Source organism: Fibrobacter sp. UBA2449, from assembly GCF_002342555.1.
Taxonomy (GTDB): domain Bacteria; phylum Fibrobacterota; class Fibrobacteria; order Fibrobacterales; family Fibrobacteraceae; genus Fibrobacter.
Map to the genome: position 1 here is coordinate 8,653 of NZ_DDQF01000006.1, position 57,671 is coordinate 66,323.

Annotated in this window: 50 protein-coding genes (1 of these 50 running past the window's edge); 17 read left to right on the forward strand and 33 right to left on the reverse strand. The window is 55.7% G+C overall.

The genetic code is table 11. The annotated features are described in order from the left end of the window. From B4B27_RS03435 to lysS, 5 genes are all read right to left on the reverse strand, one after another. Positions 1-588: adenylate kinase family protein (locus B4B27_RS03435; protein WP_290723674.1), on the reverse strand; the 588-nt coding region annotated here is incomplete at its 3' end. Positions 589-642: 54 nt separating this feature from the next. Further along, positions 643-3,153: an ATP-dependent Clp protease ATP-binding subunit gene (locus tag B4B27_RS03440; protein WP_290723676.1), complete on the reverse strand. Its 2,511-nt coding sequence runs from the start codon at positions 3,151-3,153 to the stop codon at positions 643-645. Between the two features lie 10 nt (positions 3,154-3,163). Continuing rightward, positions 3,164-3,844 (reverse strand): ABC transporter ATP-binding protein, encoded by a 681-nt coding sequence (locus tag B4B27_RS03445; RefSeq protein ID WP_173381453.1) that lies wholly within the window; start codon positions 3,842-3,844, stop codon positions 3,164-3,166. Then, complete coding sequence (locus tag B4B27_RS03450; RefSeq protein ID WP_290723679.1) at positions 3,837-5,081, reverse strand: FtsX-like permease family protein; 1,245 nt, start codon at positions 5,079-5,081, stop codon at positions 3,837-3,839. Before B4B27_RS03450 ends, B4B27_RS03445 begins: the two co-directional genes overlap by 8 nt. A gap of 3 nt (positions 5,082-5,084) precedes the next feature. After that, positions 5,085-6,593: a lysine--tRNA ligase gene (lysS, locus tag B4B27_RS03455; protein ID WP_290723681.1), complete on the reverse strand. Its 1,509-nt coding sequence runs from the start codon at positions 6,591-6,593 to the stop codon at positions 5,085-5,087. A gap of 214 nt (positions 6,594-6,807) precedes the next feature. Between lysS and B4B27_RS03460 the strand changes: the two genes are divergently transcribed. Next, positions 6,808-7,407: a TIGR01440 family protein gene (locus B4B27_RS03460; RefSeq protein ID WP_290723683.1), complete on the forward strand. Its 600-nt coding sequence runs from the start codon at positions 6,808-6,810 to the stop codon at positions 7,405-7,407. Here the strand turns inward: B4B27_RS03460 and B4B27_RS03465 are convergent. Further along, positions 7,404-8,216, reverse strand: coding sequence for a hypothetical protein (locus B4B27_RS03465; protein WP_290723685.1), 813 nt, complete (start codon positions 8,214-8,216; stop codon positions 7,404-7,406). The two genes, B4B27_RS03460 and B4B27_RS03465, sit on opposite strands and share 4 nt — an antisense overlap. Next, complete coding sequence (locus tag B4B27_RS03470) at positions 8,213-8,965, reverse strand: YkgJ family cysteine cluster protein (RefSeq protein WP_290723687.1); 753 nt, start codon at positions 8,963-8,965, stop codon at positions 8,213-8,215. Before B4B27_RS03470 ends, B4B27_RS03465 begins: the two co-directional genes overlap by 4 nt. Before the next feature lie 174 nt (positions 8,966-9,139). Between B4B27_RS03470 and B4B27_RS03475 the strand changes: the two genes are divergently transcribed. After that, a complete protein-coding gene (locus B4B27_RS03475; RefSeq protein WP_290723689.1) occupies positions 9,140-10,423 on the forward strand; it encodes a hypothetical protein in 1,284 nt (427 codons plus the stop codon). A gap of 3 nt (positions 10,424-10,426) precedes the next feature. Continuing rightward, positions 10,427-11,680: a hypothetical protein gene (locus B4B27_RS03480; RefSeq protein ID WP_173382773.1), complete on the forward strand. Its 1,254-nt coding sequence runs from the start codon at positions 10,427-10,429 to the stop codon at positions 11,678-11,680. 128 nt (positions 11,681-11,808) lie between these two features. Here B4B27_RS03480 and B4B27_RS03485 read toward each other — a convergent pair whose 3' ends face one another. Both B4B27_RS03485 and B4B27_RS03490 read right to left on the reverse strand, forming a co-directional pair. Then, positions 11,809-13,563, reverse strand: a complete 1,755-nt coding sequence (locus tag B4B27_RS03485; RefSeq protein ID WP_290723692.1) for a carboxypeptidase-like regulatory domain-containing protein — start codon at positions 13,561-13,563, stop codon at positions 11,809-11,811. 39 nt (positions 13,564-13,602) lie between these two features. Continuing rightward, on the reverse strand, positions 13,603-16,161 hold the full coding sequence (locus tag B4B27_RS03490; protein ID WP_290723694.1) for an Ig-like domain-containing protein: 2,559 nt from the start codon (positions 16,159-16,161) through the stop codon (positions 13,603-13,605). Positions 16,162-16,345: 184 nt separating this feature from the next. Between B4B27_RS03490 and B4B27_RS03495 the strand changes: the two genes are divergently transcribed. Next, entirely contained in the window at positions 16,346-17,194 is an 849-nt protein-coding gene (locus tag B4B27_RS03495; RefSeq protein WP_290723696.1) for a TIGR02147 family protein, read from the forward strand. A gap of 6 nt (positions 17,195-17,200) precedes the next feature. On the opposite strand, the gene B4B27_RS03500 is transcribed toward B4B27_RS03495, so the two are convergent. The 11 genes from B4B27_RS03500 to B4B27_RS03550 form a co-directional block, all read right to left on the reverse strand. Further along, the gene (locus B4B27_RS03500; protein WP_290723698.1) at positions 17,201-19,201 is read right to left on the reverse strand and encodes a family 43 glycosylhydrolase; all 2,001 of its coding nucleotides are present in this window, start codon (positions 19,199-19,201) and stop codon (positions 17,201-17,203) included. 218 nt (positions 19,202-19,419) lie between these two features. Continuing rightward, complete coding sequence (locus tag B4B27_RS03505; protein WP_290723700.1) at positions 19,420-20,316, reverse strand: mechanosensitive ion channel family protein; 897 nt, start codon at positions 20,314-20,316, stop codon at positions 19,420-19,422. A 232-nt stretch (positions 20,317-20,548) separates the two neighbouring features. Further along, on the reverse strand, positions 20,549-21,490 hold the full coding sequence (mdh, locus tag B4B27_RS03510) for a malate dehydrogenase (RefSeq protein ID WP_163415703.1): 942 nt from the start codon (positions 21,488-21,490) through the stop codon (positions 20,549-20,551). 65 nt (positions 21,491-21,555) lie between these two features. Then, positions 21,556-22,047: a 3-hydroxyacyl-ACP dehydratase FabZ gene (gene fabZ, locus B4B27_RS03515; protein ID WP_290723705.1), complete on the reverse strand. Its 492-nt coding sequence runs from the start codon at positions 22,045-22,047 to the stop codon at positions 21,556-21,558. Then, entirely contained in the window at positions 22,016-22,879 is an 864-nt protein-coding gene (locus tag B4B27_RS03520) for a UDP-3-O-acyl-N-acetylglucosamine deacetylase (RefSeq protein WP_290723707.1), read from the reverse strand. Before B4B27_RS03520 ends, fabZ begins: the two co-directional genes overlap by 32 nt. Position 22,880: 1 nt before the next feature. Then, entirely contained in the window at positions 22,881-23,873 is a 993-nt protein-coding gene (locus tag B4B27_RS03525; RefSeq protein WP_290723709.1) for a UDP-3-O-(3-hydroxymyristoyl)glucosamine N-acyltransferase, read from the reverse strand. After that, positions 23,873-24,838, reverse strand: a complete 966-nt coding sequence (locus tag B4B27_RS03530) for a diacylglycerol/lipid kinase family protein (RefSeq protein WP_290723712.1) — start codon at positions 24,836-24,838, stop codon at positions 23,873-23,875. Before B4B27_RS03530 ends, B4B27_RS03525 begins: the two co-directional genes overlap by 1 nt. After that, positions 24,838-25,356: a gamma carbonic anhydrase family protein gene (locus B4B27_RS03535; protein ID WP_290723715.1), complete on the reverse strand. Its 519-nt coding sequence runs from the start codon at positions 25,354-25,356 to the stop codon at positions 24,838-24,840. The genes B4B27_RS03530 and B4B27_RS03535 overlap by 1 nt, the downstream gene beginning before the upstream one ends. Before the next feature lie 46 nt (positions 25,357-25,402). After that, positions 25,403-25,927, reverse strand: a complete 525-nt coding sequence (locus B4B27_RS03540; RefSeq protein ID WP_290723718.1) for a hypothetical protein — start codon at positions 25,925-25,927, stop codon at positions 25,403-25,405. Between the two features lie 15 nt (positions 25,928-25,942). After that, positions 25,943-26,392, reverse strand: coding sequence for a SufE family protein (locus B4B27_RS03545; protein ID WP_290723721.1), 450 nt, complete (start codon positions 26,390-26,392; stop codon positions 25,943-25,945). 6 nt (positions 26,393-26,398) lie between these two features. Next, positions 26,399-27,595, reverse strand: a complete 1,197-nt coding sequence (locus B4B27_RS03550; RefSeq protein WP_290723724.1) for an NAD(P)/FAD-dependent oxidoreductase — start codon at positions 27,593-27,595, stop codon at positions 26,399-26,401. A 121-nt stretch (positions 27,596-27,716) separates the two neighbouring features. On the opposite strand from B4B27_RS03550, the gene B4B27_RS03555 reads away from it, so the two are divergent. Further along, positions 27,717-29,141 (forward strand): pentapeptide repeat-containing protein, encoded by a 1,425-nt coding sequence (locus B4B27_RS03555; protein ID WP_173382432.1) that lies wholly within the window; start codon positions 27,717-27,719, stop codon positions 29,139-29,141. Between the two features lie 67 nt (positions 29,142-29,208). On the opposite strand, the gene radA is transcribed toward B4B27_RS03555, so the two are convergent. From radA to B4B27_RS03580, 5 genes are all read right to left on the reverse strand, one after another. Continuing rightward, complete coding sequence (gene radA / locus B4B27_RS03560; RefSeq protein WP_290723728.1) at positions 29,209-30,600, reverse strand: DNA repair protein RadA; 1,392 nt, start codon at positions 30,598-30,600, stop codon at positions 29,209-29,211. Between the two features lie 97 nt (positions 30,601-30,697). After that, the gene (locus tag B4B27_RS03565; protein ID WP_173382430.1) at positions 30,698-31,525 is read right to left on the reverse strand and encodes a fibrobacter succinogenes major paralogous domain-containing protein; all 828 of its coding nucleotides are present in this window, start codon (positions 31,523-31,525) and stop codon (positions 30,698-30,700) included. A gap of 16 nt (positions 31,526-31,541) precedes the next feature. Further along, positions 31,542-32,447 carry an FISUMP domain-containing protein gene (locus tag B4B27_RS03570; RefSeq protein ID WP_290723731.1) on the reverse strand — a complete coding sequence of 302 codons (906 nt, stop codon included), beginning with the start codon at positions 32,445-32,447 and terminating at the stop codon, positions 31,542-31,544. Between the two features lie 33 nt (positions 32,448-32,480). Then, on the reverse strand, positions 32,481-33,044 hold the full coding sequence (locus B4B27_RS03575) for a deoxycytidylate deaminase (protein ID WP_290723733.1): 564 nt from the start codon (positions 33,042-33,044) through the stop codon (positions 32,481-32,483). Between the two features lie 97 nt (positions 33,045-33,141). Next, positions 33,142-33,879, reverse strand: coding sequence for an SDR family NAD(P)-dependent oxidoreductase (locus tag B4B27_RS03580; RefSeq protein ID WP_290723735.1), 738 nt, complete (start codon positions 33,877-33,879; stop codon positions 33,142-33,144). 334 nt (positions 33,880-34,213) lie between these two features. Between B4B27_RS03580 and B4B27_RS03585 the strand changes: the two genes are divergently transcribed. From B4B27_RS03585 to B4B27_RS03610, 6 genes are all read left to right on the forward strand, one after another. Further along, positions 34,214-35,035, forward strand: coding sequence for a hypothetical protein (locus B4B27_RS03585; protein ID WP_290723738.1), 822 nt, complete (start codon positions 34,214-34,216; stop codon positions 35,033-35,035). A 90-nt stretch (positions 35,036-35,125) separates the two neighbouring features. Next, entirely contained in the window at positions 35,126-35,578 is a 453-nt protein-coding gene (locus tag B4B27_RS03590; RefSeq protein ID WP_290723741.1) for a zinc ribbon domain-containing protein, read from the forward strand. A 32-nt stretch (positions 35,579-35,610) separates the two neighbouring features. Further along, positions 35,611-38,526 carry a DNA topoisomerase gene (locus tag B4B27_RS03595; protein ID WP_290723744.1) on the forward strand — a complete coding sequence of 972 codons (2,916 nt, stop codon included), beginning with the start codon at positions 35,611-35,613 and terminating at the stop codon, positions 38,524-38,526. A gap of 69 nt (positions 38,527-38,595) precedes the next feature. After that, entirely contained in the window at positions 38,596-39,606 is a 1,011-nt protein-coding gene (locus B4B27_RS03600; RefSeq protein ID WP_173366228.1) for a YihY/virulence factor BrkB family protein, read from the forward strand. Then, complete coding sequence (locus B4B27_RS03605; protein WP_290723746.1) at positions 39,581-40,207, forward strand: hypothetical protein; 627 nt, start codon at positions 39,581-39,583, stop codon at positions 40,205-40,207. Before B4B27_RS03600 ends, B4B27_RS03605 begins: the two co-directional genes overlap by 26 nt. A 61-nt stretch (positions 40,208-40,268) precedes the next feature. Continuing rightward, entirely contained in the window at positions 40,269-42,581 is a 2,313-nt protein-coding gene (locus B4B27_RS03610; protein WP_290723748.1) for an ABC transporter, read from the forward strand. Between the two features lie 9 nt (positions 42,582-42,590). Here B4B27_RS03610 and B4B27_RS03615 read toward each other — a convergent pair whose 3' ends face one another. After that, entirely contained in the window at positions 42,591-45,047 is a 2,457-nt protein-coding gene (locus B4B27_RS03615; RefSeq protein WP_290723750.1) for a SpoIIE family protein phosphatase, read from the reverse strand. A gap of 51 nt (positions 45,048-45,098) precedes the next feature. Then, positions 45,099-45,620 (reverse strand): nitroreductase family protein, encoded by a 522-nt coding sequence (locus tag B4B27_RS03620; RefSeq protein WP_173382421.1) that lies wholly within the window; start codon positions 45,618-45,620, stop codon positions 45,099-45,101. A 47-nt stretch (positions 45,621-45,667) separates the two neighbouring features. On the opposite strand from B4B27_RS03620, the gene metG reads away from it, so the two are divergent. Beyond that, positions 45,668-47,737 carry a methionine--tRNA ligase gene (gene metG / locus B4B27_RS03625; protein ID WP_290723754.1) on the forward strand — a complete coding sequence of 690 codons (2,070 nt, stop codon included), beginning with the start codon at positions 45,668-45,670 and terminating at the stop codon, positions 47,735-47,737. Between the two features lie 136 nt (positions 47,738-47,873). Further along, complete coding sequence (locus B4B27_RS03630) at positions 47,874-48,644, forward strand: hypothetical protein (protein WP_173366233.1); 771 nt, start codon at positions 47,874-47,876, stop codon at positions 48,642-48,644. Between the two features lie 7 nt (positions 48,645-48,651). Here the strand turns inward: B4B27_RS03630 and B4B27_RS03635 are convergent, their stop codons facing one another. Then, a complete protein-coding gene (locus B4B27_RS03635; protein ID WP_290723757.1) occupies positions 48,652-49,386 on the reverse strand; it encodes a glutaminyl-peptide cyclotransferase in 735 nt (244 codons plus the stop codon). 52 nt (positions 49,387-49,438) lie between these two features. Between B4B27_RS03635 and B4B27_RS03640 the strand changes: the two genes are divergently transcribed. From B4B27_RS03640 to B4B27_RS03650, 3 genes are read left to right on the forward strand one after another with little or no spacing between them, the layout of a single operon-like run. Beyond that, positions 49,439-50,008 carry a DUF4416 family protein gene (locus B4B27_RS03640; protein ID WP_290723759.1) on the forward strand — a complete coding sequence of 190 codons (570 nt, stop codon included), beginning with the start codon at positions 49,439-49,441 and terminating at the stop codon, positions 50,006-50,008. 12 nt (positions 50,009-50,020) lie between these two features. After that, positions 50,021-50,392 carry a DMT family protein gene (locus tag B4B27_RS03645; RefSeq protein WP_290723761.1) on the forward strand — a complete coding sequence of 124 codons (372 nt, stop codon included), beginning with the start codon at positions 50,021-50,023 and terminating at the stop codon, positions 50,390-50,392. A 13-nt stretch (positions 50,393-50,405) separates the two neighbouring features. Beyond that, positions 50,406-51,161, forward strand: coding sequence for a M23 family metallopeptidase (locus B4B27_RS03650; protein WP_290723763.1), 756 nt, complete (start codon positions 50,406-50,408; stop codon positions 51,159-51,161). Between the two features lie 11 nt (positions 51,162-51,172). Here B4B27_RS03650 and thiE read toward each other — a convergent pair whose 3' ends face one another. Next, on the reverse strand, positions 51,173-51,805 hold the full coding sequence (thiE, locus tag B4B27_RS03655) for a thiamine phosphate synthase (protein ID WP_290723765.1): 633 nt from the start codon (positions 51,803-51,805) through the stop codon (positions 51,173-51,175). Between the two features lie 143 nt (positions 51,806-51,948). Here thiE and B4B27_RS03660 point away from each other — a divergent pair, with 143 nt between their 5' ends. Beyond that, positions 51,949-52,776 (forward strand): type II secretion system protein, encoded by an 828-nt coding sequence (locus B4B27_RS03660; RefSeq protein ID WP_290723767.1) that lies wholly within the window; start codon positions 51,949-51,951, stop codon positions 52,774-52,776. 3 nt (positions 52,777-52,779) lie between these two features. On the opposite strand, the gene thiH is transcribed toward B4B27_RS03660, so the two are convergent. The 4 genes in view from thiH to scpB are tightly spaced (at most 46 nt apart) and all read right to left on the reverse strand, a layout consistent with a single transcriptional unit that may run on beyond the window. Continuing rightward, entirely contained in the window at positions 52,780-54,048 is a 1,269-nt protein-coding gene (gene thiH, locus B4B27_RS03665) for a 2-iminoacetate synthase ThiH (protein WP_290723769.1), read from the reverse strand. A gap of 20 nt (positions 54,049-54,068) precedes the next feature. After that, positions 54,069-54,578, reverse strand: coding sequence for a hypothetical protein (locus B4B27_RS03670; RefSeq protein WP_290723771.1), 510 nt, complete (start codon positions 54,576-54,578; stop codon positions 54,069-54,071). Positions 54,579-54,624: 46 nt separating this feature from the next. Further along, entirely contained in the window at positions 54,625-57,237 is a 2,613-nt protein-coding gene (mutS, locus tag B4B27_RS03675) for a DNA mismatch repair protein MutS (RefSeq protein ID WP_290723773.1), read from the reverse strand. Beyond that, positions 57,237-57,671: the 3' portion of an SMC-Scp complex subunit ScpB gene (gene scpB / locus B4B27_RS03680; protein ID WP_073113677.1), read on the reverse strand. 273 nt of this gene lie beyond the right edge of the window; 435 of the gene's 708 nt are visible here — the last part of the coding sequence; its start codon lies beyond the right edge, outside the window; its stop codon occupies positions 57,237-57,239. Before scpB ends, mutS begins: the two co-directional genes overlap by 1 nt.

A 57,671-nucleotide genomic window follows, 5' to 3' on the forward strand; every position in this document is an offset into this window, starting at 1 on the left:
CTTGCAGAACTTCACGTAGGCAGCGAGGGTGTCGCAGAACACTTCGTCCGGGGTGTTGTCGCCGTTGATGCGGCTGATGATGGACTTGCTGTACTTGCCGAGCACCTTGGCGGTGGATTCCTTGTACACCTTGAGGCGGTTCTTGATAACGGCTTCGTCGGCGTCGTCCTTACGGCCTTCGATCTTGGCGCGGTTCAGGAGGCGGGCAACGATGGTCTTCTCGTCCTTGATGTCGAGCACAAAAATGTGCTTCACGTCGACCACGGATTCGATGAGCTTGACCTGGGCAACCGTGCGGGGAATACCGTCGAGGAGGAGGGTATCCTTGTCCGGGTTCACCTTGTTCGTGTTGATGAGGCCTTCGATGAAGCGGCCGAAAATTTCGACAGTGGCTTCGTCCGGAACCAAGAGGCCCTTGCTGGAGTAAGAAGCGAGGAGCTTGCCGGATTCGCTGGAAGGAGCAATGCCACGGAAGATGTCGCCCGTGGAAATGTGCTTGAGGGAAGTGGTAGCAGCGAGCTTCGCGCCGACGGTACCCTTGCCGGAACCCGGTGCGCCGAAGATAAGAACTGCAGGAATTTTAGCCATTGTTAACCTCTTGGGTTTGATTGTTGAAATTTTTCGCGGACAAAGATAGCATTTTTACGACTGTATCTTCTCGCACTTGAAACTGAGCTTGCCGTTTTCGACGCCGATGCTTATCGTGGAGAAGTCCGTGAGGGTACCAAGCAGGAGCCCTTCGGCAATCGCGTCTTCCACGAGGTTCTGGATGGAACGGCGGATGGGTCGCGCCCCCAGGGTGGAATCGTAATTGTTGTTCACGATAAATTCCTTCGCCTCCTGGCTGATTTCCAGCAGGATACCGCGGTCGGAAATGTTCTTCTGGAGGAACCCCATCTGGATGTCCACGACGGATACGAGGTCCTTCTTACTCAAGGCACGGAACACGATCTGCTCGTCGATGCGGTTCAGGAATTCCGGAGAGAACACGCGCTTGACCTCTTCGCGGATGGCGTTTTCCATGCGCTCGTAGTCGTCGGTCTCCCCTTCCTTGGTGAACCCCATGCCGCCGCTGTGGCGCACTTCGCGCGCACCCGCGTTACTCGTCATGATGATGATGGTGTTCTTGAAGTTAATCTTGCGGCCGTAACTGTCGGTAAGGATGCCGTCGTCAAGAATCTGGAGCAAGATGTTGTAGATGTCCGGATGCGCCTTCTCGATTTCGTCGAGGAGCACCACGGAATAAGGCTTCTTGCGCACCTTCTCGGTAAGCTGTCCGCCGCCTTCCTCGAAGCCCACGTATCCCGGAGGAGCACCGATAAGGCGCGAGACGCTGTGCTTTTCCATGTATTCGCTCATGTCGATGCGGATCATGGATTCCTCGCTCCCGAACAGCGAGAGGCTCAGCACCTTCGCAAGTTCCGTCTTGCCCACGCCGGTAGGCCCGAGGAAGAGGAAACTGCCCATCGGGCGCTTGCTGCTGCGGATGCCCGCTCGCGTACGGCGGATGGACTTGACAATCGCATCGACTGCGGCGTCCTGCCCGATAATGCGCTGCTTGATTTCTTCGCCGAGGTGCAGGAGTTTCTGCGTCTCTTCACCGCCGAGGCGGCTCACGGGAATGCCCGTCATCTTGCTGATGCAGTCGCGGATGTCACTCTCGTCCACGACAGGTGTCTCCTGCCCTTCTTCCTGCAACTGCTTCTTGCGTTCCGCGATGGAATTCTGGAGTTCCTCCTCGCGGGCACGGCACTTGGCCGCATTCTCGTAATCCTGGTTCGCGACCGCCTCTTCCTTCTTCGAAAGGACTTCGGCAAGTTCCGATTCCATGTCGAGCAAGTCCTGCGGGACCTTGATGGAATTGAGCTTCACGCGCGCGCCTGTCTCGTCGAGCACGTCGATTGCCTTATCCGGCAAAAAACGCTCGCTGATATAGCGTTCGGCAAGCGTCACCGCGGCACGGATGGCCTCGGGCGTGTAGTGCACCTTGTGGTGCTGCTCGTACTTCGGGCGCAACCCCTCAAGAATCTGGATGGAGTCTTCCGAGTTGGGCGGGTTCACGAGAATCGTCTGGAAGCGGCGTTCCAGGGCCGCATCCTTCTCGATGTACTTGCGGTATTCGTCAATCGTCGTCGCACCGATGCACTGCAGTTCACCACGCGCAAGGGCCGGCTTGAAAATGTTGCTCGCATCGAGGCTGCCTTCCGCACCGCCCGCACCCACGATGGTGTGGAGTTCGTCGATGAAAAGAATCACGGAGTTGCTCACGCGCTGGAGTTCCATGATGAGGCCCTTCATGCGTTCCTCGAACTGGCCGCGGTACTTGGTTCCCGCAACCATCGCCGCCACGTCGAGCGTCACGACGCGCTTGTTCACGAGCAGGTCGGGAATCTTCTTCTGCACAATCTTCTGCGCGAGGCCCTCAATGATGGCAGTCTTGCCCACGCCGGGTTCGCCAATGAGCGCCGGGTTGTTCTTCTTGCGGCGGCAGAGAATCTGGATGAGCCGCTCGATTTCGGATTCGCGCCCGATAATCGGGTCGAGCTTGCCCGCACGCGCCATCGCGGTGAGGTCGCGCCCAAAATGGTCGAGAATTGGGGTCTTGGACTTGGAACCGCCGCGCATCTCGCGCCCGCCCTGCTGCTGGCGCGGTCCCTCTTCGGGGATATCCTGCGGGGCGTTGCCGTCGCCATTATGCTTGAGCTGGTCAAGCGTCTGCTGGAAATTCTCGTACGTTATGTTGTACGAAGACAAAATGCCCACCGCAGAGGAATCTACCTGCTGGAGAATCGCGAGCATCAGGTGTTCGGGGCCGATGTACTGGTCGCCTTCTTCCTTCGCGATTTTTGCGGCATTGAAAAGCACCGCCTTCGCGCGGACCGTAAACTGCAACAGGCCGTCGCGCGGGTTACCGCCGATGGTCATGAGCCCGCCGTTCGAGGAGAGCGAACGCTGGATATCTTCGCTCAGGTCCACGAGGTTTATCCGGAGCGCCTTGAGAGTCTCTACCGCAAAGCCCGAATCCTCGCGCACGAGGCCCAGGAGCAGGTGCTCGGTCGAAACACAGTCGCTCCCGAGGTTGCGCGCCGCCATGCGGGCGGCCTGGAGCACGGCCTTCGCCTTCGCAGAGAAAATTCCGTTATTGTCAGCCATACCAAATCTCCTATCCGATATCCTGAATCAATCCGTTATGCATTACCACGCGGCGCTTCGCAAAACTCGCCAACTTCTCGTCGTGCGTCACAATCAAGAAGGCCTGGTTGAACTTCTCGTTGAGCTCGCCAAAGAGTTCGTTCAGCTTCGCGGAGTTCGCCTCGTCCAGGTTGCCGCTCGGTTCGTCGGCCAGCACCAGGTCCGGGTGATTCATCAGCGCACGCGCAATCGCAATACGCTGGCGCTCGCCGCCACTGAGTTCGCGCGGCAAATGCCTGAGGCGGTCCTTGAGGCCCACCGTTTCCAACAGCATCTCGCCACGTTCGCGACATTCCTTTTCGGACTTGCCCGCAATGCGGCCCGGGACGCACACGTTCTCGATGGCGGTAAACTCGCTGAGCAAGTGGTGGAACTGGAACACGAACCCCACCTTGAAACGGTGGTACGCGTCGCGCTCTTCGCTGTTGAACTTGCTGAGCGGCTTGCCCTTGAAAAGAATTTCGCCCGAGGTCGGCGTGTCGAGCATGCCCACGAGGTTCAGGAACGTAGACTTGCCCGAGCCGGAGGAACCCGTGAGCGCCACGAGTTCGCCCTCTTCCATCGAGAAGTTCACGCCCTTCAAAATCTCGAGCTGTTCGCCCGTCTCGGAGAATACGCGCCTGAGGTCGACTGTCTGCAATAAACTACTCATGCCTAATCGCTCCTACAGGGTCAAGCCTGCTCGCCTTCCATGCCGGGAGCAAAGTCGCGAGCACGCATAGCGCAATGCCAATCACGAAAATAAGGACCACGTCAATCAGGTGCACAGAAATCGGGAAGTACGGAATCACGTAGACATCACCCGGGAGCGTGATGAAGTGGTAGGCCTCCTGCAACTTGCAGAGCACAAGCCCGATGGTTCCGCCCACGATGGTGCCGCCCACGCCAATGAAGCTGCCCATGAGCATGAACACGCGCATGATGCCCGCCTTGCTGAAGCCCATGCTGCGGAGGATGCCGATTTCCTTCGTCTTGTCGATGACGACCATGATGAGGGAACTGATGATGTTGAACGCCGCCACGAGGATGATGAGGCAGATGACCGCCGCCACGATGAACTTCTCGTAGTTCATCCACTTGAGGAGCGTGATGTTCTTCGCCTTCCAGTCCATCGAGTAGTACGGGTAGGTAAGCCACTGACTCATGTCGTAGGCCGCCTCGCCCGCCTTCCAGTGATCCTTGATGCGGAACTGGATACCCATCACGGCGTCACCCATGCCGAGCAGTTTCTGCATTTCCTTGAGCCCAATGTAGGCCAGGTTGCCGTCGTACTCGTAAGTGCCCGTCTCGAAGATGCCGCTCACCACGCACATCATCATCTTGGGGCCCGAGCCGAGCGCCTCGTCCGGGCTCTGGAACAGCTGGAGCACGAGCTTGTCGCCCACCACCACGCGCAGGCGGTTCGCAAGCCCCGAACCGAGGATGATTCCCGGGCGCATCTTGCCCGTGAGGTCTTCCAGGCTATCGACGGAATACTCGCCCCACTTGATGTACTTGTAGATGTCGGTCACGCCCTTCGCGCTCACGGCGTCAATGCCATAGATAACGATACCGTCGTTCACCTTCTTGGAGCTGATGCCCACCTTGTAGATGATGAACGGCGACGAGGCCACGATGTTCGAATCGCGGTTCTTTGCCTCGCGGGTAAGGCTGTCGTAGCTCGCGATGGGTTCGCCGTTGTACGACATGATTTCGAGGTGGGCGTCCTTCCCTATCATCTGGGCGGTGACCTCTTCCTCGAAGCCGTTGACCGCAGCAAGCGCCACCACCAGCGCGAATACGCCGATACTCACACCGAGCATACTGAAGATGCCGATAAGCGAGACGAAGAGGCTCTTGCGCTGAGCCCCCAAGTAACGCCAGGCGATTAGCCATTCCAGCTTATTCATCAGTTAGCAAGTCTCCGGTTTCATGAGCGGGAAGAGTTGAACGTCGCGGATGGTCTGCTGGTTCGTAAGCAGCATGACCATGCGGTCGATGCCGAAACCAACGCCGCCCGTAGGAGGCAGGCCACTTTCGATAGCGTGCATGAAGTTTTCGTCCATCGGGTGCGTTTCGCCTTCGCCACCGCGGCCGCGGCGCACCTGGTCTTCCAGGAGCTCACGCTGACGGATGGGGTCGTTAAGTTCGGTATAGGCGTTGCCCAGTTCCCATCCGTTAGCGTACGGCTCGAACTGTTCGATGAGTCCTTCGATGGTACGGTGCTTCTTGCAGAGCGGGGTGCTCTCAGTCGGCATGTCTTTGATGAACGTCGGCTGGATGAGCTTGTCTTCCACGGTGAGCTCGAACAGTTCGAGGATACCGCGGCCGCGGCTGAATTCACCGTCCAGGTGTCCGCCGAGTTCTTCCATCTTGGCCTTGATTTCGTCGTCGCTCATCTCGTTCACCTTCAGGCCGCCGAACTTCTCGATGGCCTCAATCATGCTGTAGCGGGGCCACGGTGCCTTGAAGTCGATAACCTTCCCCTGGTAGTCAATCTTGGTGGTGCCGTTCGCCGCAATGCAGGCGCGTTCGTAGATGTTCTCGAAGTGCACCATCATGTCGTTGTAGTCGGCGTATGCTTCGTAGAACTCGAGGCCGGTGAATTCCGGGCTGTGCGTGCGGTCCATGCCTTCGTTACGGAAGTTCTTGGAGAACTCGAAGACCTTTTCCATGCCGCCCACGATGCAGCGCTTCAGGTAGAGTTCCGGGGCCACGCGCAGGTAGAGCGTCATGTCGCAAGCGTTGTGGTGTGTGGTGAACGGGCGGGCGTTCGCGCCACCGTAAATCGGCTGGAGCGTCGGGGTCTCGACTTCGATGAATCCCTTTTCAATGAGGTATTCGCGGATAGCCTGCAGAATCTTGAAGCGCTTGATGAACACGTCCTTCACGTCGTCGTTCAGCGCCATGTCGATGTAACGCTGGCGGTAGCGGGTATCCACGTCGGCAAACTCGTTGAACACGACCTTGTTGCCGTTCTCGTCGACCTTCTCTTTGGCGACAGGGAGCGGGCGCACGGCCTTACTGAGCATCGTCACCTTCTTCACGTGCACGGAGTACTCGCCCGTCTGCGTCTCGAACATGAAGCCGTTCACGCCGATAAAGTCACCGAGGTCGGTCATCTTGACGACTTCGTAGTTCTCCTCGCCCACCTCGTCGCGGGCGCAAACCACCTGGAGGCGGCCATAGCGGTCCTTCAGGTGCATGAAGCACATCTTTCCCTTGCGGTTGAAGCGGACCACACGGCCAGCGAAGGCGACTTCCTCGCCCGATGCCATCAGGGCTTCCTTGTTTTCCTTGAGCATCTTGGAATCGTGCGTGCGGTTGAACTTGTGCGGATAGGCCTCGATGCCCATTTCCTTGAACTTCGCAAGCTTCGCCAAACGAGCTTGCACCTGGTCATTCATGTCTTGCATTGCCATAATCGGTATCCTGTGATACAATCACGTGAAATTTTGAACGTGGTAAAGATAGAAATTTGACGGTAGCCATCACTTCATCCTTGCGGGATTCGCCCCTCCCATGTAGCCCGTTTCGCAAATAAAATCGACAAAACCCTTGTGCCACCCGTTTCGCCACATGCTATCTTTAGAAAAAAGAGGCATTAGCCTCCCCTTTCAAAAAGGAAAATTTTTTATGGCAGGCTCTACTTACGAAGTTGAAGACAAGACTCTTATAGAACAAATTAAATCCGACGCACATAGCGCCGCCTTACAACTCATCGAAAAAGCGCACCTGACAAGCGGCCAAATCGTCGTTGTCGGCTGCAGCACGAGTTCAACACTCGGAAACAACATTGGGAGCCATTCCGTACCAGAAGTCGGCAAGGCTATTTTCGAAGGCCTACAATCCGCATTCAAGCCAAGCGGCATCTTTATCGCGGCTCAATGTTGCGAACATCTGAACCGCGCGATTATCATAGAGCACGCCGCAGTCCCGAATGCAGAAATCGTGAACGTAGTTCCACAACCCAAGGCGGGAGGCTCATTCGCCACCGCCTGCTACGCCGCATTCGAGCATCCGGTTGCAATCGAGCACATCAAGGCAGATGCCGGACTCGACATCGGCGGAACACTCATCGGAATGCACCTCAAGGAGGTCGCCGTCCCCCTACAGCTTACGCAAAACCACATCGGCAAAGCAATCCTGCTTGCCGCCCGCACACGTCCGAAATTCATCGGCGGGGACCGCGCGCACTACGACGAAAGCCTCAAGGACGGCTATCCGAAATTCTAGAGTTCCTTGTGACGGTGCATGGCACGGATATTCTTCGGCAACACTTCCTTGTGCCACTTGATCCACTCGTCATAATAGATATATTGCCGTTCGCGCTGGCGAAAGACTCGGCCATGAACCGTGCGGCGTCCGTTTTTGACTTCCACAGGAATCACCACATGCAGGCACTCATGATAAACGACGCCCGCGACAGCGTATAGCGGACAATTTGCGGCATCGTAGCCACGGCTGATGCTTATCAGGTGGAAATTTTCGCCCGTTATCGGATCCTTGCGTACGGAATGGAAGCTCAAGCCCCCCACACGATTACTCCAGGTAATACGGCAAGTCAGCTGTTCATCGAAATACGTATGGTTGATGGCGGCGAGCACGTCGTCGAGATTGAAGTAGCGGCCGCGCGGCTTGATTGGCGGAAGACGGCATGTGTTTTCGAGCGGGGAATCGCCCCGGTCCACCAGCACCTGATCGACAACTTCCCAAAAACGGGCAACAAGGTCCTTGATAATGGCCTTGTTCTTCTGCGTCTTGCGGCGGACTGCATGTTCCGCCCACTCGGCAGCAAGTTCGCGAGCAGCGGCAAATTCCGGCGCACGCATATATTCCGGGAGCAAGACTTCCGGATGCCCGAAAAGGAAACCTGCCTTGCAGCGGATGCTCCTTTTCATGCGGCTGTTATACTTGAAATGGACAAGGCCGTTCGCAGAACACTTTCCCGAAGGGCGCGGAGCAAGGGATTCCCCCTGGACATCGGCCTTCGGGGCCATGTTCAGTTGCGCGAAAAAATCCAACTGTCCTTCCGTTTCGTTCAACCTAAAATTCCTTCGTATGCATTTAGCGAAAGCAACCCGCCGAAAAAGCTTTCGGGAAGGTCGAGCGCCGCATAGTGTTCAGAAATTCCGAGCAGGGCCTCCTCGATGTTGTCCGGCAGGTACACAATATAGCTTTCGTTCAGCTCGGTCTGGAGGGTTTCCGGCTTGCAATAGCAAGGTTCCGTCTGGCTAAAGTACATCCGGCACGAGACGGGGCGGAAGGCGTATTCTCCGCAGTCCCCCTTTGCATCGGAAAAGGGACAGGGCGTCCACATCGAAAAATAATCGTGAAGCGCCATGTCCTCGGCTGCATCCTCGGAATCGACCTCGCCCAGCCTTTTTACAAACAAATTATTAAAATTCTCCGAGCGGCCCAGACACGCCTCCATGATGGTGATGAGGTCGCCGCGCTTGCGGATTTCCTGATACAGGTAAATGAGTTCGAACGGTTCCACCGACATGGGATAATGGTGGCAACAGTTTCCGCAGGCGGGCCTGCACTGGATAGGCTTTTCCTGCTGCGGCAACACGGCCTTGAGATACTGGTCGTAGGCAGCGTGGTAGGCCCTCGTGAATTCAACTATCCGGGGGAGCTCCTCGCGCAGGTTGTCGGGACCGACAGCCTGCGGGCGCCCGAGCCTTGCGGCGAGGGCGTCCAGGCGATCCCTTTCCGCCCCGAGGAGCGAACCCATTTTCGCCTCGGCAATGCGGTATGCCCTCGTGGGGAAATAGTCTCTACAAAGTTCCATCGAGCACAAATATATCATTAACACATGAAATTTGTCCTTTTTTTCGAAAAAAAAGAAAGATTTGACATATAAATGAGTCGATTCTTCCTCATGCCCGAGCCAAAATCTTCCAAAGAAATTTATTTTTTGCTTATCGAATTCATTCAAAAAATTTGTTTTTTGGAAGTTGGATTTATGAAACGATTTAAAAGATTCTGGTTGTGTGCGACTGCGGCCCTAGCCATAGGGATTGCCGGTTGCAACCTGTTCAACCCCACGGAAAATGCCGACATCGACGACGACGATGTCGATGCCCTCACCTACGAGGCCTACATCCATTTCCGCAATGCAGAATACACCATCGCAAGGGAATACTTCGAAAAGGTGCTCAAGGCGGATTCCACCGTCTCCGAGGCGTGGTACGGCCTTGCCAAGTGCGTGCTGAACCAGCAGGGGCTGAACGTCTTCGAAATGCTCAAGTACGCAAACGCAAAGGATGGCCAGAGCGCATTCCTGGAAATGGACGATTCGACCGCAAACCACTACAAAACCGCAATTACCGCAGTCCTGGAAGTCCTCGACCCGTTCATTGAAAGGGATTCCACCGGAAGAACCGACGGAAAGGTGACCTTCAAGACCATCTCGGCAAGCTACACGGTACTCCACCTGACCAAGGCCGCCATCATGGTCCGCAACAACATCAACGACATAACAGGCCTGTTCAGTTTCTCGGACGGAGCCATGGACATCGACTGGAGCTCCCTGAAGGGTATGGGCGAATCCTCCGTTGAAATGTTCGAATCCATGGGCGACATCGGACATGCCATCAAGGCGGACCCGAGTATCGCGACCGAAGTCCTCAAGAGCTATGTTCCTGAAGCGGCTCTGCTCAGCGACTCCGGCCTCACGGTTGCGACCGAAGCCATGGCGACCTACATGATTACCGCGAGCGAAGCGGTCACAAGCAACGAGGACGCCATCATCGCCTACACAAGCATCGGTGACATGATGGACGGAGACGGAGACGGCTGCATCGACGAAGAAATCGCCGACAACTTCGACAACGACGGCGACGGCCTCGTCGACGAAGACATGCGCCAAAACCAGGCGATGGTTCCCGAAACGAACTTCCTGCAGCACCGCTTCGGCCAGATAGCATCTGTCAAGACCGCTGAAGGCTACGAAACGGTCGACATCGACATGAACGGAAAGGCCGCCGATGAAGGGGAATTTACCTTCGCCATCGAAGGTTCCAACGACCGCGACGCCCAGAACAACCACCTGTTCAAGGCATTCGCTGCGAACTTCGGTTTCGCCGAATCGGGCAATACGCTCGCAGAGAACATGAATCTTGCAAAGAAGGATAGGGACGTAAACAACATCAAATACGACCTCGCCTGGCGCAAGGCCAACATCGGCGGATGCTGGGCCAACTACGACGAAGAAATGTTCCTCAAATGGTTTGAAGGGAGGGACTAAGCGATGAAAAGAATTTTAGCGACACTCTTATGCCTCGGACTGGGGGCGGCGGTCTTTGCCGCCAAAGCCCCGACTCACCACTCGATGCGCGGCGAATCCATGGGTAACGCGCATGTGGCCGTAGTCGATGACAAGGAAGCCATCTACTACAACTACGCAGGCCTTTCCCAGATTAACCGACTAGGCAACTACGACAAGCGCCCGGAACAAGGCTACTACCCGCGCAACTTCATCGGCGATGCTCGACTGAACTTGGGCGGCGCGGGTCCGTTCGAAACCTACTTCTCCACCTACAACGTGGCGAAGGACCTGCAAGCCCTCTACCAGAACGTGGCCGATGCGGCCGAGGCTCTCGGCCTAAACCAGAACCAGCTTCTGATGGATACGCTTGCCTCGCACCCGGAACTCATCCATAAGATTAATTCCTACGACCACAAGTACCTCACCATGAAAATCAAGATGGATGCGGAACTCGCCATCCACGGATTCGGCGGTGCGGTCTGGGTGGACGGAAGCGTCGCCCCCTACCTCGACGGAGGCCTCATCCTTCCCTTCCTCGGCGTCGACACATTCTACGTCGACGGCGTGGTGCAGGGCGGTGTCGCCTACGGATTCACCGATAACCTCTCCGTGGGTATCGGTGCAAAGGCGGCGAAGCGCCACAAGGTGGAAGTCATCACCATCGACATCTTGAACTACGCCTCCATACAGGATACTCTCGAAGACCGCTACGACGACGCGACCCACAGCATCTTCGACTTCGAGTCCATCTCGTTCGGTCTTGACTTCGGCGTGCTCTACCAGCTGACCCGTGAATTCCGCGTGGGCGCATCACTCCGCGACGTGTACTTCAAGGAACTCGCCGGCGACAAGATTACCCCGAACCTGAGCGTGGGCTTCAACTACTCCCCGAGATTCTTCAACAAGAACACCGGCTACGCACGCAAGTTCAACTTTGCCTGCGACTATGCAGACGCATTCAATTCGGAAAAGAACTACAAGCCCCTCTCCCACCTGAATTTCGGTCTCGAAGTGGAACAGACACTGCTTGCCTGGCCCGGCTACAACAACGAACTGCGAGCCCTGAGCCTCCGCCTCGCCGGCGGATTCAAGGGCGGTTACCCCTCCGCAGGCGTAAGCCTCGAAGTGCTCCGCGTCGTAACGCTCGAATTCGCGACCTGGGCCGAAGAACTCGGCTACTACACCGGTCAGGACGAAGAACGTATCTACATGGGACAGATTAGCCTCGGCTTCTAGCCTTTTCTAATTGTTCCAGCCTTAACTGACTAGCTTAAGATAATCCCCCGGTTTATGCCGGGGGTTTTTCGTATCAAATAACTTTGCCGGAAGCACCTGCATGCTGAGCGGGCAATAACAACCAGGGGTTACTTTCTGGGAACTAACTGCGGCCAGTAGTTTTCAGGCTTTTGATTCAAGTAAGTGAGGCGCGTCCAGGTATCGTCGCGGAAGCAGCCGCCCACCATGAGTTCATCGAGCTTGCCCGTAAAGCCGCCCACCTCGAAGTAGGCACGGACGCCGACAGAATCGCTCCTGTCAGAAGGTTCCAGCGAGAACGTAACCTTCGAATCGTCCCAATCGGATTGTTCCGGCGAGGCCGAAACCTTAGCGTCGTTCAGGTAGAACACCGTCTGTTCAAACGCACGCCTGCTGAACGCCACGTAAGTCCATTCGCCCGCCTTGATTCCGTCCGTGCCCGAAGCCCAGGAAACCTTGTAGCTCATAGTATCGAGTGCATCGGACGAATCGGCAACGTGGTAGACTTCCACGACAAAGCCCTTTTCGGGAACATAGAGCAGCGCGTATTCCTTCGCCTTCTCGAAGATGGTCTGCTCCTTGTCGAGCGCATCGAGTTCCACCCACGTCGAGAAGCAGAAGTATCCGTCTTCATCAAAAGACATGTTCACTTCGCGCGTCGTATCCACCCTGGCGGAGCTCTTGACATAGAACGAGCCTGCGGAATCCATTTCTATTCCTATTCCGACAACGCCTTCGGTTATCGCATCGGCATCGACCGAGCCAAAAGCCGTGCCGTCAAAGTCCCCCATCTCGGCATAATCCGTCTGGGGAGAAACCGCATAGCCGAAATGCCACACCAGTGAGTAGCTTCGGTTCGTGGGGAACACATCGAATGCATAGGCCGGATTAAGCAGACCATCGTAGGAAAGTTCCAAGGAATCGGTCACGTTCAGCGAATCCACCCTCACCCAGAGCACAACTTGTTTGGTTTCCACACCGTAACCGGGGGTCGCCAACTCATGGTAGGATATCGGGAGTTTCTTGCTGCGGGAACCGTCCTTCGAAATGCGAACGGCCTCCCAGCGGCCCGTAATGTACTGCAGCGAATCGAAATTGCAGTTTTCTTCCGTAAGGCGAAGCGCAATCGGGATATCGGTCACAGAAGACGTCAGCGTATCGACCCCCTCGGGGAGCGAAAGCGGAGCCTTCCAGGTAAAGGAGACGGAATCGTGCGGAATCACGACATCCGGTTCAATCGCGCTCGGAATCAAGATTGTTTGGGTATCGCCCGGAGCGACCTCGACTTCAAAAACAGACGACCAATATAAATCGTCAAAGTAAATCTGCAAATCAAGTTCACCTGCAGGCAAGCTATCCACAACCAATTCATGAAAATCACGAATCGACGTTTCCCTGCGGATGGTCGTTCCCGGAACAACAACAACGACCTTATGTTCATTATAAGAATCCACCAATTCAAGCTTTACCACGCCCGGCGCACGCAGCGTATCGTTCACGGCAACGGAGTCATCTTCGGCAACCTTCACTCCCCGCACCAGCAGACGCTTGCCCGACTGTACGTGGTAAGCCTCGAGAGCGTAAGTCCCATCGGGCACAGAATCCAGGTGGTAACGGCCGTCCTTGTCGGTCTCTGTGGAATATGCGGCAGGAAGTTCCGTACCGGTCATGGCGTCATAGCCCTCGGGCACGCACTGCACTCGCGCACGAGCCGCAGGCTTACCATCATCGAGCACTAGGATACCCGCAAGTTCCGGTGAACCCGTTTCGGCGCTATTGCCTGCCGACTGACTATTGGAGGAACAACCCCAAAAGGCCGCCAAAGAGGCGACCGCAACAGTCAATATGGTTCCACGGAACTTCATCGATACCAATATAATTAAGTTTTTTTCAAAAAGAAATATTTATTGCAAATACCTGCATTTTATGGAGCCTGCCGTGGTGTATTCCACCACGATGACCCGCGCCGCGGGCATCTTCGCAGGCTTTCTATAGCCTGCGAACAGCGGGCGCCCCTGCATGTCGAATATGCGGTAGTAGGCGGTTTCGGCCTCGGTCGCCATGTTTACGCGTTGAGCAATCGAAGTCGTTCCGCTGCTGGATTCGACAACTTCGCCCGAAGAAGACTCCGTTTCGGCACTTGAAGAAGATTCGGGAGCGTTCGGGTCCGTCACCACAATGCGGCCACTCTTGACAAAGGTCGAATCGTTGTTGGTCGCCCACACCTTGAAGGCGAACTCGCCCGCTTCTGCAGGAGTCCCGCTGATAGAAATCTTGCGGTTTGCCTTATCGATGCTGGTCGTAACGCCCGTCGGGAAGCCCTCGGGCACGACCGTCTCGGCGCCGCTCCAAGTGTAGCAGAAATCTACAATCGGTTCGCCCAGATTGATGCTCTGGCTGCTGGAACCAGCCCCGCACTTCACGACCTCGGGGTAAGCAGCCCCTTCAACCGTGAAGGTCACGAACGAAGACATCTGCGAAAGGCCCGAATTGTCCGTCACCACGGCGACCGCGGAATACACGCCCGGTTCAAGCCCGCTCGCGTTTACCTGATAAGGTGCGGCAGTCGCAGACCCCACCAGCGTGTTGCCCACGTAGAAGGCGACACTTTTCACGGAACCGTCGTTGTCCTTCGCGTCGGCCTTCAAGGCAACCGTCGCACCGGCATCAAACTTCGCGCCCGCCGCAGGGGCGGTCATAGAAACGCTAGCCGCCTTGTTGCTCTGTCCGAAAGCCTGGTTGTATTCGGGCATCTTGCCGTAACGACCGCCCACACCCGCGAGGCTCGGGATTTCTTTCGGGAGATTTGCCACGGTACGCTTTTCAAAACTGTAGCTCGGGTTGAACGTCGCCGCATTCGGAACGCCCTGCGTCACCGTACCGTTGTAGCGGTGCTGTTGCTTGGTCCCGCTCCCGAACGTGACTCCGCTAAAGTAAACGTAGCCGTTGTCGCCCCATTCGGCCAAATAACCCTGGCCGTTATCAATGTAGCTGTTCTCGTAGCGCACGTAGGCCTTCGCGTTTGCGCTGTGGCCGTTCGCACCCGCGATAAAGAAGCGGTTGTAGTCCACGTACTGGTTGTACAGATGCACCTGCGAACCATTGCTTTCGCCCGTCACCTTCGGCACGCGACCATAGGTATTGTGCCAGTAGTTGTTCGCGTATGTCAGATGAGCATCTTCGACAAGTGCCATGTAAGGATCGGTACCCCAGCAGTTGAAATCATTCGCGCCGTCAAAATCCAGGTAGCTGATAGTGGCGTCGTCCACGAATTCCATGTCCATGCCGTCACTGATCCACTTGTAGCTGATGTGGTCGGCCCAAAACTTTTTAACGTGGTTCGATGCGGAGCCCACCGTCTCGAGGCCGTCGCCGCCTTCAATCAAGTGCGGGTTCACATCGTAAATGGCGAGGTTGCGATAGATATGGTTTCCGGACCCTTCGTAGCTACGCACCACGATGGAGGCTCCACGCAGGTTCGCACCGCGACCCATGCCAACAAGGCTCTTGTTAGGCTTGGTGGTAATCCAGTTGCTCCACGCCTGCAGATTGTCCGATTCCTTCACGATTTCGAGTCCGGATTCGCCGAGGCTCGCGCAACTGTTCTTTTCGAAGGCGATACGGTAGAACTTGTTCGTCTTGCCCGTCACGCGGTTCTTCTCGCTGCATGTCGTGCGGCACCAGGTACGCCCGGCCGCATTCGCCTCGGTCACCGCATTGCGCATCCGTCTGAAGTCGTAAGTACCTTCGGGCACAAGGATTGTCACCGCATCGTTACTCTGCATATGCTTACGAATAGCGGCGGTATCGCTCGCGATGACGATGTTACCCGCATCGCCGCCGGTCGTATTCGCCCCGAAACCTTCGGCCTTCACGTTGAATGTGAAAAGCAGGACGGCCGTCGGGTCCGTCTCCGCACTCGTCCAGATCCACTTGGCCTGCGTATTCGCTGCAAATCCCGTAAGGGCAGCCCCGCTCGGGAGCTTGTTGCTCGCATAGTTCAGAGTCGTCGCCCCACCCCACTGGCTAAGGTCGCGGCCCTTGTTTTTCCAGGAGTTATTGCCGACAGTCGGCTTTGCTTTCCAGCCGCTGCCGGAATAGTAAGATTTATCCAGATCGTCAATCTGCACCATGACGCCCGGGGCGCCCTGGCCGTTCACGCCCACGACCGAAATCGCGTTCTCGCCGGGAAGGAAGGTCATCGGCACAAAGCGCACGCGGCCCGCCTGGTTGTCTTCGGCAAGGAGCGCGCCATTGTGGTAGAGCCTGTAGCCGCCATCGGCCACAATCCAGATACCCGGACCCTCGCCCGCATTGTAAGTCGCGGCCACCAGCTGCGAACCCACCTTGTCGCCACCACCATAGGCGGCGTCGCCCGGAAGCGACACCACCTCGGAGGGGCTTATCGCCGCGGCGGCAATCCACACTCCGCACGCCACGACACCAAACACTTTTTTCATCATAATACACCCTTTCCCGGACAACGCAGACATTTGCGCAACTTTCTCGGGGACCATATAAAATCTACCTCGAAAAAGTGATTTTGCCCACTTATTTATTATTCGGCCCCTCTTTTCCGTTGTTTCCAGACAACGCAAAACTTTTTTTCGTTACCCGCTAAATAATCTTTTTTCTTACATTTAGGGCATGGGCGAAAAGAAACCGTCAAAGAAAATCTTCGAATACCTGGACTACCGGGAATTCCTGAAAGATTACTACAACGCAAAGAAGGAGGCAAACCCCGCCTTCTCGCTCCGCGTGTTTTCGGACAAGATCGGTTTCAAGGCCAAGGACTTCATCAGCCGCGTGATGAACGGCGACAAGAACCTTTCAAGCCAGAGCATCCCCAAGGTCGCAAGCGGGCTTCGGCTCGGCAAGCACGAGACGGAATTCTTCGTTGCACTCGTCAAGTTCAACCAGGCTGAAACTACAGAAGAGAGGAACAGCGCATTCGAAGAGATGCAGGCCATACTCAAGGTGGTCCGCTTCGCCGAAAAGCAGCACCTGCTCGGACATGCGCAATACATGGTCTATAGCCACTGGCGCCACCTTACCATAAGGAGCCTCATCGGCATGTTCGGTTTTGACGGCGACTACGAGACACTCGCCAAGCAAGTTCACCCGCACATCACCGCCGAAGAAGCGAAGAAGTCCGTAAAGTTGCTCGAAGACTGCCAGCTCATCAAGAAGGGCAAGGACGGCAAATACGAATTGACAGAAAGCGCGATTACCACCGGAGACCGCACGTCAAAACTCGCACTCCGCGGTTTCCACCAGAATTGCCTGAAGCTCGCCGCCGATTCCATCGACCGCGACCCGCCGGGCACACGCCATATTTCAGGGCTCACCCTCGGTATAAGCCAAGAAGGCTACGAACGCATCGTGGAACGCATCAACGCCTTCCGTAAAGAAATTGCGCTCATCGCCGAAGAAGACGCCGACGCGGACAAGGTTTTCCAGTTGCAGTTCGCGCTGTTCCCTGTCGGTGGCAAATAAGAATCGTCAGAACATCACCCGGTAACGGATTTGCTTGTCGAAACTGCGACCCTTGAGGTCGCGGTAGGCCTTGCGGGCGGGTGCCGGAGAATCGTGGCGTACAGCACGCGGGGCAATCGCGTCCGTTCCGCTGCTGGAACTTTCCGGCGAAACCTCGCTGGAACTGGAAACCGGGTCGCCACACGGTGCTTGGTTGCAGACAACCTGCATCGGCTCAAAGATGAGATTCCCGAGAATCGCCTCGCCGGAAATTCCCGATGCCGTCAGGTACAGGTCCTTGATGCCGCGCAGGCCCATGTCGCCCGAGCATTTCGCCGCAGACCAGCCGCCACCCATGAGAGACCTATTTGACAGGTCACATGTGAAGACCGCAGTCCCGTCCTTCTTGCCGTCGCGAATCACGATCTTACCCGACGAAGCATTTTTCACCTGAAGGAAAACATTGCCGATATCCTTGAGCGAATCCAGCACCACGTTCTCGAAAATCGCGTAACCGCCGTCCTTGATGGCGAACTCGTCGTCCTTCGTGAGACGCACGCGGATGCCGTTGTCAAAGCCGTTCGCCGGAATCGTATCGCGGATAATGCGCAAGAAGTCGATGCGGTCGAGTTCCGCAAAATTTCCGTTCGGCGAAGGCTCGATTTCGATGAAGTTGCCGCCGCGCTTGAGTTTCGCAGGCACCATCACCACAGAATTTTCGGGGAAAGTGCCCCAGGAACCCGTCGGCGGGAGCGTCACCGTCTGCGACTTGCCATTCACTGTCACCTTGTGCGTCGCGGCCGCATCGCCACCGTTCGCGTAGCGGTAACGCAGCAGGTAGTCGCCCGCCTGCATGATGTTCATCGGCAGGCGAATCTTGGAACCCTCGGTATTCACGTAAGCGAGGTATTCCCCGTTCGAGGCCGTATTGCTGCGGGTAATCGCGAGGTCGCCCGAAGCAGCGCGGGTCAGCACGCCGTGCTCGACTTCGGCACTCAAGTAACGCCCGAGGAAGGGCTGTCCCATCTCAGCCCAGTTATCCTCGGTGAAGACGACATCACGTATATGGATGTGATTGTACTTGTCTCCGTTCAAGTCGTAGTAGTGGTGCACAAAGCGTACGCGGTTCAGGTCCTGGAAGGCCTCGCCGCCGCCCGGGCCCACGTAGCGCCCGTAGCGTTCCAACAGAATCGTGCCGCCGCCGTTCGCCATGGTGTAACCGGCGCGGTCCTTGTACGGTCCGGTTACTTTGTCTGCACGGCCGTAAGCCGTCTTGTAGGTGGTTTGCTCGATGTCCGGGCCCTGCATGCAGCACTTGTCCCATGCCGTAAACAAGAAGTACTGCCCGCCATGCTCAATCAGGCTCGGGCCTTCTTCGGCGCCGCCGCTCGCGCTGCTGGTACGGCGCGCAATGTTGTAGACCGTCTTGTCGTCGCTCGCCTGGTAGCCTGTCGTTGCATCTAACTTAATCAGCTGAATGCCCAACCCGAACGAACCGAACGCCATCCAGTAATTGCCCTCGGTGTCACGCACAACGTCGGCATCGATGGCATTGTACTTGTCGCTAGTCGTCGTGTGGAAAACGTGGCCGTGGTCGGTCCAGCCGTAGCCCGATGAGCCCGGCATAATGGACTTTGTGGACTGGTAGCCGATTGCCGAAGAACGCTTGCCAAAGACGGACACGCAGTAATACACGCGGTACTCGCCGTTCATGTAGAAAACGTCGGGAGCCCAGATGCCTTCGGTGCCCGGAGCATAGGTGTAGGCCCACTGAGGAATGGCGCTCACGGTCGACTTGTGGTCCTTCCAGGTGTATGCGTCTTCAGACGTCCACAGCTGCAGATTGTTGTTGGTGCTCATGAGGGCGTAGCCGTCCTCGAACCGTACCATGCTCGGGTCGTGACCAGGTTGCAAATTATCCTTCGCATACCAGTCGGCAGCGGAGGAAACCGACACTCCAAACGCAAGCCCAAGGCCAACACGCCCGAACATAGCACGCACGCCGAAGCGTGATCCCATTCCAAACATAAACAGCTCCCTTTTATTGCATCCACCCATCCCAAATATAAATACCGGCACGTCAAAAGTCAATAATTTTTCGATTAAACGTCTACATTTTTACACAAATAGCAAAAATTCGTTCGGTTTTTTTCAAAAAACACAAAATAAAAAGTCAACAAAATAGGTAATAAAAAAGCCCTGACCGAGGCCGGGATTTTACAAATTTTCGAGCCAGTCAGCGATAATCACTTGCCGATATCAATTTTCTTTCCATTGAACACAACTTCGTCCTGCACGAGGTCATCGAAATCGGGCTCACGTTCCTTCGAAATTCCCGCCTCCTCGCCCTCCTTCATCAGGTGCACCACGCGCTGCGGGAACGGAATCTCGATATTGTGTTCGTCGAGGACATCCTTGACAATCCTGGAGTACTTGCGCTGGAGCTCGTAGTATTCGAACGTCCGAACCCATACCCATACAGTGATATTTATCGAACTGTCGGCGTATTCGCTCACAAAAAACTTCGGAGGCGGCACTTTCAGGAAGCTTGTCTCGCGCTCTACCATCCTGCGCATGGCGCAAAAGACAACGTCCAGCGAGGTATCGTACGAAACGCCCACCTTGATTTCGAGCCTGCGAACGGGATTGCGGGCATAGTTTACGATAGGCGCACCCCAAAGCGACCTGTTAGGCGCAGAAACAGCGATTCCCTCAAACGTCTCGAGCGTCGTATTGAAAAGCCCGATGGCACAAATCTTGCCCTTGATGGAACCACATTCAATATAGTCGCCCGCCACGAACGGGCGCAGGAACAATAGCAACAAGCCCGAAGCGATATTCGCAAGCGTATCCTTGAGCGCAAGGCCCACAGCAAGGCTTGCCGCACCGAGCATCGCCAAAAGACCATTCGTATTCACGCCAAGAATATTAAGCCCGAGCAAAAGGCCAAGCGCATACGTCGTGTACTTGACAAGGTCCGAAATCAGAGGAATCGCCGCACGGTCCAGGCCATGCCTTTCAGCACGCTTCAAAAACAGGCGGAAGGACTTGTTAAAGAGCCAAATGACGACAATAAGAAGAACCACGAGCAGCAGCTGCTCGATTATCGAATCCTTCGGTATGAGTTCCCTTATTTTTTCCACGTCCACAAATCTAACAATAATTTAAGGAGAAAAATCGCGCAGGAGCCAAACCGATCGTCCCTTTATGACTCCGCTCACAAACTGCAGCACGTCCTGTGCGCTATATTACATAAACGACAAGGGAGGGTTCCCCTCCCTAAGCCCCTCCCCCCTCCATAAAAAAATCCCTGGCCGAAGCCGAGGGATTTTTCATAGGAAGATCCCCGCCTACGCGGGGATGACATCTCTATAATTACGTATGTGCGTCGACCCATTCGGCGTTCTTCTTGCAAGCCTCGACGGACTTTTCGAAGGCGGCCTTTTCTTCGTCGCTCATCTTGACTTCGATGATCTTCTCGACACCGTTTGCACCGACCACGACCGGCACGCCGCAGTAGAGGCCCTTCACGCCGTATTCGCCGTTCAGCTTGGCAGCGCAAGAGAACACGCTCTTCTTGTCGAGGAGGTAGGCTTCGGCCATGTGGATGGCAGAAGTAGCCGGGCTGTAGAAAGCGGAGCCGCGGCCGAGGAGGTTCACGATTTCGCCACCGGCACCGGCGGTACGCTTGGCGAGTTCGGCAAACTTTTCCTTGCTCATGAGCTGAGAAACCGGGATACCGCCAACAGACACGCATTCCATGATGGAGACCATGGTGTCGCCGTGGCCACCCATCACGAGGGCCTTCACGTCTTCGACAGACACGCCGAGTTCGTCGGCGACGAAGCAAGCGAGACGGGCAGAGTCAAGCACGCCAGCCATACCGATGACCTTGTTGGCCGGGAGGCCGGACTGCTTCTGCATGTTGTAGACCATGGCGTCGAGCGGGTTCGTAATGACGATGACGAAAGCGTCCGGAGCGTTTTCCTTGATGGCTTCGGCAACGGTCTTGATCACGCCGCAGTTCTTGTCCAGGAGGTCGTCGCGGCTCATGCCCGGCATACGCGGGAAACCGGCGGTCACGATTACGACGTCTGCGCCCTTGATGGCGGAGTAGTCGGTAGAACCCTGAAGATCCACGGAGGAGTTGATGACAGAGCGGCCTTCCATAATGTCGAGAGCCTTGCCCTTGGGCATGCCCTGAGTCTGCGGAATATCGATAAGGACCACGTCGCCAAGATTCTTCTGGGCGAGCACGAGAGCCATTGTACCACCGATTTGACCAGCACCAACGAGTGCAATCTTCTTTCTAGCCATGATTAACCTTCCTTTTAAGGTATAGAATTATTACGGCGTAAATATAGCAATATTTCGGGCCAATGCTAGACCATCGCGGCAACGAAATCGGCTTCGCACATCAGTTTTTCGTCGAGGAAGGCCTTGCCCGAATACTTGAAGATGCCGTGACGCACGGAAAGGAGCTTCACTTCGAGGCGAATGTCCATACCAGGGAGCACGGGGTTCCTGAAACGGCAGTTCTCGATGCCCATGAAAGCGGGACGCTTGCCCACCACTTCGGCTTCGCGGGCAATCATCGTGAGGAGTGTCGCTGCCTGGGCCATGGATTCCACCTGCAGCACGCCGGGCATCACCGGATTGCCGGGGAAATGTCCCTGGAAGAACTTTTCCTCGCCCGTCACGTGGAAAAGACCCGTCAGGGACGGAAGGACCTCCTTGCCGTCGCCCAAGTCGAGGCTCAGGATTTCGTCGACAAAGGCGAACGGGAACTTCTGCGGGAGCAGTTCGTGAACCACGGCGGCATCGTAAAGGATTCCGGGTTTATCAGACTTCTTGAGGGTTTCCAGTAGAGACATAAGGCAGGAGTTTCTCCATGATTTTATGGTGAATGGTATGGCCGCCGTTCAATATTTGAACGCGAACCTTTGGTAAAGCAGGGACCGCGAAGGCAAGATCGCCCAGCAGGTCCAAAATCTTGTGACAGGCGGGTTCTTCCGCCATGCGGTAACGGGGGTGTTCTCCCGCGCCACCCAGGAGCATGCCGCAGGATTCGTCTACCCCGGCGAGGAGACCTTCGGCGCGGGCCTTCGCGTAATCTTCTTCGAAAATGAACGTGCGGGCCGAAAATGCGCGGTAGAGGTCTTCCGCAGAATACACCGAGAGGGTCGCCGCCGAGCGGAAAGCAACGTCACCCGCAGTCGCATCGCGGGTAATCTCGTATTCCACCTCGAAGCAGTCCGCAGGCGATACGCTCACGCGACCACGCGGGAACTCCAGGTCAAACGACACGGGAACATCGTAAAAGCAGAGGGGTTCGGGAATACCGGCAACTTTCCTCAAGGCATGGAAGAACGGGAGAGCGCTACCGTCCATCATCGGGAGTTCGGTGGCATGCACATCGAACCGCTGGTTCGGCCACATGAGGAATACGGGCGCCAGATGCTCCGTCGAGGCGAGGGAAAGCGGGCCGTGCAGGCCAGGTCTCGAGTAAATCGCCGTGCGCGCCACGCGATACCCGAGTTCGCCATAACAATGCAGGGAATCCGTCGAATAGAAAAGTTCATCGCCAACATACCAGCATACGCGTGGCGCACGGTTCGGATCCTTCTCGAGGATATCCACGCGGACTCTAGCCTGCGGGTACGAAAGCGAAGGCGACGCAAATTCTAGACTCTTGAAGGCCGGCATGCTACTTCTTCCCCATCTGGCGGAGGCGCACCATCGAGCGGCGCCACTGCGTAATTTCTTCGGCAGGGAAACCGGCAACAGTCCGGCCAGCCGGGACACTCTTTGTCACTCCCGCCTTCGCGGCGACGCGCGCCCCCTTGCCTATGGTCAAGTGGCCCGCGGCCTTCGCGCCTCCCGCGAATTCCACGCCGTCCTCAACCACCACGGAACCGGCAACCGCCGTCTGCGAGGCCATGTAGACGCCACTGCCCAATCGGCAGTTGTGAGCGATTTGAACAAACGAATCGAACTGGCACCCGTCCCCAATCGCGGTGGGGTTCAAGAATCCCGCGGCCACCACTGCATTCGCCCCAAAGCCGCAGTTGTCTCCGATGCGCACGCCAGCAAGGTGTGGGACCGGCCGGCGCCTGCCCTCAAATTCATAGAACCCGAACCCGCGCGAACCTATAACGGCGCCCGCCTGGAACACGCAGTTCCGACCTATCTTTACGTTCGGATAAACGGTCACATTTGCTTCCAGGACACAGCCGTCACCCACTTCAGCACCCCGCATCACCACGCATCCCGGGCCCACGACCGCATTTTCGCCCACGCGACCTTCGACGACGGCGCTCGCATGCACACGCGCGGTATTTGCGACAGCCGGCGCATGCGCAGGTTCGTCCGCGGCAAACTTTTCCAAGAACAGTACCATCGCATGATACGGGTTTTCGACAGGGGCGACGCAGAGCACCTGCTTAAACAATTCGCACGCGTCATCGAAAGCATCGCGCGGCACGAACAACAAACCGGCCCGCACCCGCGGCAAGAGCGACGACGCGAAGCCATTCGCATTCGTCTCGTTCTTCGCAGAAGCGCCCATCCAAAAGCTGGCATCGGCCGGTCCGGCCGAGTCTATAGACGCAAAACCCGTTATTTCGAATTCCGGCGAGACGCGCGTTTCCGCATCGGCCCGTAGCCATTCTAGGACAACCGATAGCTTGACCGGACGCATCAATCCTCCAGCCTCAGCATCTGCACCTGCGCGGCAAACTCGATCGAAATCTTTTCGCCCAGCCTGCCACTCATGTCTTCGCCGTCAAGCTGCAAGAACTCGTCCGGACGCACCGTCATTTCAAGAGAATGGACCTTGATTGACTTGAGAAAATGGCATTTGAAAATGTAGCCGAGCAGTGGGATGTTCCCTATCGCAATCGCAAGCAAGAAGGTGGGCATATTAGGCACGTCGACCACCTCCAGGAATCCATCCGCCATATTGGCCCTAAAAAAGGGATTCGCGCCACTCGCAAAGCTCGGGATATTCCCGACAATCAAGGTGCGGTGGCCCTTCAAGTCAAGGCTATGCGACTTGCCGTACTTATCGACATAGCGGAGAGAGCCCTGCGTAAGGCGGTAGTTCCTGTCGGCAAAGAAACGGCGGACGTAATGCAGCTTGTTTGCCACCACGGAAGACGAAGAAATCGCTCCGCTAGCACGGTCCTGGTTGAAATCATGCGCGATGCGGGCGTCGATACCACCCGAAAAGTAGTTGGCGAGCGCATATTTCCCGTTGACTTTCCAGATATCGAACGGAACCGCAGGAGCACGCAGCAGCCGACGCACCAGGAACAAAAGCCCCTGGTCCACAAAAGGCTTGTAGAGCTTTAGCACGCGTGCAAGGTCGTTGCCCGTCCCCAGCGGAATAAGCCCAATCTTCACCCTGGTCGCGAAATCGGAGGCAAGCATCGTCGACAAGACCGCGGACACCGTTCCGTCGCCACCGACCGCGATAAGCGTTTCCGTATGGGAAAGCGCATCAAGAATCTGCGCTTCCATGCCTTCGTAGTGGGTGAACTCGGCCTTCCATTCTTCTGCAGCAAAGCCCATGGATGCCATAATTTCGGGCAAGAAGTTAAAGATAACCTTGCCCTGCCCGCCTCCACTGATGGGATTGATGAGAAATACGAACTTGAAACCCATCAGCCGTTCCCGCGCAAGAGCTTGTCCTTTATTTCGACATAGCGGAACATCCCGCCGCGGACATTCTCGATTTCTTCAACAGTCAGTTCGCGGACCACATGGGCGGGAGAACCAAGGATCAGGGAATTCTCCGGGAATTCCTTGCCCTGGGTAACGACGGCTCCGGCCCCCACAATGCAATTTTTCTTGATATGGGCGCCATCCATTACGATAGCCCCCATGCCAATAAGCACATTGTCATCAATCGTGCAGGCATGCAGCACCGCGTTGTGCCCCACGGTCACCTCGTTTCCAATGACTGTCGGGACATCCGTCGAAACATGGACCGTCACGTTATCCTGGATATTCGTCCGCATACCTACGCGAATCGGAGCTAGGTCGCCACGGAGCACAGCCCCGTAAAACACGGAAGAATCATCCCCCAATTCCACGTCGCCAACGAGAAATGCCCCATCGGCCACAAACACGCGTTCCCCCAGTCGGGGAGACATTCCGTCAATCTCGACAAACCTAGACATAACCCCAATCTACATTATTATTCCGCAATGGAGACCACGCCGGGACTTATTCGGCCACGGGAATCGCAGAAATCTTGTTCCATTCCGCCGCATCAGCGGGGCGAAGGAGCTTGGCGCCGGCATATTTGCGAAGCATTGTGACGGCCTTGACCGTATCGCCCTCGTCGAGGGCACCCTTCGCATCTTCGAGGATATCCTTCTGGGCGCTACGCATATCGGCAATGGCACCCTGGCGGTTCTGGCGCAGCACTTCCATGGAATCGCTCACGAACCCGAGTTCCCAGGTGCTGTCGTAGCATGCTTCCACTTCCGCATACTTCTGCGGATCTTCCTGGGCGGCCTGATAAAGCGCATCACAGCGGGCAAACGTTTCCGCGCTGGAACGCTTTGCATACTGGTAATACTGGTAGCCGCCGACAATCAGGGCGATGACCACCAAAAGGAACACGCCGTCTTGCCAGCCCATGATGGGGCCGGTTGGCATCTTGGGGCGACCGTTTACAGTCTCCCCCGCTTCCAGCTTTTCTTCTGCTTCGTCAAAGGGGCTCTTGCCATTCAAGAAACTAACCATATTCTAACCTACCTTTTACTTTTTAGACATGGCGTCAAAGACGCGCGCATACAGATAAATTTGTTTTAGCAGACTCGCAAAGCCGTTGGAGCGGGTCGGCGAAAGTCCGACGTTCAAGCCAATCTGCTGAAAAAACACGGGGTCGAGCGAAAGGATTTCGCTTGGCGGCAAATCGTTGTAGACCCTGAGGGCTAGCGCTCCGAGGCCCCGGCTGATCAGCGGGTTCGTCGTGCCGCCCTCGACATCCATCTCGAAATGGAGAACGGCGCCATCGAACTTGGGCACAAGGTACATCGTGGAGGCGCACCCCTGGATGATGAATTTTTCCGCCTTGAGCGAAGCGTCCATCCCCTTGTGGGCGCGAGCGAGATCGAGCAGGAATTTCCACTTGTCGTCCGGATCGGCAAACGAAGCGAACTTGGCCCTGATATCCTCGACTCTTTCTGCAATATTTCCCGACATCATCGATTCCTACCGAATAAACGAGCGCATTTTCCAGATAACAGTGGGGCACGCCCAAAGCACCGCGAAGAAGATGCGGAGGAGAGTCTGCTTTTCGCGCGGCAGCTTCGAGAGTTTCTTGGCGGCACGGTCGAACTGCGCATCCGAAATGCTGTTGAATCCGGGTTTTGCCCGAGCAATCTGCAGGTGCTGCCGACCGAGGGCCGCCATCCAGCGTTCCTGAACTTCGGCTTCGATCTTTTCGCGGTTTTCGCCGGCGTCATCGAGCCAATTTTTTACGGACTCGGCAACAATCTTTCCACAGAGCAAGGCTTCCACGATACCCGAGCGGCTAATGGGGTTCATGCAACTTGCGGCATCGCCCGCCTTGAAAAGTCCGCACCTGGCCATGGGTTTCGTCGACTGCCCACACGAAATCGTGCCTCCATAGACGGCCTTCACCTTCGCATTCGGATAATCCTTAGCGATAAAGTCCAGAAGCTTTTTGCGCAGGGGTTCCTTGTGGCGCACGTTCTTGCCGAGAACAAAGCCGATATTCACTTCCACGCCGTCGCGCGGGAAAATCCAGCCGTAGCCATCAGGAAACTCGCTTCCGAAAAAGAGTTCAATATGCTCGCGGCTGTGCTCGATGCCTTCCGCCACCGCGAAAATCGCGGGTTCGAGGTCGGTATCGCCCGACTCGATGCCCTCGAGGCATTCGATTCCACGGGTAAGCCTGCAGCTCGGACCGGACGCATCGACAACCGCAGCCGCAGAGACCGTTTCAAGCGCGCCGCCCGCGACCGAGACCGTCACATTCCAACCATCCGCCGTCTTTTCCAATTTCTTGATCAGAGCGTCGTAACGGCATTCCACGCCCGCAGCGCAACAGCCATCCGAGATGGAGTGATGGAACCGGGCTCGGTCCAGGATGAGACCGCAATCCTTGCTGTAGAATTCCGCGCGATAACGCTTGGGCGATGTGAAATAGATTCCAGAAAGCGAACCGCGGACAAAGGAAGGGTCCACGGGCCAAAGGGCGTTAAGCCTGTCCGTAGAAACCGCTTCTGCACAGAAAATGGGTTCCTTCCAAGGCTCCTTCTTATCCAAAAGGAGAATCCGTCTGGCACCGCCGGTCAATCTTCCCAGGGTGCAAGCCGCCATGAGACCGGCAGGACCGGCCCCGCAAACCACCACATCGTACCGATTTGATGCAAAATTTGCCATTTCGGGGTATAAATTAGCTTTTATTTATAAAGTTTTTTTCTTTTCTATTGCTATTTGTCATTTTTTTTAATTATTTTAGGGCTATCCGTTATTTGGTTTTTATCCTTAAAGGGAATTGTATATGAATATGAAGATGATAACGAAGTTCGGGCTCTGCCTCGTTGGCGCACTGGCGATCAGCGGTTTTGCCCAGGATTATTCCGGTCAGGATCTAAACACGTCTTTCCGCGACAAGCGTATCGACGGGTTTGATTTTTCGAACGCCAAAGCAAAAAAGAACGTGACCGACTTCCAGCGCAGCGCCGGTGAAAAGATAAACTTCCAGGGCGCTCAGCTCCCGGAAGTCTCCTTCCGTAACGCAGTGATTAGCGAAGCGAACTTCAAGAACGCGAACCTTAAGAAGGTGACCATCAGCGGCGCCGATATCCGCAATTCCAACTTCAAGGGCGCAGACATGGAAGAGGCCGACCTCTACCGTGCAACGCTCCTCGGTAGCCAGTTCCCGAACGTAAACTTCAAGAATGCCCGCCTCGACGCCATGAAGGTGGCCGACGAAACGGACTTCAGCAAGGTGGACTTCACGCAGGCCTCCGTCATGGACGTGGACCTTACCCGTGCCGACCTCAGCAAGGCAAACCTCACGAACGCCAACTTCTCCCGCTCCCTGATGGGCGAAGTGAACCTCAAGAAGGCGACCATCGTGAAGACCGACTTTACGGCCTGCAACCTCATCGCCGCGAACTTCAAGGGCGTTGACCTCATCAACGTGAACTTCGCCAAGGCGGGTCTTTCCCAGGCTAACTTCAGCGGTGCCGAGTTCCAGAACGTGAACCTCCAGGAAGCGGACCTCTCGCTGACCGAATTCAACGACGTCGACCTCTCCAAGACACAGCTCCAGAAGGCCAAGTTCGCCCAGTCCACCGTGAAGAACATGAAGTTCACCGGACAGGACCTGACCGGCGTGGTCTTCGACAAGGGCTCTGTTTCCAAGAGCAACTTTGACAAGGCGAAGCTCAGCAAGTCCTCCTTCTTCGATACCGAAGTGAACAAGTGCGAATTCCGCGGAACCGAACTTACGAAAGCCGTGTTCGATGGCGCCTACATCAAGAAGAACATCTTCGACGGCGCAGACATGGACAAGGCCAACCTCTCGAACTCCACGATCGAGCAGACCGACTTCATCGGCACCCAGCTCAACGGTGCTAGCTTCGCCGGTGCCAAGCTCGTGAAGGTGCGTTTCACCAACGCCAAGATGAGGAACGTCAAGATCGACGCCGACACCAAGATGGAGAACGTCGACTTCTCCGGTGCCGACCTGAGCGACGCCAAGATCGAGAAGTTCACCGCCAAGAAGGTCATCTACGACAGCCGCACCAAGTTCCCCGCCGGCTTCGACCCGCGCCAGTACGGCTTTACCAAGCCGGGTGAAAAGGCCGCCGAAGTGGTCGTGCAGGGTTCCGGCAAGAAGTCTTCTGTTTCTGACGACGCCATGCCGAAAAAGAAAAAGAAGAAAAAGAGAAAACACAGCGACGATGACGACGAGTAGTCAAAACCTCTAACGGATTTAAGAAGCCCCGCACCAATGCGGGGCTTCCTTTTTGGGGTCAGGGAGGTTACTTCTTGTCCATGAGCCAGGAAATAGCTTCTGAAAGGCTCCGGATGCGCACCACCTTCATATTGCCGAGGTTCTCGGGCAGGCGGCCATTGGCAGGGACGACAGCCTCCACCATCCCCAACCGGATGGCCTCCTTGATCCGCTGGTCCAGAAGGCTCACGCTGCGGACCTCGCCTGAAAGTCCGAGCTCGCCGACCGCGATGGTCTGGCGGCCGAGCGGGATACCCAGGTGGTTGCTCGCGATGGCAAGAGCGAGCGCGAGATCGGACGAGGCGTCAGTCACCTTCATGCCGCCCGCAATCGTCGCGAACACGTCGGATGCGCCTATCGACACTCCGCCAAACTTCTCGAGCAGGGCGAGGATAATCGTGAGACGCTTCGGGTCGATACCCGCGGCCACGCGCTGAGGCACGGCAAAACCCGTCTGGTTCACGAGCGCCTGCGTCTCGAACAGGAGAGCGCGCGTCCCTTCCATCGTGCAGCAGACGACGCTTCCCGGCGTAGGCGGGATATTCTCCTGCAAAAAGACCTTGCTCGGGTTCGCCACCGACTCCAGCCCGTGGCTCGTCATCTCGAAAACGCCCACCTCGTCGGTCGCGCCGAAACGGTTCTTGATGGTCCGCAGCAGGCGGTACTGGTGGTTGCGGTCGCCCTCGAAGTAGACGACCGTATCGACCATGTGCTCGAGGATGCGCGGCCCCGCTATTTGCCCGTCCTTCGTCACATGCCCGATGAGGATGGTGATGCAGCCCGTATTCTTCGCGAACACCATGAGGTCGAGAGTGCATTCGCGAAGCTGGGCCGCCGACCCCGGAGTGCCCGAGAGGTCGCCCTTGTAAACCGTCTGTATGGAGTCGATGACCATGACCTGCGGTTTGACCTCTTTCGCGTGTTCCACGATCTTCTCGAGGCTCGTCTCGCACAGGAGCAGCATGTCGGAACCAGAAATGTTCAGGCGTTCGCTCCTGAGTTTCACCTGGCAAGCGCTCTCTTCCCCGCTCACATACAGCGTCTTCACGCCGGCGGCTGTCATCGTGGCGAGAGTCGTGAGCACCAGGGTGGACTTGCCTATCCCGGGATCGCCACCGATGAGCACCAGGGAACCTGGCGCAAGCCCGCCTCCGAGCACGCGGTCGAATTCCGTATTGGCGGTGCTCAGCCGCCGCGTGTCTTCCGTAGCCACATCCTTGAGTGCCACGACCTGATGGACCGGACCTCCAAGCCCGCGCCCGCCACGCGCAGCCCCCGTATTGACAGGCTCTACCGCATGTTCCTTGAGGGTATTCCACGCCCCGCAGAACGGGCACTTCCCGACCCACTTGGGCGTCGTGTTACCGCAGTCCGTGCAGAGGTATTCAATTTCTTTCTTCGACTTGTTTACTGCTACCATGTGCACTAATATAATAAATGCGAACGACAGAAAGTGTCATTCGCATAAACAATGCACAAAAAAGCAGTCTTTTTTTAGGGACACCGAGTCCAACTTATCAGTAATCCTTGAGGCAACGGACAGAGAAAGCCTGATGCTTGCCCGTAGAGTATAAAACAATGCTTTCTCTCTCGCTCTTGTATTCCAAAGACAAGAAAAACGCGTTATAACTGGCCTTATTTTCTTTTTTGCCTATACCATAGGCTTCAGTCGAACTCCAGAACAACGCGCGGGTGTGCAAGAAATTATAGGTTCCATTAACAGCGAGACCTGCCGGCAAAGCCGTAAAAGAAAAATCATCCGTCCCGTTCGAATATTCCCAGTCATACGTAGACCTCAAAGCAACACCCACATTCACCTTGGATTTCAGTTCATTCCATTCATACTCACTGGGCAGATGCCACCCCTCCGGACAAATTCCCTGTATAGGGTAAACCGAGAAGCAGAGCGTGCCAACACCATTGCCAATAGATTCCGAAGTGTACACCCCTGCACTATCCATTGCTGCACTCCATATGTATAGCCTTCCGTATTTTTCACAATTTTCGGCGGAGTTATCATAGCAAAAACTGCTGGAATCCAGCGAATCTGTCGGTTGCAAATAACGAAGGTTGAGGTTTTCCGCCATCCATTCGCGATTGCCTATTTTCACCGTCTTGTAGACCTGGTCATCACGTTCATCCGTCATGCGCCCAAACGAAAGTTCAACATTGGATGCATTCTCTTTGGAAGACGAAGAAGATTTCGCCTTTTGCGAATTTGATGATTCCCAATCTTCGCCGTATGCAATGAAATTGCTCTCGTCATCGCCACACGCGGTAACGCATGCCATTCCCCAAGCAAAAGCTGTCAAACCTAGAATCTTACAAAACATAGAGCCTTTCATGTTACCCCCTAAGCCCCTAATAATCCTTTACGCAGCGTACACTGATATAAAGTTCATCATGGTACATCTCACTAGCAGCCCTATTGGTGCGCCCATTAATAAGCGCATAGAACACGTATTCAGATTGCCAATTAGAGGTAGTCGTATACCAGAAGAAATCAGATTCCCCTATATGTTCGAAACCTTCGTTAGATTGTGCGAACCCAGCGCAATAGGCACCAGAACCAATGGACGAAAAGCCGTAGGTATCATGTCCCGGCGAGATATAGGCATCGGTGCCCCTCCACCCCTTTGCCGACCTTAATTCAATCGCTAGGTCGTCCAATGACGCAAGTTCCTCTCCAGTCGGTATATGCCATCCGTCCGGGCAGATTCCCTGGTGTACCGCACCCCTTTCATGGAAGCAGGAATCCCCCCAGGCGCACCGGACTGAATTCATTGCCGCCCTGCGGTTGTAGAGGCGTCCATACACATCGCAATTAGCCTCCTCGTCGTTGAAACAGAGCGTTCCCTCCTCTAAGAGTGGGTATTCGACAGAATCGGCGAAGTTAAGGTTTTCTGCCATCCATGTCAGCCCGTCGATTTCAACAGTCCTATAGGTCTGGCCATCGCGCTTGTCTGTCATAGTGCCGTAGTCGATATCCGAATTGAACTGAATTCCCTTTTCTGTCAAGGGTGGCGATAAAGGATAAAGAGTCCGCGTAGTCGAAAGGCGAAACTCCGAAGAACTACTCTCCAAATTTCCGTCAACAGAACTCGATGACGAACTCTGCTTAATCGAACTGCTTGATTTGGCCGAAGAGCTCGAAGATTCCCCGCTCAGTCCGGCATCGTCGTTTTTCCTGACCGGGCTAAAATCGTCATCGGAGCCACAACCCACCATGAACAACAAGACAAGAGCCATAAGATATAGCATTTTCATCACCGTTCCTTCCTATTTTCCTTGCAAAAAATACTACTTCGCCGCGGGCTTGGAGACCACGGGGCGGATACGCTTGCCGCAGAGGGTCACCACGATATGAGCCTGCGCGAACATGTAGTAGGCAGTATCGCGGCTGTTGTTGAGGGTGGACTTCGGGTCATAATCGTCCTTGGTCACGAACACTTCGGACACGCCGGAAAGGCTAACGTCAAGCGCGCAGCGTTCGCACGGGAACCCAATCACGTACAGCTTGGAGCCGGGAGGCACCTTCCCGCGGGCATAGTGGAGCGCGTTGATTTCGGCATGCACCATAAAGGGGTACTTGTTCGCCTCGAACTCGTGGTGGCTCAGGAGTTCGCCCGTGTCGGCATCGAGCAGGTCGTAGGCCAGCAGTTGCTTTTCGCGGGTGTACGGCACAGTCTCGTCATCAAAACCTGCGGGGGCGCCGTTATAGCCGGTGCTTATCACGCGGCCTTCGGCACTCACGAGCACCGCCCCCATCTGGGTATTCTGGTCTTTACTGAGGCGCGCCTGGGCGCACATCATCTGGGTATATACTTCGTCACGAAGCTTGCTGCGGGATTGAGAATTGTTCATGCCTAGAAATATAAATAGACAGGGAAAACAGGTCAACCGAACACGAAAAAAAGCCCGTCGACATAGCGACAGGCTCTCTCCGAAGCGGAATTTCTTGTCAAGCCTCTACCGACTTGCCCTTCTCGACGGCGTCGGCGAGGGTCATGCCGGTGAATTCCTGGGCACTGAACCAGCGGCCGCTCTTCTTGTCGTCGAGCATCACGGAGACCATCGAGCCCGGGATAACGCTTTCGGGAGCGTTGGGGGCGTTCGGGCCGCCAAGGTCCGTGCGGAGCCAGCCCGGGTCCATCACGTTCATCATCACGTCGGTGCCGTTGAGCTTGCAGGCGAAATCCTTCACGAACTTGGTAAGGGCGGCCTTTGCGCAGGCGTAGCCCATCAGCTCGGGTTCATTGGCGATACCGCTCGTGGTGAGCTGCATGCGGCCGAAACCGCGCTGGATCATGCCCGGCAAGAAGTGGTAGGCAATCTTGATCGGGGCAAAGAAGTTCACGGCCATCGCGTGGTGGAAATCGTCCATCGTGTTGGTGAGATAGTCGGTGAAGTAGTGGCTCATGAGGCCCGCGTTGTTGAACACGAGGTCCACCTGCACGCCCCAGCTGTCGATTTCGGCAAGGGCGGCATCGATTTCTGCTTCGCTCTCGAGGTTGCAGCCCACGGCACGCACCTCGACACCGAACTTCTTGATTTCTTCTATCACAGGTTCGGCATGCGCCTTGTCGCGCCCCTGCAAGATAATGTTTGCACCAAGTTTCGCCATCTCGATGGCGGTGAGACGGCCTACCCCACGGCAGCCGCCGGTAATCAAGGTCCACTTGCCCTTCACGTCGATCATTTTCAATCCCTTTGCGCATTTGCGCGGTTTTCTAAAAAATAGACTTTTAAGGCCTGACTCGGGGAGTTTTTGTGCGGAAAAGCGTTTACAGATGTAAAAAGACGCAGGAACAACGCCGGAATGTATAGAAAAAGCCCCTGCCGGGGTGACAGGGGCTAATTTCGTAGGCGCTTGACCCGAGGTCCTCACGCTTACAAATATAATTTTAGCATTTTTTTTGGCAAAGCGGTTGTAAAATCTTACTTTACACGAAAATTTGTTCTCACGGTGTTCCCCGCCGCATAAAAAAGACCGAAGCAACGACTATCCGTTTTATTATCTTTGAAAATGCTGTATGAAAAAATTTTTTCTTTTTGCAATCATTGGCATTCTTGCGGGAGCGTGCTCAGCACCGAAGGAAGAGTCGAGCGCAGGGACCGACGGCATGTATGAAGATGTCCCTGTTCCTTTTGAAGCAGACGATCCTTCACTACTGAATTTGGCCGTCGCCGTCACCGACAGCTATTTCGTGATAGGAGCACGGCGCGGGTTCCAGCCGAACACCTATTACACCGTTTTGACGGAACTCATCAATCCCTCATCAGAAGATTATCAAAAGAAAAAACCGGAAGTCCTATACGTCGCCATCCAGAAGGAAGCGGAAGACGACCCCGGTAAAAAGATATGGGCGCTACATTCCGATTCCAGCAAAGCCTACATCACCGATTCCACCGGAGCGTTCATCGCAATGACCGGCGACGGATTTTCGGGAGAGCGACCTCCGAATTCACTGGAAACTATCCGCAACCGAGACTTTCCACACGCAGAAATCAAGCCGTTGTCCCCGTTCAATTTAATCGCCAAGGACCTGGCTATGGTGCGTCAAGCTAGACGGTTCAACGATTTTCCCGATAGCGACTGGATTGTCCTGATACTGGAAAGCGGCAACAACAAGCGAGTTCTACGCGAACTTCTCCCCCTTATGCGGGCAATCAATATTGTCGGTTTCAAGCATATCCAGGTCGGGAGGAATCTCGGCAACCTCGATACCGCAAGAAGCGTCATTGGAACTTTCCGCCTTTACGATTTCGAGCCGAAACAGCTCCAACAGATATACGACGAGCTTTACCGCCCCCTGAACCTGAAGATGCCGAGACAAGTCCCATCAAAAGACTAGTTTATCTTTTACACTACGCAACAGCCTGTTTCTTGCATTTGCGCCAGGCCGTAGGTATATTTGACTCCGTAATCGAACAAAGGAGATTTCATGACGACCCAAGAGATTTTGAAAAACATCCGCGAAAAGCACAACCTCACGCAAGACCAGATGGCTGAACGCATTCACGTGACCAGGCAAGCCGTAAGCCGCTGGGAAACCGGCGAGACTCAGCCGAACACCGAAATGCTCAAGGTGCTTTCTCGCGAATTCAACGTTTCCATCAATACGCTGCTCGGCGCGCCGCGTCAGCTCTTTTGCCAGTGTTGCGGCATGCCCCTCGGCGACGACGCGATGATCAGCCGCGAAGTCGACGGCAACTTCAACGAGGATTACTGCAAGTGGTGCTATGCCGACGGCAAGTTCGCCTACGCCGACAAGAATACACTGCTGGACTTTTTGCTTTCGCACATGCCTAACCCCGAAAACATGCCGGAAACAGAAAGACGCAAGTTCTTCGACTCGCACCTTTCGCAACTAAAACACTGGAAACAGCAGGCCTAGACGCACATCAATTTTATATCTTTTCGGCAACCATGATTCTTCTCGTCGCCGAAAAGCCCTCTGTTGCAAACCAGCACTACCGCCCGATGCTCGAGCGGATCGAGGGAGAGAAGTTCACGCAGGGCGACGGATGCCTTATCGGCAAGAACCACTGCATCACCTGGTGCGTGGGCCACCTGATTACGCTCGCGCCGCTCGACGCCTACCCCGGTTACGAGGGAGGCTGGCGGCTTTCGAACCTGCCGCTGTTGCCCGAAAAGTTCCGCCTCATGGAAATCGAGAGCACCAAGAAGCAGCTCGCGGTGGTACGCCAGATGATGGAACAGGCCGACGTGCTCGTGAACGGCGCGGATGCCGGCCGCGAAGGAAACCTGATTTTCGATTTGGTGCTCGACTTTACGCCCGCTTTCAAGCAGAAGACCATCAAGCGCCTGTGGGTGAACAGCTACGTGGCGAAGGACTTGGACAAGGCGTGGAAGAACCTGGAAGACGCCACGCAGCGCGTGAACCTGAGCTACGCCGCCCGCCTTAGGCAACGTGCCGACTGGATGGTAGGGCTCAACGCGACGCGCGCCTACACGCTCACCGCCGGGCGCGGGAAAATGATTTCGGTGGGCCGCGTGCAGACGCCGACCTTGAACCTGGTCGTGGAACGCGACACCATCGTCGAGCAATTCAAGGAACTGTACTATTACAGCGTCGTCGGCACATGGAAAGGGTACCAGGCGCAATATGTATTAGACGATAGACGAAAGGCGAAAGACGAAAGAGATGCTTCTGAAAAGGAATCTGACAAGAAGTCCGAAGGTTTAAAAGTCGCGGTTTTTGAGAAGGAAGCGGAGGCGAATGCGGTCGTGGAGCGCTGCAAGCCGCCTGCACCGGCGACCATCGCAAAAATCGACACCCAGCAAAAGAAGCAGTTCCCGCAGAAACCCTTCGACTTGACGGAACTGCAGAAAGAAGGCAACAAACGCTTCAAGTTCAGCGCCCAGCAGGTATTGGACTGCGCGCAGAACCTCTACGAAAAAAAGCTGCTCACCTACCCGCGTACCGACTCGCAATACCTGCCCGACACCATGAAGCAGGAGGCCTACGCGCTCGCCCAGAGGCTCGCCAGCCCCGAACAGAAGGGCGTAATGCGCAGCGAAAGCGAGAATTTCGTCTTCATCAACTCGAGCAAGGTCACCGACCACTTCGCCATCATCCCGACCGGCGAAACCCCGAACGGGCTGCCTGAAATGGAGCAGAAGATTTACGATTTGGCGAAGGAACGCTTTGTGCAGGCATGGCTCAAGCCGTACGTGTGGAGCGAGATGGACGTCATCCTGAGCGAAGCGTCAGCGGAGTCGAAGGATCCAGACCCGAAATCAAAAAATCTAGACCTGTTTAGACTGAAGCTGAAGCGGAACGAGGATTTGGGATTCCGCGCGCTGGTAAAAGAGACGAAAGACGAGAGACGAAAGACGAAAGGAAAGAAGGGCGATGCCGGCGCGGAGGCCGGAAAAGCTGACGGAGGCGCCGAGGGCAAGGGCGACAGCGACGAAATCACGAACCTGGTCGAAGCCTTCCCGGAATGGAACGTGGGCGACACCTCCCCCTTCGACAGCGTAGAACTGCAGAAGAAAAAGAAGAGCAAGCCCAAGTACTACACCGAGGCGACCCTCCTTGCTGCAATGAAGACTGCGGGAAAGCAAATCGAGAACGAGGAACTCGCCGAGGCCATGAAGGACCGCGGGCTCGGAACGCCGGCCACGCAGGCGGGCATCATCGAGACGCTCAAGAAGCGCGGGTTCATCGAGGCGCAGAAAAATTACCTGGTGAGTACCGCCCGAGGCCGCGAAGTCATCGCGCTCATGGACGAGAAGGTGAAATCGCCCGAGATGACGGGTGAATGGGAGTACAAGCTCTCCCAGGTCGAGAAAGGGCAGCTCACGCCCGTGGAATTCCGCGACGGCATCGTGGAGTACGTGAAGCAGCTCTTTGCAGACTTGCATGCCCGCTATGCCTGCCAGTTCGAGCGCGAGGCCGCGACCGAAAAGCTGAACTGCCCCAAGTGCGGCGGAGCGCTCGACACCGCCCCGTGGGGCTACGTGTGCCCCAATGCGGAATGCGGCTTCAGGTTCGGGCACACCGTGGCAGGCAAGATGCTCGCCCATTCCGAAGTCAAGGCGCTCCTCGCCGGCGAAACCGTCGGCCCGCTTTCCGGTTTCAAGAGCAAGAAAGGCTCCGAATTCTCGGCCAAGCTCACGCTCGACAAGGACTTCAATATCAATTTCGCCTTCGAAAGCGACGGCAAGTTCCACGGGCAAAAGACGGATTACAAGTGCCCGCTGTGCGGAAACCCGCTCGAAGAGAACAAGAACGCGATTTTCTGCACGGGAGCTGCACCGTCCAAAGATCCCCGGTCGGAGCCGGGGATGACAAATGGAAAAGAGCCGGGGATGACAAACGACTGCAACTTCACGCTTTTCAAAACCATCGCAGGCCATACGCTTACCGCAAAGGAAATCGCGGCACTATTCGGGAGCGGGCACACGCCGCTCATTCAGGGATTCAAGAGCAAGAAGGGAACCGAATTCGCGGCCGCTCTCAAGTGGGGCGAAGGCGCCGACAAGGGCCGCGCCGTGTTCGAGTTCCAGCACAGGGACCTCCCCTGCCCCGTCTGCGGCGACAGCCTGCGCTTCCGCGGCAGCACTTCCCAGCAAAGCGGCCCGCAAGGCACAACCGAAAGCGGCGCCTACGTGTGCCCGCAATGTGGCTACGGCATCCCGCAGGTGTTCTACCAGCGCAAATTCAGCGACGAAGAAGTCGAAGGCCTGCTCAAAAACAAGTTCACGCCCGTCCTCGAGCCGTTCAAGAAGAACGAGACCACCTTCCGCGCGGCACTCGAACTCCGCGATGGCGGCAAGCTCGCATTCAACAAATTAACCGTCGAAGTCATCAAATAAGCCCCTCTTGCCGGCCTTAAAAAGCATTTACACCCGTTTCAGCCATATTTATTCTATATTTGGATTCGTATGCCCAATTGGTGGAAGAATTTCTCCTGGGAATGGCTTTTCGACTCCATTGCCGAAAGGTCACCTTCGTTTGTGAAGGTCATTGTCGTTACGGGAAAATCATTCCTGTACTATCACGGAATGACCCGAGCGGCAAGTCTTACCTACACCACTCTCGTGGCGGTTGTCCCGCTTCTCATTTTGCTCACCTCAATAACGCTCGCAGTGGGGTTTGGCGGGTTCATGTCCGACTACCTGCCCATCATCATCGACGTTCTTAACCTGGACTGGCCTACCGAACAAATCATCGACATCGTGCAAAACGCCGAGCACATTCCTATCGGCAAACTCGGATTCATCGGTGCCCTTGGCCTTTTCGTCACCTTCATTCTCGCTTTCGGCAGTTTGGAAACAAACTTCAATGTCGTATGGGAAGTCAAGACCTCGAGAACGCTGTTTAGGCAGATCCAGGTCTACACGCCCTTCCTGCTCATATTCGCCGGTTTCATCGGAATGTTCGCAGGATTCGTGAACCATGTGCAAGACGTCCTCACCATGATAGTCGTCGACGGCTTCCACTTCTCGCCGGAACTGCTCAAGGTCCTCATTACCGCATTCTGGTATATCGCGTTTCATTTTGCGGCAATGCTCCTCATTTTCCTGATGCTCTACGCGCTCCCGGCCAGAAGCCTCAGACAAAGGGAAACCGGAGTCAAGCCGCCCTATCGCAAAAGCAAGCTCTTCGCCGTTTCGCTCATGGCAACCATCATTGCATGGATCGCCATCAACATTTACGTGAAGATTCTCATGCTCATCCAGACAGCGATGGTAACACGCATGTCCATTTTCTATGGCTCTCTCGCCTTTATCCCGTTGGTGCTGTTCCTCTTTTTCGGAGTCTGGTCCATTATCCTATGCGGCAACAGCCTCGTGTGGACCATCTGCTACTGGCCGGAATCTTCACAAAAGAAGTGGAACTGGACCGCAACCCTGGAGGATGTCCACAATGCAAAGTCAGACCAAGAAAAATAGGCTTTCCACGAAGGCCATCGCCATTTGCCTTCTGCTTTTCTTCTGCGTCGGCTCGAGCTACGCCGAACTGGCAGGCATGGGCGACACGCCCGTCACCGAGGAAAAATCCGAAGGCGGACTCAAGGCCCTTATCGGAGTAAGCGGCGGCAACGTGCTTGTGGCCGACGACGGAGCCATCTTCGCAAATCTCCGCATCGGTCTCGACATTGCGCCCATCTTCTCGACGGGCATGTGGGTCGACAGGCTCCTAAGCGATGTCCGCAACCACAATGTCAAAGAAAAGCAGATGATCAAGTACATGTCGTTCGGCGGCTTCATTGAGCTTTTCCCGCTCCGATTCGACAAAATTGCGTTTTCTGTCCCCATCAACGTGGGCGGCGGAGCCCTCTACGTGATGGAACCCGACGATGAAGCTTTCGAATCCGAAGACTACTTCTTCACGGCGGATATTTCGGCCCATTTCAACTACCGCATCACCAAGATGCTCGAAATTTCCATCGGCGGCGGATACCGCATGTTCGCAGGAATCGAAACGAACAACCTCGACAACATGGACCTCTGCACCCCGTTCGGCGAACTGCGATTCACGATAAGGGAATAAGCTCTATTCCATGCCCGAATTTATTTCGATACGTGGCTGCAGACTGCACAATCTAAAAAATGTGGACGCCCAATTTCCATTGGGCAAGATTACCGTTGTCTGCGGTCCTTCGGGTTGCGGAAAATCGACACTCGTTCTCGACACCCTGCATGGAGAATCCAAGCGTCGCTATCTCGAGACTCTATCGCCTTTTGCCGCTGAACTTCTGGGCGGGAGACGCATTATCCCACTCGACAGTGCCGATGGCCTGCCAGCAAGTCTTGCCGTAGGACCAAGCCACGGGGAAGCCCCAGCCAAGGCATACGCGTTGAGCATCTCGGAATGCGACAACACCTTGCGGGCGCTTTTTGCCGCCAACGCAAGGCCCGCCTGCCCCGAATGCGGGAAACCCATGGAAAGCCAGAGTCGCGAGAACATCATCCGAGAAATCGCAGGATTACCGCAGGGGACCAAGCTGCAATTTTTGGCGAAAGTCGAATCCGCCTCCAACCTCGACAAGCTCTCGGCAGTATTCCTGGCCCAGGGCTTTACGCGAGCCATGGCCGATGGAGTCAGCTACTCGCTAGCCGACCTGACCGACAGCGAACGCAGGATTGTTCCCGAAGAATTTTTCATTGTCGTGGACCGCGTGATTGTTCGCGAGAACACCCGCACCCGCATCGCCGAAGCTGTAGACGGCGCACTGAAACTCACCCACGGCGGAATCACGCTTGACATCGATGGGACCCGCAAGGTTTACAGCACCGTGCCACGCTGCCCGGACCACGGAGAGCAGCTTTCAAGGCCACTTGCCGCAGAAGACCTCTCGCCCTACACCCGCGAGAGCGTTTGCCCTGAATGTGCAGGGACCGGCATCATCGAATCAGAAAACGGCGACGAGGGTTCCGAATGTCCTCGCTGCAAGGGACTCCGGCTGAACGGGAGCATCCTAAGCGCAACCGTCGAGGGCCAGGGAGATGGCGCTCCCAGCAAGAGTCCAACCACCTGGAAAAACGTTCTGGACACGCCGTTCGCAAAGCTCGAAAGCCTGCTGCACACCCTTTTCGACAAGCGCCTTACAGCAAAACAGCTTCCCGCATTCAACACTCTCGTCGACCGCATCCGAGCCATCAACGAACTGGGAATCGGCTACCTGACGGGAGGACGGAGCGCCTCGACCCTTTCCGGAGGTGAAATCCAGCGCCTAAGGCTATCGAGCCTTTCCACCGGACTCCTGAACAACCTGCTCATCGTCCTTGACGAGCCCGCAAGCGGACTGCATGAGTGCGATGTCGACGCCCTCTGGAAAGTCCTCAAGAAGGTCCAATCCCGCGGAAACACCCTCGTGCTTATCGAGCACAATCCAGGCATCATCAGGCGTGCAGACTGGATCATCGAAATGGGACCCGGAGCGGGAGAAAAGGGCGGAGAAATCCTATTCCAGGGAAAAGCGAAAGAGGTGCTGGAGAACCCCAATTCGCCCACCGGCAACTGGTTAAGAGAACTCGGAATTCGGAAGCAGGCAAGCACAAGGATCAAGCCCTCAAAGACGAACGCCATCGCAATCGAGAATTTCGCCCTTTTCGACATGAAGCCAGTTTCGGCGTGGTTCCCGGTGCAAAAATTCAGCGTCATCACAGGCCAGAGCGGCAGCGGAAAGTCGACCCTTCTCTTCCGTAACCTCGCCTACCGCGGAACCCGAGGAGAATTCAGTCCTCTCGGCATCCAGGCGCTATCCATCCTATCGACAGGCGATTTCCACGGCAACCGCCGGAGCACCGTAGCCTCCGCAATCAACCTGAACACGATTCTTCGCGAACTGTTCGCGAAGCTTCCCGAAAGCAAAGTCCGGGGCTACACCGCATCCAAATTCGCAACCCATGCCCCCGGCGGCCGCTGCGAAAACTGCAAGGGCGAGGGAGTCATCCTCGACCCCGCAGGCTACGAAGAGTCCGAATGTCCTGTCTGCCTCGGCAAACGCTTTAAAGACGAAATCCTGGAAGTCCGGTTCAAGTCACTCTCCATCGCCGACATCTACGATTTGGAAGTCGGCAGTGCATACAAGCTATTCTCCAACCTCAAGCCGTTTGCAGACAAACTCAAGCCTCTCGTGGATACCGGGCTCGAATACCTGAAGCTTGGGCAAACGACAGCGCACCTGTCCGGTGGCGAGCGAGCAAGGTTGCGACTGTCAATCGCGCTTGCACGCGCGAAGGCCCCCAACACGCTATTCCTCTTCGACGAACCCGCGCGAGGGCTCCATCAAAAGGATATCCAGCATCTGCTAAAACTCATCCACGGGCTTACCGATGCCGGCCACACCGTCATCGCAATCGAACACGCCCAGGATTTTGTGAACGCAGCAGACTACGTACTCGAGCTCAGCCGAAAATAGCCGTTATTCTTAGCTGAGCCTCTTTGTAATTGCAAGTTCGTTCTGGTCGCCGTTTCTGCGGTAACTGACGCTATCCATCGTCTTCTTGACAATAAATATTCCAAGGCCACCGATTTCGCGTTCTTCGGCAGAAGACGTCACGTCCGGATCTGCCTGCTTGAGCGGGTCGAAAGCAGCCCCGTTATCGATAAAGGTCAACCGCGCATCGAGAGTAGCCTTGCGGATTTCGACAATCAGCGTCACGCTTGTGGCTCCGGAGAACTTGACGATATTGCTGTAGATTTCATCGATTGCAATATTGATTTGCATCTGGGACTTCATCGACGCCTCCATCGGCGCCAGAATCCCCTCGACAAAGGCAGTAAGAATGTCCTGGTTTTCAGGAATGACGTCCACGATTTTTTCATAACGTTGCCAAGCATCCTGCATCTGCATTTTCTTGGCACCATCCATCGGAGTGAGGATATTTTCAACAAATGATTTGAGAGCGCCCTGATTGTCCTTCGCGACATCTACGGTCTTTTCGTAACGTTCCCACACCGGTTCGTCATTGCCAATAAACTTCATGGTCAACATGGTAATATCGTCGAACTGCGGGGCGTCCTGCACAAAATCGTCAATACTCTTCTTGACAAAGGCGCATGTTTCAGCAGGTTTCAAATCACCGCCCCTTTCAAGCGTCTCAAGCAACCTCTTGTCGCCAAAAAGTTCATCCCGGGAATTAGTCGCTTCTGTTACGCCGTCGGTAAAAAGGAACAGCGAATCGCCAGTCTTGAGATCAAAAGACTGCGACTGGTAAAGCGTATCCTCCATTGCCGCCAGAACAAGTCCCGACTTGCTATTTACAAATTCGACAGTGCCATCGCTATGACGGACCGCAGGCGGGTTATGGCCAGCCGAGGCGAATTCCACATGGCCGGTGCGCAAGTCGATGATTCCGGCCCACACGGTCACGAACATGTTCAGCCTGTTGCGTTTCGCAAGCGCGAAGTTCGTGCTGTTAAACGCATTCACGACGGATTTCATGTTCTTGGTCATCGTCCGCAGGATAATTCGGGAAATCATCATGAACAGCGCGGCCGGGACACCCTTGCCCGAGACATCGCCCACCATGACGCACAAGTGATCGTTATCTATCTTGAAGAAATCATAAAAGTCGCCGCCCACTTCCTTCGCCGGAAGCAGGAACTGCGAAAGTTCGTGGCGGTCGTCATCGGAATTTTCTTCGCATTCTTCTCTCGGAAGCGTCGACAGCTGGATATTGCGGGCCAGGTCGAGTTCGCGCTCGATGCGCTTCATGTCCTTCTGCCTTTCGACATGATCCTTGAGCGAAGAAAGCATGTTCGAGAAAGCCCAGGCGAACTCCGCCACCTCGTCGTGCCCCTTCATCTGCGGAATCGCCACGTCGAAATCGCCATTGCCAAGTTTCTTTGCGGCAGCGGAAAGTTCCTTGAGCGGCTTCGCGACCCTGAACGAAATCAACAACATGATAACCAGCAAGACCGCATAGCCGCAGGCCGCAAGCACCACAAAAAGTCTAACCGAAGATTGTCTTTGTTCAAGGAATTTCTGCGCAGGCCAGACAACCATGAAAGTCCAGTTGTTGGATTTCATCGTCGTATAGTAAATGGCAGCCTCTTCGTCACCGACAACAGAACCAAGAATCAAGCCCTTGTCCTTTTTGCCTCGCCTGTCGAACGGCACCAAGTTCTTATTGTTAAATTCCTTGACCGCTATTTCCTTTTCCCCTCTCCCTTCTGCAATGTATTTAGGGAATGCAACCGGGACATTCTTTTCGGAGAGGACCATGGCAAAGCCAGAATTGGGAACCTGGGCCGCCGCCACCGTTTCCTTGAGGAATTCGATGGACATATCCACGGCCAGGACTCCAGCAAGCACTTCATTTCCCTTCTTATCCTTATGGAATATGGGAACCGTATAGACCGCAATGGGTTCATCCACAAATTCACCGATAAAGGGTTCCTGCCAGCGGCTAGAGTGGGCATCCCTTGTGCTTGCATACCATTCCTTATCCTGGTAGTTGGCGCCCGTAATCAACTTTGTTTCGTTGTCCACAAACCGCGCAAGCCGCATGAATTCGCCCTTGGGAGTCTCCGGCCCCATTCCCTGTTCGAACGCAACCACAACCGCCACAATATGGGGGACGAGATTGCGGGCAGTCGCAAGCGTATGCGTCAGGAACTCGTCGAGTTCGGCTTTTGTCATGCGACTATTGCTCAAAGTCGACGCGGCATCTTCGCCGACATGCTTTCCGGCATCGAATAGCTTGTCGATGTAGGTCACGTTCGCAAGGCTAATCTGCTCGCCATTCTCAATGGTCATCTCTTCTAGTTGCGAACTCATTTTCGAAGTCATGATTCCGAAAATCAGGCCGACAATGACCGTGACGGCAACAAGAATCATCAGTGATTGCTTGAAAGCAAGTCCGCGGAAGTTGAATCCCATATACTACCTCTTTTTTAAAAGCCTTTTCAGGCAGGTTCCCCGAATTAAAGTTTACACCTCGCTCATAAATTCTTCCATACTCTTGCGCACGGGGTGCCTGGGCGAAGGACCACCGTTCTCAGGGTCGGCGTAACCGATATCCAGGAGGCAGGCTAGCTTTAAGTTGTCCGGAAACTCGAACGCGCTTTCGATGTACGATGCGTTGAATCCGCGGGCCCAGAGCGTCGCAAGGCCGAGGTCGGTGGCCTGCATCATCATGGAGGTGGTGACGATGCTTGCATCCATCACGCCGCTGTTGAAGTTGTCGTTGTACTTTTCGGCGGTATAGCACTTGGGTTCGTCGTAGCAAACCATCAGAACCACGGGAGCATTGTAGGCCATACGGGTAATGCCACGGATCTTTTCCAGGGCCTCGGGGGACTTGATGACCTTCACCGTCACGGGCTGAGCGTTGATAGCCGTCGGGCTCAGGCGACCCGCCTCGAGCACTTGGGCGAGTTTTTCGGGTTCTACGGCCTGGGCAGTGAATGCTCGGCAGCTATAACGGTTCTTGGCCAAATCCATGAAAGACATAAATACCTCGTTTTTCCCTTTAATATAATTTTTCTATCTTTGGGCACATGAAAAATTTTTACGTTACCACCCCGATTTATTACGTGAATGACGCCCCGCATATTGGGCACTCCTACACCACCGTCCTCGCGGACATCCTCACCCGCTTCCACAAGATTCTCGGCTACCAGACCTTCTTCCTGACCGGCACCGACGAACACGGCCAGAAGGTGCAGCGCGCCGCCGACAAGCGCGGCGTGACCCCGCAGGAACACGTGGACGAATACTACCACCGCTTCGAGGACCTGTGGAAGAAGATGGGAATCAGTAACGACTTCTTTATCCGTACCACGATGCCCGAACACAAGGCTTTTGTGCAGGAATGCCTGCAGAAGCTCTGGGACAAGGGTGAAATCTACTCGAAGGAATACGAAGGCTGGTACTCCGTGGGCGAAGAACGCTTTTTTGGCGAAGACGAACTCGACGAGAACAAGTGCGACCCCATCAGCCACCGCCCGGTGGAATGGCTCAAGGAAAAGAACTATTTCTTCAAGATGGGTTCTTATCAGCAGAAGCTGATTGACTTCCTCGAAAGCCACAAGGACTGGATTGTGCCGGACTACCGCTGGAACGAAATCCGCGGGTTCCTGCGCCAGCCGCTGAACGACCTTTGCATCAGCCGCCCGAAGGCACGCCTCAGCTGGGGCATTCCGCTGCCCTTCGACACCGACTACGTGACCTACGTGTGGTTCGACGCCCTCCTGAACTACGTGAGCGCCTCCACCGCCTTCCACAAGACTTATGCCGACGGCACGCCGATTTGGCCCGCCACTTACCACCTCATCGGTAAGGACATCTTGACCACCCACAGCGTGTACTGGCCGACCATGCTCATGGCTCTCGACATTCCGCTCCCGAAGCACATCTTGGCCCACGGCTGGTGGCTCGTGAACGGCGGCGAAAAGATGAGCAAGTCCGCAGGCAACGTGGTGAACCCCATGGACTACATGGAAAAGTACGGCATCGACGCGTTCCGCTACTTCCTCGCCCGCGAAATGGTGGTGGGCCAGGACGCGAACTTCACGCACGACGCCTTCGTGCGCCGCATCAACAGCGACCTCGCCAACGACCTGGGTAACGTGCTGAACCGCGTACACCGCCTGGTGCTCAACAATTTTGAAGGCAAGCTCCCCGCAGCGACCTCCATCGGCGACGCCGAGAAGGAAGTCATCGACCTCGCGAACAAGGTGATTGCCGAAATCAAGGAAGGCCTGCCGCAAGCCCGCCTCTCGCAGTCTATCGAGACAATCATGCAGCTGGTGCGTAGCATCAACCGCTACCTCGAAGTCAAGGCTCCGTGGAAACTCGCGAAGGACCCCGCCCTCAAGGACGAACTCGCGACCGTACTCTACGTTTCCGCCGAAGCCGTGCGCCTTTCGCTCTGCCTCTTGTGGCCGGTGATTCCCTCCAAGGCAGAAGAAGGCCTCGCCATGATCGGTTCCAAGTTCCAGAGCGCCGACGACCTCGCCTGGGGTATCCTCAAGGGTGGTGAAGCGTTCGGCGAAGGCAAGCCGCTCTTCCCGCGTATCGAAGAAGAAGTCAAGAAGCAGGAAGCTCAGAGCAAGCCCAAGCAGAACAAGCCGCTGATGGCTGCCGACGTGCCCGCCGCTATGGACATGCGCGTGGCCCAAATCAAGGAAGTGGCCGACCATCCGGACGCCACAAGCCTCTACGTGCTCAAGGTGGACGCTGGCGAAGGCGAACTCCGCACCATCTGCAGCGGCCTCAAGAACAGCTACAAGGCCGAGGAACTGAAGGACAGGAAGATTCTGTTGTTCGCAAACCTGAAGCCCAGCGCTCTCCGCGGTATCATGAGCCAGGGAATGCTCTTTGCAGGCGACCTCGACAACGAGGCCCACACTTGCAGACTCGTCTCCGTACCCGAAGACGCCAAGCCAGGTGACCGCGCCCTCTTCAAGGGTGTCGCTCCCAGCGAACCGCGTGAACTGAAGGTCAAGGACTTCGAGAAGATTGCGCTCTCCGTGAAGGGTGGCGCGGTGTTCTGCGACGCCCTCGCGCTCGAAGTGAACGGCAAGCCCGTGACCTGCGACGTGGCCGACGGCAACGGAGTACATTAAAAATTCTCCATATTTCTCACAAGGGTATTCCGACCTGGAATACCCTTGCGTGTATTTCATCACTACATTATTCCCATTTGTCAATTTTTCAGCACTGCATTATCCGTTTTGTTCAGGCTCGCAGTATATTTAAGGCATGAGATTCTTCTATCTGACAGTCCTCGCATTCCTTATCGCGCTCAGCGGATGCACCATGCACCCGCCTTCAGCGTCTGGATTCATGGAATCGCTTGAACTATCACGCGAAGGCGAAAACAACAGGGTCTACACCGCGCGCCTCGAAAAAATCAACTTCAGCATGCAAGGCAACGAATGGGAAATCCCGCTCGGCCTCGAAACGACCAAGGGCTACGCCAACGGTTTCGTGACAGGCTGGGGTCTCCTCCCCTCTCCCTACTTCATGTTTGGCCAAGGCAACAAGTATTTCGCCTGGCGCACTTGGGTCTCGGCCATCTGGCTCGGAATTACCGTCGCACTGGTCTGCGAAACAGGAGCTTGCGACGACGATGGCGACAGCGACTCCTACAGCTACTACGACGACGAATATGACGACTACGACTATGTAGCAATCAATTCCCTTCTTGACGCATGGATGGAACTTTTTAGCGGCGGATTCTCGGTCATCGAGCAAATTCCCATCGGCGACTTTATCCGTATCGGCTTCGAGCAATACATCTGCCGTAACTTCTGGCTCAACCTCGGCTGGATCGACGACCAGCTCGACTTCGGCAACGTAGAAGTCGGCGTCGGCAGCTACGTGAGTTTCAGGCTAGGGGCACACAGGATATCCCTGGATGCACGCTACGGCATCCTCGACTTCAACCCCAAGAAGCCACGCCTCTCGATCGGCCTCAGCTACAGCAATTCCATTCTCTTTGGTTCTGCCCCGGCGACAGCGCCAAGGTAAATCTCGCCTACGGCTGGATTTTATAAATCTGCGGCCAGTATTTGCCCGTCACCCAAAGGAACTTACCGTCGAAGGCAATCCCGTTCAACACGTCTATGTTGCGGTGGTTCCGGTAGATTTCCTTCCACTTCTGCGTAAGGTCAAGGTATTTTTTGACCCTCCCGCTCGGCAAGTCGATTACTGCAATCAAGCCCGTCTGCCAGACATTTGCGTACAAAGTATTCCCGACAATTTCAAGTTCGTTTAGATTTTTCACGGGACGCCCTTCGTCGGTTACGCGGATGACGCCCACCACGTTGAAACTCCCGAGCGCAATTTGCAGAAGCTCTTCGGAACCGTTGCTCATGAGGAGCGCGTTTCGCCAATACGTGAGTCCCCAGCCTTCCGTCGGGATGCGGAACTCGCCCTTCGCACGGAACGGCTTGCGGTTATAGATGAACGCCTTCTTCGCTTTCCAGGTGAGGTAGAAGATGTCTTCGCCTACAGCGATCGAGCCTTCCCCGAAATAGCGGTCCGCAATCCGCGCCGAATCGAGAATTTTACCGTCGAGAGTCCGGCGGTAAAGTCCGGATTGCCCATATTGCCCTGTTGTTTCGACAATTTCCTTTCCGTCAAAGAAAATTCCCTGCGTAAAGTGCGTCGGTTCGTGCGACACGGAATCAAGTATTGCAGGCACCTCGCGCAGCGTCTCGGCAAGGGCGACTGACATAAGGGCAAACACGGTCAACAAACAAAAGCGCATATCTAAAAAATACTAAAAGCCGCGCTTTTCGCCTTTTACTAAATTGTAATTTATGGGCGAACTCAGGACTCCAGCCAAGGTCAAGATTGTCGTAGGTATCCTCGCAAGGGACACCTCCGCCGTCGAATCCGTCCGGGAAACCCTGGTTAAGCGCTTCGGCACCGAGGACCTGAACCTCGAACCGTTCCCCTTCACGTTTACCAACTACTATGTCGACGAAATCGGATCCTCGCCCGTCCGTGCCTTCTTCAGCTATGAGCCCCTCGTGGAACGCGAGACCATCGTCGACATCAAGCTTTGGTCAAACGAGGTGGAACTCGAAATCGCAAGGCAAAACGGAACGCCAGGGCTAAGACCCGTAAACCTCGACCCGGGCTACATGACCCTCGGCCAGTTTTTCCTTGCAACGACCAAGGACCAGCGCCAGCGCGTCTACATGCAGCGAGGCATTTTCGTGGAACCCACGCTCTACTTTCAGGACGGGCATTTCCATGCCTTCGAATGGACCTACCGCGACTACCAAAGCGAAAAATACATCCAATACCTGGAACAAGTCCGCGCCCGTCTCGCCTACCAGATGAGCACCGGAAAGCCTTATCGCCTTAGAACTTCATCCCACTAGATCTCAATTATTATGAAAGCAGGAATTCTCACAATCATCCTCCTCATCATCAGCAACGTCTTCATGACAGCCGCCTGGTACGGGAACCTCAAGCTCAAGGAAATGCACATCAGCACCGACTGGCCGCTTATCCTCGTGATTCTTGCCTCGTGGGGTATCGCCCTCATCGAATACTTCTTCATGATTCCCGCGAACAACATCGGCAGCAAGATTAACGGAGGTCCCTTCAACCTGATGCAGCTGAAGGTCATCCAGGAGGCCATTTCGCTTACGGTATTCACCGTCATCGCGACAACAGTCTTCAACAACGAAGCTTTGCACTGGAACCACATCGTCGCTTTCGCGCTCATCATCGGCGCCGTATTTTTCGCATTCCTCAAGTAAAAGGTTCATGGGAATGAGACTCTTTATTCTGGCATTTCTCTGCATCGCGGCGGCCCACGCGGCCGAAACCGCCGATACGAGCGCAGTCCAGGAAAGCAGCGCTTCAACTACGAACAAGGTAGCAGCCATCGCCGTCGACCGCGACTACCTCGACTTTTCGAACATGCTCATTCCCGTCACACACGAGGCGAGACTCGGCTCCCCCTATGGAATCCGCAACCACCGTCTGCACCGGGGTGTCGATGTCAAGATTATCCGCGACGAGCCTATCGTCGCCGCACTGCCCGGCGTGGTCATCATGTCCAAGTACAACCCCGGCGGCTACGGCCACTACGTACTGGTCCAGCACGACAACGACATCCAGACCCTCTACGGGCACCTCTCCAAGCGCGAAGTCAAGGTCGGCGACAAGCTGCTTCCCGGCGACATCGTCGGACTGGGAGGCAACTCCGGACGCTCTTCCGGAGCGCACCTCCATTTCGAAATCAGGTACGGGAACTACAACATCGACCCCGAAACCGTCATCGACTTTCCGCACTGGTCCCTGACAGAAGACGCAAGCCATATTTCCAAGAGCGATGTCATCACCGCACACCGCAAGATGCAGTGGCGCCTGAAGAAAGAAGAATACGTTGTCAAGAAGGGCGACACCCTCGAAAGCATCGCCGCATGGTTCAACATCTCGGTAAAGGCGTTGTGCCGCATCAACAACATCTCGCCAGAATCGCCGCTCAGGATCGGACAACGGCTTCGCGGCAGCGGCCAGTAATACAGCCCAAGTTATGCGTTCAGGTCCAAAAAGGCCTGTTTAAGTTCTCGGGTCGCAAGTTCCGGGTCGGCAGCCTTCATGATTGCGGAAACGACACAAATGCCAGCAATGCCGGAACCCTTGAGAACAAAGATGTTATCCTTGTTGAGACCACCAATCGCGTTCACAGGAACCGGGACAGCCTTCACGATTTCTTTGAGAGTTTCGACAGGAGTAATCACCGTTTTCACATGCGTCGTGGTCGGGTAAATCGCACCGCAGCCCAGGTAATCTGCACCCTGCTCATAAGCCTCGAGCGCCTGCGGGATAGTCTTTGTCGTCGCCCCTATGATCTTGTCCGGCCCCATGATTTTCCGGGCGATACCTACAGGCATATCGCTCTGCCCCACATGAACTCCCTCGGCACCAATAGCGAGGGCCACATCAACGCGGTCATCGATAATCAGCGGAATCCCGTATCGGGCCGTAATCTCGTGCGTTGCCACCGCCAAGTCCATATACTCGCGGGTAGACTTGTCCTTTTCTCGCAACTGGACGATGGTCGCCCCGCCCTTGCAGGCGGCCTCAACAACTGGCAAAAAACGCTCTTCGGGAACGCTCGTGCTGTCGGTAATGAAGTAGAGGGTCGTATCGAGGGTCTTCATGCTCCTAAAAATAGCAAAAACAGGCCTTATATTGTGATTTTGCTTAAATTTCGCCCAAAAATCAAAAAAATTTTGTTTACAGGGCTCCGAAAAAGTTATTTTCTTAATGTAAATGATTCATTATTTGCAAGGGATGTAGCACGATGCACATGCAAGCGCAAAATAAGGGTCGCAGGGGGTTTACCCTGATCGAAGTCATGGTGGTGACGATTGTCATGGGAATCTTGGCTGCAGTCGCCGTACCGAACATTTTCGGGCTTGTCGAGCGTTCCAAAGAAAAAATCGACCTGATGAAGCTGTTCTATCTGAGAGATGCGCTAAACAGGGCGCTGATTGAAGATGAAGGAGCTTTGTTCAATAGCGCATTTGTAAAGACCGGAGACAAGGCTCAAGAAAATCTCACCAAACTGAAAAATGCCCTGAAAAGTGAATCCGGCGTACAGTTGTTCATTGTAGAAGTGCGTCCGGACCTCCCCTCCAACGTGCAAGGAAAGCACTCCAGTGTCACTGCCAACTCGGAAATGAGTGCTTTGGTCGGGAGTAGTGGAACATGGTTCAACGCCCTAAAGGATTCCGGCTTTCATGGTGTCGCGGACATTCTTATTGCCAGAACTACTAAAGACGATTGGAAAAAGGACGGAGCAACTTTTTATTCCGTACCCTATAACAACAATTCGGATTATAGGACCTTCCCCAAGGAGCAGATGTTTATCAGCAAGGAATTGAACAAAGGGAAGTCCACAGGCTTGTCGGGAATTTCGTCGCAAGGCTCCAATAAAACAAATTACCGCTTGACGATGAGTGTCCAGTGGAGCGGACGCGACGAACACAGCCAGTCCGTGGAAGTCGCCCTGCTCCCAAATGGCGGCAAGCTAAGCACCAAAAGCGGACGCGGCAGCGCCCTCCTCACGGAGCACGGAGTCTGCTTCTCGACCTATGGCGATGCCGGTTGCGCTGATTACAAATACTAGCCGCTACACGTAAAGATAATCGTTCAAAACGGGCTGTAGACCTTCGCCCGAGATGTCGCCGTACATATCGTTGAAACTGCGGGAGTCGTTGATTTCGAACTGCTCGTCGCCGCCTTCCCCGTCGTCGTGACCGCTGTACTTGCTTTCGTGGTCGCCGATGCCCGTAGAAACGCCGGCGGAAACTTTCGTCGCACAGATTTTCACGATGCCGTTGCGGAATTCCTTGCTTTCGCGGCTCGAAACCGTGATGCCCACGTACGGCAAGAAGATACGGTAGGCGCAAAGCACCTGGCAAAGTTCCTTTTCGTGAACGTCCAGCGGGTCAATCTTGTCGTTGTTGATAATCGGGCGAAGTCTCGGGCAGCTTAAGCTCATCTCGGCATGCGGGTACTTCTTTTGCAGGTAATACACGTGCAGTGCCGAAGCCAGCGCATCGCGGCGGAAGTCCGAAAGGCCGAGGAGTGCGGAGAAAGCAACACCGCGCATGCCCGCCATGAGGGCGCGTTCCTGCGAGTCGAAGCGGTACGGGAATACGCGCTTGTGGCCCATCAGGTGAAGTTGTTCGAAACGCACCTTGTCGTATGTTTCCTGGAAAACAGTCACGTAGTCCACGCCGCATTCGTGCAGGTAGCGGTATTCATCCACGTTGACCGGGTAGACCTCCACGCCCACCATGCGGAAATACTTGCGTGCGAGCTTGCAGGCTTCACCGATGTATTCCACACTGCTTTTGGCGCGGCTTTCGCCCGTGAGAATCAAGATTTCTTCCATACCGCTGTCAGCAATCACCTTCATCTCGTGCTCGATCTGCTCCATGGTGAGCTGCATGCGCTTGATGTGGTTGTAGCAGTTGAACCCGCAATAGACGCAGTAGTTTTCGCAATAGTTCGCGATGTAGAGCGGTGTGAAGAAATAGACGTTGTTGCCGAAGTGCTTGCTCGTCTCGATTTTCGCCTTCGCAGCCATCTGCTCGAGATACGGGGCGGCCGCCGGAGAAAGGAGCGCCTTGAAATCTTCGAGCGTACAGCGTTCGTGTTCCAAAGCGCGCTTCACGTCTTTGCCGGTGTACTTACTGTAATCGTAGTTCTCGGATTCGGAGAGGACCTTGTCGGCAATGTCCGACTGGATAACTTCCATACCGGGCAGATAATCCATTATATTAGTACGGGAACTCGGATCGTTTTCAAGGCGGTGCTTCTTAGCGAGGGCCCCTTCCGAGAGATTCCCGGAATCGAACAAGTAATTGTTGTCTTTTCTTTCTTGATTTTCCATTTCAAAACACCATCCGAAACCTATTTCAATTCCAGATTCTTCAGCCACTGGCGCATGGTAAATACCGACACGCTTTCTTTCCGGGACTGTTTCGCAATCCTGCTCCCGAAACTGGTCGCCATCTTTTCGGGATCGAGCGGAATCCCTACCCTGCCCAGGTCGAGCCTGTCGGCATCGTAGCAGCAGTCTATGGTCGGGTCTCCGTTTTTCGGTTCGTGCGTGTGGAACTTGCAGGCATGGAAAAGCTTGTCGAAGCGCTCGTCTTCTATCTCAAAGAGCTTAGCCTCGCGGCATTCCTTCGCGAATTCGGCACCGCGTGCGCCGTGCTCAGGGTCGTGACCATCGTCAAAGCGCTTGCTGTCGTGGAATATGGCAAAGAGACGAACGACGTCGACATCCACGCCGGCAACGCGGCCAGCAAGCAGGAGCCCGTTGGCCTCCACCTGGTGCCAATGCTCGATGCCGTGAACGTCCGAAAGGTACGGACGGTTCGCGAAGGCATGTTCCATTATGGCAGCAAAGTCTATCATACTACATCGTCATCCCCGCGAAGGCGGGGATCTCCTTGCATAGCAGTTATTTCCCGTACGCTTCCTTCAGTTCCATCAAGCGCTGGAGCGCCTGCATCGGGGTCATTTCCTCGGGCTTGAGCCTGCGGATTTCGTCCTTCAGGAGCTGCGTGTTCTCGTCGGGCGGGGCGAACATGTCCAGCTGCGGGTGTTCCTTCTGCTTCTTCTTCACGGCGCCGTCGCTCGGGTCAATTTTCTCCTTCTCAAGCCGGAGAAGTATCTTCCTCGCCCTGCGGACAACGTTGTTCGGGAGGCCCGCCATCTCAGCCACATGGATACCATAACTAGAATCGCAGGCACCCGCCAGAATCTTGTGGAGGAACACCAGCTTGTCGCCCTTCTCCTGCACGGCCACCTGGAAGTTGCCCGCATGCTCGAGGCTTTCCACGAGCCCGGTGAGTTCGTGGTAGTGCGTCGCAAAGAGGGTCAGCGCCTGCCGTGCGGGCTCGTCGTGGAGGGTCTCCACAATCGCCCAGGCGATGGAAAGCCCGTCGAAGGTGCTCGTGCCGCGCCCGATTTCATCGAGCAGCACAAGGCTGTGCGGAGTCGCGTTCCGCAAGATATTTGCGGTTTCGATCATCTCGACCATGAAGGTGCTGAGCCCGCGACTCAGGCGGTCACTCGCCCCCACGCGGGTGAATATGCGGTCCACTACCCCAATGCGGGCAGATTCCGCCGGCACAAAGCAGCCGATTTGCGCCATCAATACGATGAGCCCGGTCTGGCGCAGGTAAGTCGACTTACCCGCCATGTTCGGGCCCGTGATGAGCATCAGGCGCGTGCCATCGGGCGAAAGCGAAACATCGTTCGGGATAAAGTCCAAATCCGGGTTCACGGCGACAATCACCGGATGGAAACCGCCGCGGATTTCTATACCCGAGCCCTCGAAAACCTCGGGACAAGCGTAATTGTACTTGCGGGCCGCCCGCGCGAAACTGTAGAGCGTATCGACCTTCGCCACCGCGTCGGCAATCTCCTGGAGTTCAGCGCGCCAGCCGTCCACGCGGTCGCGCAGGCTGCAGAATATGCGGTATTCCAGCTCGTGGATGTTCACCTCGGCGTTGCTGATGATGGATTCGCATTCCTTCATCTCGGGCGTAATGTAGCGTTCGCCGTTCACCGTCGTCTGCTTGCGGATATATTCCTCGGGGATGGGGCTTGTCGCCTTCGCCATCTGCGCCTTGGTAATCTCGATGTAGTAGCCGAACACGCGGTTGTAACCGACCTTCAGGCTCGGGATTCCGAGGCGTTCGCGCTCGCGGCCTTCCAGCGAGGCAATCCATTCGCGTTTTTCCTTGATGTCGGCATTCATCGCGTCGAGTTCCGCATTCGCGCCCGGGCGAATCATCCCGCCCTCGCGCACCGTGAGAGGCAAGTCCTCGTTGAATTGCGCCAACAGTTCCTCGCCGCGGCCGCGCGCGTGTTCAAGCGTCTCGCGCAGGCCTTCAAAAATCGGGGCCCGCAGACCCTCGAGCACGTCGGCCACCTTCGACGCCTGCGAAAGCGAACGCCCCATGCCCGCAAGGTCGCGCGCGTTGGCACGCCCACTCCCCACGCGCCCCATCAGGCGTTCCATGTCGAGGATGCTCGTGAGCGATTCCTTCAGTTCGTCAAGCGCCACCGGGTTCTGTACCAGTTCGGCGACAGCCTCCTCGCGTTCCTGGATGCGCAAAACAGAAATCAGCGGGTGGCTCACCCAGTCCTTGAGCGTGCGCCCGCCCATCGCGGTCACCGTGTGGTCCAGCACCGAACAGAGCGTGCTCGAGTAGTCGTCCGCATTCAGCGGGCGCGTAAGTTCCAGGTTCCTGAGCGTACTCGGGTCGAGCGTCATGTAGTCGTCGAGATTCAAGATCTCGAGCGTCGTAAAGTGCGAAAGTTCGGACTTCTTCTGGTCCATCAGGTAGGCCATCAGGGCACCCGCGACTTCCGTCTCGCATTCGCGGCCATCGAGCCCGAGGCCCACCAGCGATTCCACCTTGAAGTGGCTAAACAGAACGTCGCGGCTCTGCTCCTCCCCGAACATGAATTCGGGAATCTGCGTCACCAGCACGTTGTCGGCCTTGACCATGTCCATGATGCTCGAGGGAATCTCGACACCCTCGGGCACCACGATTTCCTTGGGCATGCGGCGGCTGAACTCGCACTCGAAAGCCTGCACGCTGCTCCTGCACACGGCGAGGTAGCCCGTCGTCACGTCGGCGACGGCAAACGCGGCATCGTTACCCGCGGGCACGTAGGCAAACAGGTAGTTCGCCTCCTTCGCGTTCAGGTTCGACTCGTCCATCGCGGTGCCGGCACTGATAATCTCCACGATATCGCGCTTCACGATACCCTTCGCAAGCTTCGGGTCTTCCACCTGCTCGCAAATCGCGATGCGGTAACCCGCCGCCACCATCTTCGGCACGTAGCGGTCTGCGGCATGGTGCGGGAACCCGCACAAGGGTGTCGCACCCGAGGCGCCGTTGTTGCGGCTCGTGAGCGTAAGTCCAAGAATCTTGGATGCTATGACGGCGTCGTCCTCGAACAGTTCGAAGAAGTCGCCCATGCGGAAAAATAAAATGCAGCCAGGGTTCTGTTTCTTGATCTCGTAATACTGCTGCATCAACGGGGTGACAGCCATTACAGGTCTCCCATCGAAAGTTCAATCTGTTCCGGGTTATCTTCCGGAGGCACAGGTTCCGTAGGTTCGGATTCCTGCTTGGCGTACTGCGGCACGAGCGTGCCCGCTTCCAGGAGTTCACTGAACTCGCGCAGGCGCGGCAGGTCCTCGGGAATGCGGTTGATGCCGAAATACTTCATGAATTCCTGGGTCGTCACGTATGTATAGGGGTTGCCGACAGTCTCGGCGCGCGCGCCCAATGCAATAAAGCCCTTGTCGAGCAGGTTCCTGATCGGGCCATCTACAGAAGACACACCGCGCACCTGCTCGATGGCTGCCTTCGTGATGGGCTGCTGGTAGGCAATCACCGCGAGGGTCTCGAGTGCGGCCTGGCTCAGGCGGCGCGCATTCGCCTCGGGGAACAGCTTGCGCACCCACGGGTAGTACTTCGCACG

Excerpts from the sequence above, each read along its gene's own strand:
- B4B27_RS03490 (WP_290723694.1), bottom strand. The coding sequence starts at position 16,161 with ATGATGAAAAAAGTGTTTGGTGTCGTGGCGTGCGGAGTGTGGATTGCC.
- B4B27_RS03495 (WP_290723696.1), top strand. The coding sequence starts at position 16,346 with ATGGGCGAAAAGAAACCGTCAAAGAAAATCTTCGAATACCTGGACTAC.
- B4B27_RS03550 (WP_290723724.1), bottom strand. The coding sequence starts at position 27,595 with ATGGCAAATTTTGCATCAAATCGGTACGATGTGGTGGTTTGCGGGGCC.
- B4B27_RS03460 (WP_290723683.1), top strand. The coding sequence starts at position 6,808 with ATGGCAGGCTCTACTTACGAAGTTGAAGACAAGACTCTTATAGAACAA.
- B4B27_RS03540 (WP_290723718.1), bottom strand. The coding sequence starts at position 25,927 with ATGGTTAGTTTCTTGAATGGCAAGAGCCCCTTTGACGAAGCAGAAGAA.
- mutS (WP_290723773.1), bottom strand. The coding sequence starts at position 57,237 with ATGGCTGTCACCCCGTTGATGCAGCAGTATTACGAGATCAAGAAACAG.
- B4B27_RS03620 (WP_173382421.1), bottom strand. The coding sequence starts at position 45,620 with ATGTCTTTCATGGATTTGGCCAAGAACCGTTATAGCTGCCGAGCATTC.
- thiH (WP_290723769.1), bottom strand. The coding sequence starts at position 54,048 with ATGGAAAATCAAGAAAGAAAAGACAACAATTACTTGTTCGATTCCGGG.
- metG (WP_290723754.1), top strand. The coding sequence starts at position 45,668 with ATGAAAAATTTTTACGTTACCACCCCGATTTATTACGTGAATGACGCC.
- B4B27_RS03535 (WP_290723715.1), bottom strand. The coding sequence starts at position 25,356 with ATGTCTAGGTTTGTCGAGATTGACGGAATGTCTCCCCGACTGGGGGAA.
- B4B27_RS03520 (WP_290723707.1), bottom strand. The coding sequence starts at position 22,879 with ATGCCGGCCTTCAAGAGTCTAGAATTTGCGTCGCCTTCGCTTTCGTAC.
- B4B27_RS03450 (WP_290723679.1), bottom strand. The coding sequence starts at position 5,081 with ATGAATAAGCTGGAATGGCTAATCGCCTGGCGTTACTTGGGGGCTCAG.
- B4B27_RS03660 (WP_290723767.1), top strand. The coding sequence starts at position 51,949 with ATGCACATGCAAGCGCAAAATAAGGGTCGCAGGGGGTTTACCCTGATC.
- B4B27_RS03575 (WP_290723733.1), bottom strand. The coding sequence starts at position 33,044 with ATGAACAATTCTCAATCCCGCAGCAAGCTTCGTGACGAAGTATATACC.
- B4B27_RS03525 (WP_290723709.1), bottom strand. The coding sequence starts at position 23,873 with ATGCGTCCGGTCAAGCTATCGGTTGTCCTAGAATGGCTACGGGCCGAT.
- B4B27_RS03580 (WP_290723735.1), bottom strand. The coding sequence starts at position 33,879 with ATGATCGACGTGAAGGGCAAGTGGACCTTGATTACCGGCGGCTGCCGT.
- fabZ (WP_290723705.1), bottom strand. The coding sequence starts at position 22,047 with ATGTCTCTACTGGAAACCCTCAAGAAGTCTGATAAACCCGGAATCCTT.
- lysS (WP_290723681.1), bottom strand. The coding sequence starts at position 6,593 with ATGGCAATGCAAGACATGAATGACCAGGTGCAAGCTCGTTTGGCGAAG.
- B4B27_RS03600 (WP_173366228.1), top strand. The coding sequence starts at position 38,596 with ATGCCCAATTGGTGGAAGAATTTCTCCTGGGAATGGCTTTTCGACTCC.
- B4B27_RS03445 (WP_173381453.1), bottom strand. The coding sequence starts at position 3,844 with ATGAGTAGTTTATTGCAGACAGTCGACCTCAGGCGCGTATTCTCCGAG.
- B4B27_RS03570 (WP_290723731.1), bottom strand. The coding sequence starts at position 32,447 with ATGAAAATGCTATATCTTATGGCTCTTGTCTTGTTGTTCATGGTGGGT.
- B4B27_RS03555 (WP_173382432.1), top strand. The coding sequence starts at position 27,717 with ATGAATATGAAGATGATAACGAAGTTCGGGCTCTGCCTCGTTGGCGCA.
- B4B27_RS03650 (WP_290723763.1), top strand. The coding sequence starts at position 50,406 with ATGAGACTCTTTATTCTGGCATTTCTCTGCATCGCGGCGGCCCACGCG.
- B4B27_RS03470 (WP_290723687.1), bottom strand. The coding sequence starts at position 8,965 with ATGGAACTTTGTAGAGACTATTTCCCCACGAGGGCATACCGCATTGCC.
- B4B27_RS03595 (WP_290723744.1), top strand. The coding sequence starts at position 35,611 with ATGATTCTTCTCGTCGCCGAAAAGCCCTCTGTTGCAAACCAGCACTAC.
- thiE (WP_290723765.1), bottom strand. The coding sequence starts at position 51,805 with ATGAAGACCCTCGATACGACCCTCTACTTCATTACCGACAGCACGAGC.
- B4B27_RS03480 (WP_173382773.1), top strand. The coding sequence starts at position 10,427 with ATGAAAAGAATTTTAGCGACACTCTTATGCCTCGGACTGGGGGCGGCG.
- B4B27_RS03640 (WP_290723759.1), top strand. The coding sequence starts at position 49,439 with ATGGGCGAACTCAGGACTCCAGCCAAGGTCAAGATTGTCGTAGGTATC.
- B4B27_RS03615 (WP_290723750.1), bottom strand. The coding sequence starts at position 45,047 with ATGGGATTCAACTTCCGCGGACTTGCTTTCAAGCAATCACTGATGATT.
- B4B27_RS03530 (WP_290723712.1), bottom strand. The coding sequence starts at position 24,838 with ATGGGTTTCAAGTTCGTATTTCTCATCAATCCCATCAGTGGAGGCGGG.
- B4B27_RS03585 (WP_290723738.1), top strand. The coding sequence starts at position 34,214 with ATGAAAAAATTTTTTCTTTTTGCAATCATTGGCATTCTTGCGGGAGCG.
- B4B27_RS03645 (WP_290723761.1), top strand. The coding sequence starts at position 50,021 with ATGAAAGCAGGAATTCTCACAATCATCCTCCTCATCATCAGCAACGTC.
- B4B27_RS03635 (WP_290723757.1), bottom strand. The coding sequence starts at position 49,386 with ATGCGCTTTTGTTTGTTGACCGTGTTTGCCCTTATGTCAGTCGCCCTT.
- B4B27_RS03590 (WP_290723741.1), top strand. The coding sequence starts at position 35,126 with ATGACGACCCAAGAGATTTTGAAAAACATCCGCGAAAAGCACAACCTC.
- mdh (WP_163415703.1), bottom strand. The coding sequence starts at position 21,490 with ATGGCTAGAAAGAAGATTGCACTCGTTGGTGCTGGTCAAATCGGTGGT.
- B4B27_RS03605 (WP_290723746.1), top strand. The coding sequence starts at position 39,581 with ATGCAAAGTCAGACCAAGAAAAATAGGCTTTCCACGAAGGCCATCGCC.
- B4B27_RS03565 (WP_173382430.1), bottom strand. The coding sequence starts at position 31,525 with ATGAAAGGCTCTATGTTTTGTAAGATTCTAGGTTTGACAGCTTTTGCT.
- B4B27_RS03475 (WP_290723689.1), top strand. The coding sequence starts at position 9,140 with ATGAAACGATTTAAAAGATTCTGGTTGTGTGCGACTGCGGCCCTAGCC.
- B4B27_RS03630 (WP_173366233.1), top strand. The coding sequence starts at position 47,874 with ATGAGATTCTTCTATCTGACAGTCCTCGCATTCCTTATCGCGCTCAGC.
- B4B27_RS03545 (WP_290723721.1), bottom strand. The coding sequence starts at position 26,392 with ATGATGTCGGGAAATATTGCAGAAAGAGTCGAGGATATCAGGGCCAAG.
- B4B27_RS03485 (WP_290723692.1), bottom strand. The coding sequence starts at position 13,563 with ATGAAGTTCCGTGGAACCATATTGACTGTTGCGGTCGCCTCTTTGGCG.
- B4B27_RS03500 (WP_290723698.1), bottom strand. The coding sequence starts at position 19,201 with ATGTTTGGAATGGGATCACGCTTCGGCGTGCGTGCTATGTTCGGGCGT.
- B4B27_RS03670 (WP_290723771.1), bottom strand. The coding sequence starts at position 54,578 with ATGATAGACTTTGCTGCCATAATGGAACATGCCTTCGCGAACCGTCCG.
- B4B27_RS03440 (WP_290723676.1), bottom strand. The coding sequence starts at position 3,153 with ATGGCTGACAATAACGGAATTTTCTCTGCGAAGGCGAAGGCCGTGCTC.
- radA (WP_290723728.1), bottom strand. The coding sequence starts at position 30,600 with ATGGTAGCAGTAAACAAGTCGAAGAAAGAAATTGAATACCTCTGCACG.